Annotated in this window: 46 protein-coding genes and 3 pseudogenes (1 of these 49 running past the window's edge); 28 read left to right on the top strand and 21 right to left on the bottom strand. The window is 44.0% G+C overall.

Annotated features, from left to right (window positions below; all coding sequences use genetic code 11):
• Positions 1 to 1,422: the 3' end of a DUF4347 domain-containing protein gene (locus tag OSCI_RS22710; RefSeq protein WP_007357512.1), read on the top strand. The gene continues 3,480 nt to the left of window position 1, outside the view; only the last 1,422 of its 4,902 coding nucleotides appear in the window; its start codon lies beyond the left edge, outside the window; the stop codon is at positions 1,420 to 1,422.
• A gap of 72 nt (positions 1,423 to 1,494) precedes the next feature.
• On the opposite strand, the gene OSCI_RS31035 is transcribed toward OSCI_RS22710, so the two are convergent.
• Positions 1,495 to 2,670 carry an SPOR domain-containing protein gene (locus OSCI_RS31035; protein ID WP_007357511.1) on the bottom strand — a complete coding sequence of 392 codons (1,176 nt, stop codon included), beginning with the start codon at positions 2,668 to 2,670 and terminating at the stop codon, positions 1,495 to 1,497.
• A gap of 110 nt (positions 2,671 to 2,780) precedes the next feature.
• Positions 2,781 to 3,854: a Gfo/Idh/MocA family protein gene (locus OSCI_RS22700; protein WP_019487823.1), complete on the bottom strand. Its 1,074-nt coding sequence runs from the start codon at positions 3,852 to 3,854 to the stop codon at positions 2,781 to 2,783.
• Positions 3,855 to 4,277: 423 nt separating this feature from the next.
• Here OSCI_RS22700 and OSCI_RS22695 point away from each other — a divergent pair, with 423 nt between their 5' ends.
• The 7 genes from OSCI_RS22695 (at position 4,278) to OSCI_RS22665 (ending at position 16,634) form a co-directional block, all read left to right on the top strand.
• Positions 4,278 to 5,126, top strand: a complete 849-nt coding sequence (locus OSCI_RS22695; RefSeq protein ID WP_007357508.1) for an ABC transporter permease — start codon at positions 4,278 to 4,280, stop codon at positions 5,124 to 5,126.
• A gap of 33 nt (positions 5,127 to 5,159) precedes the next feature.
• The gene (locus OSCI_RS22690) at positions 5,160 to 6,566 is read left to right on the top strand and encodes an ABC transporter ATP-binding protein (RefSeq protein ID WP_007357507.1); all 1,407 of its coding nucleotides are present in this window, start codon (positions 5,160 to 5,162) and stop codon (positions 6,564 to 6,566) included.
• 25 nt (positions 6,567 to 6,591) lie between these two features.
• A complete protein-coding gene (locus tag OSCI_RS22685; RefSeq protein ID WP_234708808.1) occupies positions 6,592 to 8,088 on the top strand; it encodes a class I SAM-dependent methyltransferase in 1,497 nt (498 codons plus the stop codon).
• 39 nt (positions 8,089 to 8,127) lie between these two features.
• On the top strand, positions 8,128 to 13,416 hold the full coding sequence (locus OSCI_RS22680; protein ID WP_007357505.1) for a glycosyltransferase: 5,289 nt from the start codon (positions 8,128 to 8,130) through the stop codon (positions 13,414 to 13,416).
• Between the two features lie 46 nt (positions 13,417 to 13,462).
• Positions 13,463 to 14,452: a class I SAM-dependent methyltransferase gene (locus OSCI_RS22675; RefSeq protein WP_007357504.1), complete on the top strand. Its 990-nt coding sequence runs from the start codon at positions 13,463 to 13,465 to the stop codon at positions 14,450 to 14,452.
• Between the two features lie 148 nt (positions 14,453 to 14,600).
• Positions 14,601 to 15,296, top strand: coding sequence for a class I SAM-dependent methyltransferase (locus OSCI_RS22670; RefSeq protein ID WP_007357503.1), 696 nt, complete (start codon positions 14,601 to 14,603; stop codon positions 15,294 to 15,296).
• Between the two features lie 57 nt (positions 15,297 to 15,353).
• Positions 15,354 to 16,634, top strand: a complete 1,281-nt coding sequence (locus OSCI_RS22665) for a glycosyltransferase family 4 protein (RefSeq protein ID WP_007357502.1) — start codon at positions 15,354 to 15,356, stop codon at positions 16,632 to 16,634.
• Between the two features lie 25 nt (positions 16,635 to 16,659).
• On the opposite strand, the gene OSCI_RS22660 is transcribed toward OSCI_RS22665, so the two are convergent.
• Together OSCI_RS22660 and OSCI_RS22655 are read right to left on the bottom strand one after the other, a co-directional pair.
• Positions 16,660 to 17,955 (bottom strand): sensor histidine kinase, encoded by a 1,296-nt coding sequence (locus tag OSCI_RS22660; protein ID WP_007357501.1) that lies wholly within the window; start codon positions 17,953 to 17,955, stop codon positions 16,660 to 16,662.
• 126 nt (positions 17,956 to 18,081) lie between these two features.
• On the bottom strand, positions 18,082 to 19,590 hold the full coding sequence (locus OSCI_RS22655; protein WP_007357500.1) for a UbiD family decarboxylase: 1,509 nt from the start codon (positions 19,588 to 19,590) through the stop codon (positions 18,082 to 18,084).
• Between the two features lie 299 nt (positions 19,591 to 19,889).
• Between OSCI_RS22655 and pstA (OSCI_RS22650) the strand changes: the two genes are divergently transcribed.
• Positions 19,890 to 21,806 carry a phosphate ABC transporter permease PstA gene (pstA, locus tag OSCI_RS22650; RefSeq protein ID WP_007357498.1) on the top strand — a complete coding sequence of 639 codons (1,917 nt, stop codon included), beginning with the start codon at positions 19,890 to 19,892 and terminating at the stop codon, positions 21,804 to 21,806.
• A gap of 145 nt (positions 21,807 to 21,951) precedes the next feature.
• Positions 21,952 to 22,767, top strand: coding sequence for a phosphate ABC transporter ATP-binding protein PstB (pstB, locus tag OSCI_RS22645; protein ID WP_007357497.1), 816 nt, complete (start codon positions 21,952 to 21,954; stop codon positions 22,765 to 22,767).
• 70 nt (positions 22,768 to 22,837) lie between these two features.
• Here the strand turns inward: pstB (OSCI_RS22645) and pstB (OSCI_RS22640) are convergent, their stop codons facing one another.
• The 4 genes from pstB (OSCI_RS22640) to OSCI_RS22625 all read right to left on the bottom strand — a co-directional run bounded on the left by pstB (OSCI_RS22640) (position 22,838) and on the right by OSCI_RS22625 (position 26,809).
• Complete coding sequence (pstB, locus tag OSCI_RS22640; RefSeq protein ID WP_007357496.1) at positions 22,838 to 23,641, bottom strand: phosphate ABC transporter ATP-binding protein PstB; 804 nt, start codon at positions 23,639 to 23,641, stop codon at positions 22,838 to 22,840.
• Positions 23,635 to 24,558 (bottom strand): phosphate ABC transporter permease PstA, encoded by a 924-nt coding sequence (gene pstA, locus OSCI_RS22635; RefSeq protein WP_007357495.1) that lies wholly within the window; start codon positions 24,556 to 24,558, stop codon positions 23,635 to 23,637. Before pstA (OSCI_RS22635) ends, pstB (OSCI_RS22640) begins: the two co-directional genes overlap by 7 nt.
• Before the next feature lie 81 nt (positions 24,559 to 24,639).
• On the bottom strand, positions 24,640 to 25,569 hold the full coding sequence (gene pstC / locus OSCI_RS22630) for a phosphate ABC transporter permease subunit PstC (RefSeq protein ID WP_007357494.1): 930 nt from the start codon (positions 25,567 to 25,569) through the stop codon (positions 24,640 to 24,642).
• A gap of 214 nt (positions 25,570 to 25,783) precedes the next feature.
• The gene (locus tag OSCI_RS22625; RefSeq protein WP_007357493.1) at positions 25,784 to 26,809 is read right to left on the bottom strand and encodes a PstS family phosphate ABC transporter substrate-binding protein; all 1,026 of its coding nucleotides are present in this window, start codon (positions 26,807 to 26,809) and stop codon (positions 25,784 to 25,786) included.
• 228 nt (positions 26,810 to 27,037) lie between these two features.
• On the opposite strand from OSCI_RS22625, the gene OSCI_RS22620 reads away from it, so the two are divergent.
• The 3 genes from OSCI_RS22620 (at position 27,038) to OSCI_RS22610 (ending at position 30,632) form a co-directional block, all read left to right on the top strand.
• Positions 27,038 to 28,450, top strand: a complete 1,413-nt coding sequence (locus OSCI_RS22620; RefSeq protein WP_007357492.1) for an NYN domain-containing protein — start codon at positions 27,038 to 27,040, stop codon at positions 28,448 to 28,450.
• A 63-nt stretch (positions 28,451 to 28,513) separates the two neighbouring features.
• Positions 28,514 to 30,124 carry a transposase-like zinc-binding domain-containing protein gene (locus OSCI_RS22615; protein WP_007357491.1) on the top strand — a complete coding sequence of 537 codons (1,611 nt, stop codon included), beginning with the start codon at positions 28,514 to 28,516 and terminating at the stop codon, positions 30,122 to 30,124.
• 61 nt (positions 30,125 to 30,185) lie between these two features.
• A complete protein-coding gene (locus OSCI_RS22610) occupies positions 30,186 to 30,632 on the top strand; it encodes an SDR family oxidoreductase (protein WP_007357490.1) in 447 nt (148 codons plus the stop codon).
• A gap of 43 nt (positions 30,633 to 30,675) precedes the next feature.
• On the opposite strand, the gene OSCI_RS22605 is transcribed toward OSCI_RS22610, so the two are convergent.
• Entirely contained in the window at positions 30,676 to 30,903 is a 228-nt protein-coding gene (locus OSCI_RS22605) for a hypothetical protein (protein WP_007357489.1), read from the bottom strand.
• A 78-nt stretch (positions 30,904 to 30,981) separates the two neighbouring features.
• On the opposite strand from OSCI_RS22605, the pseudogene OSCI_RS32325 reads away from it, so the two are divergent.
• The 4 genes and pseudogenes from OSCI_RS32325 to OSCI_RS32315 all read left to right on the top strand — a co-directional run.
• Positions 30,982 to 31,341, top strand: a pseudogene (locus OSCI_RS32325) (VOC family protein); the annotation flags it as partial.
• Between the two features lie 73 nt (positions 31,342 to 31,414).
• Positions 31,415 to 31,510 (top strand): annotated as a pseudogene (locus OSCI_RS32505) (hypothetical protein); the annotation flags it as partial.
• A complete protein-coding gene (locus OSCI_RS32500) occupies positions 31,476 to 31,556 on the top strand; it encodes a hypothetical protein (protein ID WP_407635900.1) in 81 nt (26 codons plus the stop codon). The pseudogene OSCI_RS32505 and the gene OSCI_RS32500, both read left to right, overlap by 35 nt.
• A 31-nt stretch (positions 31,557 to 31,587) precedes the next feature.
• Positions 31,588 to 32,211, top strand: coding sequence for a VOC family protein (locus tag OSCI_RS32315; RefSeq protein ID WP_324603635.1), 624 nt, complete (start codon positions 31,588 to 31,590; stop codon positions 32,209 to 32,211).
• Here the strand turns inward: OSCI_RS32315 and OSCI_RS22595 are convergent.
• The gene (locus OSCI_RS22595; RefSeq protein ID WP_007357487.1) at positions 32,208 to 34,283 is read right to left on the bottom strand and encodes a diguanylate cyclase domain-containing protein; all 2,076 of its coding nucleotides are present in this window, start codon (positions 34,281 to 34,283) and stop codon (positions 32,208 to 32,210) included. The genes OSCI_RS32315 and OSCI_RS22595 overlap by 4 nt on opposite strands.
• A 357-nt stretch (positions 34,284 to 34,640) precedes the next feature.
• Here OSCI_RS22595 and OSCI_RS22590 point away from each other — a divergent pair, with 357 nt between their 5' ends.
• Positions 34,641 to 35,327: an HAD family hydrolase gene (locus OSCI_RS22590; RefSeq protein ID WP_007357486.1), complete on the top strand. Its 687-nt coding sequence runs from the start codon at positions 34,641 to 34,643 to the stop codon at positions 35,325 to 35,327.
• A gap of 135 nt (positions 35,328 to 35,462) precedes the next feature.
• Here OSCI_RS22590 and OSCI_RS22585 read toward each other — a convergent pair whose 3' ends face one another.
• The 6 genes from OSCI_RS22585 to cobS all read right to left on the bottom strand — a co-directional run bounded on the left by OSCI_RS22585 (position 35,463) and on the right by cobS (position 44,360).
• Positions 35,463 to 36,074 carry a CPP1-like family protein gene (locus tag OSCI_RS22585; RefSeq protein WP_007357485.1) on the bottom strand — a complete coding sequence of 204 codons (612 nt, stop codon included), beginning with the start codon at positions 36,072 to 36,074 and terminating at the stop codon, positions 35,463 to 35,465.
• Positions 36,075 to 36,192: 118 nt separating this feature from the next.
• A complete protein-coding gene (gene map / locus OSCI_RS22580; RefSeq protein WP_007357484.1) occupies positions 36,193 to 37,017 on the bottom strand; it encodes a type I methionyl aminopeptidase in 825 nt (274 codons plus the stop codon).
• A gap of 643 nt (positions 37,018 to 37,660) precedes the next feature.
• Positions 37,661 to 38,116, bottom strand: coding sequence for a plastocyanin/azurin family copper-binding protein (locus OSCI_RS22575; RefSeq protein WP_007357483.1), 456 nt, complete (start codon positions 38,114 to 38,116; stop codon positions 37,661 to 37,663).
• Positions 38,117 to 38,351: 235 nt separating this feature from the next.
• Positions 38,352 to 42,149, bottom strand: a complete 3,798-nt coding sequence (locus OSCI_RS22570) for a diguanylate cyclase (protein WP_007357482.1) — start codon at positions 42,147 to 42,149, stop codon at positions 38,352 to 38,354.
• 197 nt (positions 42,150 to 42,346) lie between these two features.
• A complete protein-coding gene (locus OSCI_RS22565) occupies positions 42,347 to 43,462 on the bottom strand; it encodes a tocopherol cyclase family protein (RefSeq protein ID WP_007357481.1) in 1,116 nt (371 codons plus the stop codon).
• Between the two features lie 100 nt (positions 43,463 to 43,562).
• Positions 43,563 to 44,360: an adenosylcobinamide-GDP ribazoletransferase gene (gene cobS, locus OSCI_RS22560; RefSeq protein ID WP_007357480.1), complete on the bottom strand. Its 798-nt coding sequence runs from the start codon at positions 44,358 to 44,360 to the stop codon at positions 43,563 to 43,565.
• 263 nt (positions 44,361 to 44,623) lie between these two features.
• Between cobS and OSCI_RS22555 the strand changes: the two are divergent.
• From OSCI_RS22555 to OSCI_RS22540, 4 genes and pseudogenes are all read left to right on the top strand, one after another.
• Positions 44,624 to 44,890: pseudogene (locus tag OSCI_RS22555) on the top strand (hypothetical protein); the annotation flags it as partial.
• A 492-nt stretch (positions 44,891 to 45,382) separates the two neighbouring features.
• The gene (locus OSCI_RS22550) at positions 45,383 to 46,081 is read left to right on the top strand and encodes a GIY-YIG nuclease family protein (protein ID WP_007357478.1); all 699 of its coding nucleotides are present in this window, start codon (positions 45,383 to 45,385) and stop codon (positions 46,079 to 46,081) included.
• On the top strand, positions 46,074 to 46,889 hold the full coding sequence (locus tag OSCI_RS31720) for a hypothetical protein (protein WP_007357477.1): 816 nt from the start codon (positions 46,074 to 46,076) through the stop codon (positions 46,887 to 46,889). The genes OSCI_RS22550 and OSCI_RS31720 overlap by 8 nt, the downstream gene beginning before the upstream one ends.
• A gap of 686 nt (positions 46,890 to 47,575) precedes the next feature.
• Positions 47,576 to 48,721: a hypothetical protein gene (locus OSCI_RS22540; RefSeq protein WP_007357474.1), complete on the top strand. Its 1,146-nt coding sequence runs from the start codon at positions 47,576 to 47,578 to the stop codon at positions 48,719 to 48,721.
• A gap of 39 nt (positions 48,722 to 48,760) precedes the next feature.
• On the opposite strand, the gene OSCI_RS30285 is transcribed toward OSCI_RS22540, so the two are convergent.
• Positions 48,761 to 48,991 carry a hypothetical protein gene (locus OSCI_RS30285; RefSeq protein WP_148288960.1) on the bottom strand — a complete coding sequence of 77 codons (231 nt, stop codon included), beginning with the start codon at positions 48,989 to 48,991 and terminating at the stop codon, positions 48,761 to 48,763.
• 159 nt (positions 48,992 to 49,150) lie between these two features.
• On the opposite strand from OSCI_RS30285, the gene OSCI_RS22535 reads away from it, so the two are divergent.
• Complete coding sequence (locus tag OSCI_RS22535) at positions 49,151 to 49,765, top strand: hypothetical protein (RefSeq protein ID WP_007357473.1); 615 nt, start codon at positions 49,151 to 49,153, stop codon at positions 49,763 to 49,765.
• Between the two features lie 104 nt (positions 49,766 to 49,869).
• Here OSCI_RS22535 and OSCI_RS22530 read toward each other — a convergent pair whose 3' ends face one another.
• The 4 genes from OSCI_RS22530 to OSCI_RS22520 all read right to left on the bottom strand — a co-directional run bounded on the left by OSCI_RS22530 (position 49,870) and on the right by OSCI_RS22520 (position 52,064).
• The gene (locus tag OSCI_RS22530) at positions 49,870 to 50,949 is read right to left on the bottom strand and encodes a hypothetical protein (RefSeq protein ID WP_007357472.1); all 1,080 of its coding nucleotides are present in this window, start codon (positions 50,947 to 50,949) and stop codon (positions 49,870 to 49,872) included.
• Between the two features lie 227 nt (positions 50,950 to 51,176).
• Positions 51,177 to 51,770, bottom strand: coding sequence for a hypothetical protein (locus OSCI_RS22525; protein WP_007357471.1), 594 nt, complete (start codon positions 51,768 to 51,770; stop codon positions 51,177 to 51,179).
• Positions 51,771 to 51,775: 5 nt separating this feature from the next.
• On the bottom strand, positions 51,776 to 51,901 hold the full coding sequence (locus OSCI_RS32115; protein ID WP_267879572.1) for a hypothetical protein: 126 nt from the start codon (positions 51,899 to 51,901) through the stop codon (positions 51,776 to 51,778).
• The gene (locus OSCI_RS22520; protein WP_234708809.1) at positions 51,882 to 52,064 is read right to left on the bottom strand and encodes a ribbon-helix-helix domain-containing protein; all 183 of its coding nucleotides are present in this window, start codon (positions 52,062 to 52,064) and stop codon (positions 51,882 to 51,884) included. Before OSCI_RS22520 ends, OSCI_RS32115 begins: the two co-directional genes overlap by 20 nt.
• A gap of 189 nt (positions 52,065 to 52,253) precedes the next feature.
• On the opposite strand from OSCI_RS22520, the gene OSCI_RS22515 reads away from it, so the two are divergent.
• The 5 genes from OSCI_RS22515 to OSCI_RS22495 all read left to right on the top strand — a co-directional run bounded on the left by OSCI_RS22515 (position 52,254) and on the right by OSCI_RS22495 (position 57,647).
• On the top strand, positions 52,254 to 52,595 hold the full coding sequence (locus OSCI_RS22515; RefSeq protein WP_007357469.1) for a hypothetical protein: 342 nt from the start codon (positions 52,254 to 52,256) through the stop codon (positions 52,593 to 52,595).
• Positions 52,592 to 53,029: a hypothetical protein gene (locus OSCI_RS22510; protein WP_007357467.1), complete on the top strand. Its 438-nt coding sequence runs from the start codon at positions 52,592 to 52,594 to the stop codon at positions 53,027 to 53,029. Before OSCI_RS22515 ends, OSCI_RS22510 begins: the two co-directional genes overlap by 4 nt.
• A complete protein-coding gene (locus OSCI_RS22505; protein ID WP_007357466.1) occupies positions 53,026 to 53,373 on the top strand; it encodes a hypothetical protein in 348 nt (115 codons plus the stop codon). Before OSCI_RS22510 ends, OSCI_RS22505 begins: the two co-directional genes overlap by 4 nt.
• Before the next feature lie 537 nt (positions 53,374 to 53,910).
• Positions 53,911 to 56,760 (top strand): plasmid replication protein, CyRepA1 family, encoded by a 2,850-nt coding sequence (locus OSCI_RS22500; RefSeq protein WP_234708807.1) that lies wholly within the window; start codon positions 53,911 to 53,913, stop codon positions 56,758 to 56,760.
• A gap of 65 nt (positions 56,761 to 56,825) precedes the next feature.
• Complete coding sequence (locus OSCI_RS22495; protein WP_007357464.1) at positions 56,826 to 57,647, top strand: tyrosine-type recombinase/integrase; 822 nt, start codon at positions 56,826 to 56,828, stop codon at positions 57,645 to 57,647.
• Positions 57,648 to 57,671: the final 24 nt, after the last annotated feature.

Below are 57,671 nucleotides of genomic sequence, written 5' to 3'. Positions count from 1 at the left end.
AGTGTAGATACTAATAGTAATGGTACGCCTCGGACAGCGACTTATTCATTTACTCCTCCAGGCGGAAGTTGGGATGATACTGATAATGGAACTTACACTGTTAAGTTGCAAGCAAGTCAGGTTAAAGATAGTCTAGGCAATCTTGCTGTTGCTGCTAGTTTAGGAACTTTTAACGTTAATGTTGCGGTGCCGGTTCCCACACCAACGCCAACACCAATTCCAACACCAACGCCAACACCAATTCCGACTGCAACGCCGACACCAATTCCAACACCAACGCCGACACCAATTCCAACACCAACGCCGACACCAATTCCAACACCAACGCCAACACCAACTCCAACACCAACGCCGACACCAATTCCGGCTGCAACTCCAACACCAATTCCGACTGCAACACCAACACCAACACCAATTCCGACTGCAACACCAACACCAACACCAATTCCAACTGCAACTCCAACACCAACACCAATTCCGACTGCAACTCCAACGCCAATAACTAATAACATCCCCAATGATGACTGCATCTGCGAAAAAATTGTCTATCCCAACTTAAACCAACCCAACGAAGTTGAAAACACTATCATCGGTATACCCGACGAAATTCAGATAGGTACTCCCAGCAATGACAAATTTCTCGGTAGTAACTCTGGCAATATATTCGATGCCAAATCTGGGGATGACAACCTATATGGTGGCGACAGCAAAGACATCTTTAACGGCAACCAAGGCAACGACTTTATCACCGGAGGTAACAGCGATGACATCCTCTATGGAGACGAAGACAACGATATTATACTGGGGGAATTGGGCAACGATTTAATCTTTGGAGGTAAAGGTTCAGACTCTCTCAATGGCCGCGAAGCTAATGACATAATTTTCGGAAATAAAGATGATGATTTCATTGATGGTGGCAAAGAAAATGACGTTTTATATGGAGGTCAAGGTAACGATACAATTCTGGGGAGTGAAGGGAATGATAACCTGTTTGGACAGCTAGATTCTGATACTATCTGTGGTGGTGTAGGTGATGACTTAATTAGTGGTAACGAACAAGACGATATTCTCGGAGGATGTGAAGGCAATGATACCATTTATGGAGGTGAAGATAACGATACTATCACTGGTGGTAAAGGTAACGATATCCTTCATGGAGACTTAGGAAATGATAGCTTGACTGGCGGTAGTGGTAACGATATCTTTGCCTTAAAAGCTGGTCATGGATTTGATACTATTAGTGATTTTACTGTGGGTCAAGACTCGATTGGATTAAGTGGAGTTTTGAGCTTTGGTCAGTTAGAAATGATTCAGAATACTCAGGGAACAATTGTTAAAAATCTGTTGACTGGGGAGCAGTTAGCTGTTATAATTGGGGTGAGTAAAGATGCGATAATATCTGCTAATTTTCTGCTGATTTAATTAGGTTACGTTTACGCGATCGCTTTCAGATAAAGAGAAAGCGATCGCGTTTTAGAAGCTGACAATTTGCTATTACTGTCCGAAATAAATTCGGGCAGTTTTAATACCTGAATCTCGCAGGTAGCTTTCCCAACGCTGTGCTATTTGCTGGTCAGTAAATGGCCCCACTTTGACGTGCGGCTCGCCTCCTATATCTGTAGCAACAACGATATCTCCTGACACTCCCAAGCGCAAAATTTCCTGTCTAATTTGCTGTAAATCTCCTCTATTTCCTGAGACTACGACGAAATAGGAATTAGCATTACTTTGGCCTAAGTTTTGAGCGGGTGGGATATAAGGTTGAGTCGGAAGAACATAAGGCTGAGTCGGAGGGAGATAAGGTTGATTTGGGGTAAAAAGTGGTTGATTGGGTATAGCATTACCAAATTCTTGACCGCTACGAACAATAGTAGCTGGAATCCCTCGCGATGCTAATGTTTCTACGCGACGTTCTGCATTAATTTGGTCGCCAAAACTTCCGGCTTGAATTACTTGGACTCCGCTATATTGTCGTACAAAAGCTGTTGATTCTACTCCCCGCACTTGGGATAAGCTTGCACTATTACTATCGACAACAACTTGATAGAGTCCAGTACCCGTTGTCAGGTTACTCTGTGGCAAAGAATTGGGTGGATTTGGGGGGATAAAATTAGGCTGTTGAGTTGGGGGAAAAGAAGGCGTAACTGGGTAATAACTTGGTTGTTGAAATGGTATTAACTCGCTAAATTCTTGACCGTCTTTAAAGTTAGTAATTTGGGCTTCAATGCCTACAGAGCGTAGTTGTAATACGCGCAGTTGAGCTGAGCTTTCATCAAAAAAGCTACCAGCTACAATTACTCGACGCTCTTTGTATAGTAATACTGTTGCTCCTGGCTCTACTTGCTGGACGAATTGTAGCAAGAGGGGGCTATCGCCGTTGACGTAAACTGCGTAGCGACCGGCTTGAATTGCGCTATCTGGGAAAGGTGGAGGATTATACTGTTGTAAAGGGGGATATGGTTGGTAGTTTTGAGCGAGTAATGGGTAATGGGTAGTTGATAATGGGTAGTTGGTAATTGGTAATTGGTAATGGGTAATGGGTAATTGGTAATTCTCCCCTGCTCCCCCGCTCCCACGCTCCCCTGCTCCTCTGCCTCCCCTAGCCCCTAGCAGTTGGTAATTAAAGCATTGTGCAATAACTATGTCGTCATTGCGAGCGAAGCGAAGCAATCTCAGGGCCTTGAGATTGCTTCGCTTCGCTCGCAATGACACCCAATATAAAAGTTTTTAATTGGGTACATACTGCCCTTAATTAGCCGTTAACAGTTAACTGTTAACTGTTAACCACTAACAATTTTAACCGCTGAAGAATTCAAATTGTATTCTGAATCTTCTTGCAACGACCAAGCTTGACCATCGAGAGCCATTTGCTCAATTAAACTCGCTAGGCGCAGAGCTTTAAGAGCCTGTTCTCCCCCGACAGAAGGCTGATTGCCACCACGCACGCAGTTGACAAAATGTTCCAATTCTGCATGAAGTGGTTCAATATTGCTGGTGTAAACCTTCTCAATTAACCCATCCTGACGGTAAAGTACCTGACCGTAATCAGTCACATAATTAGCCGTCGTTTGTCGGTGAATCAAGATTTCATTATTGAGAAAATCAGCCTCCGTCAGAGAATTTTTGCAGTGAGCTACAATCGAACGCAACTTGCGGTGCGTCACCTTGCTTGCAGTCAGGGTAGCCACAATCCCATTCGCAAAGTTCAAAGTAGCTGTTACGTAATCTAAATAGCCGGAGTCAGAAGCACGGCTACCGCTAGCAGTGAGATTAGCCACTGGTGCGGCCGCCAATTCCAGTAACAAGTCAATGTCATGGATCATTAAATCCAAAACCACCGATACATCGTTGGCCCGCTGAGAATACGGACTCATGCGATGAGCTTCTAAAGCCAGTAGCTCTTCAGTTTTCAGCACTTTGCCGAGTTCCTGAAAGGCTGGATTAAAGCGTTCGATGTGGCCAACCTGCAAAATACTGTGCGACTGTGCAGCAGCATTTACCAGAGATTCAGCCTCCGAGATACTCGCAGCTATCGGTTTTTCAATTAATACGTGAATTCCCGCTTGGAGACAAGTCATCCCCACAGCGTGGTGCAAGCGAGTAGGGACAGCGACGCAAACTGCATCTACGTGGTTTAGCAGATCCCGATAGTCCTCAAAAAAGCGAACTCGGTATTTGCTAGCTACATCTATCCCTCGCTCCACATTAATATCTGAAACACCCACGAGTTCGACATCTTTTAACAAGCTCAAAACTCGTGTGTGGTGTTGGCCCATATTGCCAACCCCAATTACCCCAATGCGAAGGGGTTCGGGTTGACCTCGCTGGGCAAAAACGTTGTATCCCACTGACATCCTATCTAGCACTCCTGGATTCTCCTCCACCACAGGAATCAAGCTGATTGGCATCCCTCAGCCACTCAAAGCCATCCAGATACTACCACAGTCACTCTATATGTGAAGAATTTCTAAGCTGAGTACCATTTCCAAATTGCGGACGGGTAATTTTACTTTCTCCCAATTTAAACGGAATTCTGCAATTTCCCCTATCTCTAGAGACAGACTTGAGTGGCCCAGAGGGAGAGAGGGATGTGGGGAAAGCAGACAAGAGCGAGAAATGGCGGAATTTCGGACTTTTTGAGATCAAAACTCAAAACTCCCCATCCCCCCTCCTTGCATAGTCGGTCAGGGTAGTATTATAGAAAGCTGGTATCAAGCAATCTAAGTTTGACTTGTGAGTGTAGGCTGTGGGTGAGGGTGAAAAAATTGCTGAAATCGATGAAAGGCTTTGTTCAAAAGGCCGGGAGAACTGGCATTAGGTTTCCCGGTTCCTCCCCGTTAGGAACAAAACTTAATTTGCTGCTGACTTTGGTGCGGCGAGATTTGGAGGCTCAATACAAAGGGTCGATTCTGGGTAACTTGTGGCCTCTGCTAAATCAGTTATCGCAACTGCTAATTTATACCTATGTTTTTTCAATTGTTCTGAAGGTGAAACTGAACCTGCAAGGATTCCCGGCTAATAGCAATATTACTTTCGGGGTTTGGCTGTTCGCAGGTTTGCTACCTTGGACTGCTTTCACCAGCGGTTTGACAAAAGCTGCTGTATCAGTGATGGGACAGCCTAATCTAGTGAAAAAAGTTGTGTTTCCCTTGGGATTATTGCCACTGGTGCCGATTTTGTCGGCGTTTATTGAGAGTTCTTTGGGTTTGATTGCGTTGATTACGATTGTAGCGGTGTCGTCTCAGAAGCTAGACGCGACTTTGTGGTTGCTGCCGCTGATTTGGCTACCGCAGTTGTTGCTGACGGCGGGTTTGGGGTATTTGGCTGCGGGATTAACGGTGTTTTTGCGCGATATTCCCCAGAGCTTAGGTGTTATCCTGAATCTTTGGTTCTATTTAACCCCTATTGTTTATCCTGCGACTGTGATTCCTGAACAGTGGCGAGTTTGGATATTGTGGCTAAATCCTTTGGCTGCGATCGCAGAAGTTTATCGCGATATCATACTTTTGGGTGAAGTGAAGCACTGGGCCGAGTGGGGAGGAGCCTCCGCAATCTCCCTAGCTGTATTTTACGGAGGCATTTTGGTGTATCGGCGATTGCGTCCTGCCTTTGCTGATGTATTGTAGGGGTGTTTTGAGTGAGTGAGTGTTGATCTCGGCATGACGGAAACTGTAATTTCACTAAAAAATGTGTCCAAATGTTTTAAGCGGTACAAACATCCAGTAGACCGCTTAAAAGAAATGATTTTTCCTGGGACGAAGCTAGCTGACGAATTTTGGGCCTTGCGAGACATTAATATCCAAATTCCCAAGGGGCAAACTTTAGGTATTGTTGGGCGTAATGGTTCTGGGAAAAGTACGCTGTTACAAATTATTGTCGGTACGCTCACGCCAACTACAGGGGAAGTAGAAGTCAAAGGCAGAATTTCAGCTTTATTAGAGTTGGGAAGTGGGTTTAATCCTGAATTTACTGGACGACAAAATGTATTTTTCAATGCTCAATTGCTAGGTTTTAATCAAAAAGAAACTGAAAATAAATTCGATCAAATAGCGGCTTTTGCTGATATCGGCGATTTTATCGATCAGCCAGTCAAAACTTACTCTAGTGGGATGTTTGTTAGGTTAGCTTTTGCTGTTGCCACTAGCGTAGATCCCGATATTCTCGTAGTTGATGAAGCTCTTTCTGTAGGTGATGAAGCCTTTCAGCGTAAATGTTTTGCTCGCCTCCAAATCATTCAAGAAAGAGGAGGTACTATTCTTTTTGTCTCTCATGCAGCTTCTTCTGTTACTCAACTTTGCAAGTCGGCAATTTTAATGGATCATGGGGAATTGCTACTGACTCATACTCCGAAGTTAGTAATTTCTAAATATCAGAAAATGATTTATGCAGAGCCAGACAAAGCTGAAGAATTGAAAGCTGAAATCCGGGAATTGAATAAATTAGTTAAGCAAGAAGCAGAAAATCATCATCACTCTAGTTTAGAGACAAAAAATGGAGAAATTAAGCAAGAGACAGTAACTCCCAGACCTATAGAATATTATGAATTTTACGATCCGGGAATGATCCCGGCTGAGACGGTAAGGTATCCCTCTCGTGGTGCAGAAATCATCAATCCTTGCATCACTACACTGAAGGGGAAAGTAATTAATCACTTGATTGGTCGTCAAGAGTATATTTATACTTACTCAGTGATTTTCTTTAAATCCACTTCCAAAGTCCGCTTTGGAATGTTGATTAAAACAATTAGCGGTTTTGAGTTGGCTGGTTCTTCCTTAAATGCTGCATCTCAATCAGTGCAATATGTTGAAGCAGGTACAACAGTTACAGTAAATTTTCGCTTTAAATGCTTGTTAAATCCAGGAGTTTACTTCCTCAATGCTGGCGTGGTAGGAATGGTAGATGACGATCTGACTTATCTAGATCGCTGTGTTGATGTTGCTATGTTTAGAGTGCAGCCTTGTGCAGAGTCTCAGAGTAATGGGATTGTTGACTTAGTAATCGAGCCGTGCTTAACTGTTGTGAATACTGATTTCATTAATCAAGAACAGGAAAGCGAGGTTGTTTAATAATAGTATGCAAGTTACTGTCAAAATGAATATACATTCGCCAGAAAGCTCCGCTGTCAAAGTATTTATTCAAAATCAAGCTAAGTTTCCCGAAGATTTCAAACCCAACATCTGCGAAGATGATGAAATGTATTTATATAGCCTGAGCAACTTAGATAACGACCGCGATCGGGCTGTTGTTCGTTACTATGCTATTGGTCGCCGGATTTTAGATTCAGTTAAACAAGTTGTTGAATGGCATTTCGATAAATTTGAGAATGTATCATCTTTCCTTGATTTTGCCTGCGGTTACGGTCGTTTTACTCGTTTTTTAATCCAAGAATTGCCCCCAAAACAGATTTGGGTTTCCGATATCTACGCCAATGCGGTTAAGTTCCAAAAAGAATATTTTGGTGTCAATGGTATTGTCTCAACTACAAATCCCGGAGATTATGCAGTTGAGCAGAAGTTTGATTGTATTTTGGCTTGTTCTTTCTTCAGTCATATGCCGGAAAAAACTTTTGTAAATTGGATGCAAAATTTATATGATTTACTATTACCTCAAGGTCTAATTATGTTCAGCGTACTGGACATGGAACTTTTACCTGCTCATGTGGAAGTACCAGATTCAGGAATTGTTTTTAGTCCCTTGAGTGAAAGTCGATCTTTAGATAAAGAAGAATATGGAACTACCTATGTAACTGAGGAATATATCACTAAAATTATCGATCGGGTTAGCGATGGCAAAGCAGTTGTTCATCGCATCCCAAAAGGAATTAGTAGATATCAAGACTTGTATTTAGTAAGTAATGAAAAAGTCAAAGATTTTTCAAGTTTGAACTTTAAACATCACCCGGAAGGTTATCTGGAAGTTGCATATAGAACTCGTAGTGGTACAATTAACCTAGAAGGTTGGGCCGCAGACTTTAATGATGAGGGTAGCATCGAAGAAGTACAAGTGCTTGTCAATGGTCAGCTTGTACAAAGATGCAGACCATTTGATGAACGGGAAGATGTGGCTGAATATTTTAAAACTCAGAGAGCATTGTCTTCAGGTTGGTCTTGTTATTTAGGTAAAGACAAGGTTTTACCGCAGGATATAGTGACGATCAAAGCCATCAATAATTGCGGTCTGGAATGGATAATAGAAAATTGTACTCTAGAATCGCTTCTGAAACTGAAGGAATCGGCAGCTAAGACTCTCTCGACTGAAGCTAAACTGGAACAAACTCAAAGTCAGCTATTATTTACCCAGAAAAAACTGGAGCAAACTGAAACTGAGCTATCTGCGGCGATGAGACAATTAGAGCAAACACAAGCTCAGCTATTGTCTACTCACAAAAAATTAGGGCAAACTGAAAATAAGCTAGCCTCAGTTGAGGTACAATTAGAGCAAACTCAGATTCAGCTAGCCTGTACTCAAGGAGAAAAAGAGCGATCGCAATCTAGAATTATGGCAATGGAGAGTAGTAAATTTTGGAAGTTGAGAGCGGAATGGTTTCGAGTTAAGCGGGCGATGGGGTTAGCTGGAGAAAATGAATGAGGAGGATAGCTTTAGGAATCCCTAAAGAGAATAGAATTTATGAATGTAACTGAGACTAAATCATCTGTTTTTATCATTGCCGGAATGCACCGCTCCGGTACATCTTTAACAGCTTCTCTCCTTCAGAAAGTAGGGGTAAATATTGGCGAAAACTTGGTGGGCCCTGCCTACGGTAATGTTAAGGGACATTTTGAAAATGTTGACTTTGTGGAGTTTCACAAGGCTGTTTTGTGCTCCCAAGGTATAGATGATTTGGGGTCTACCTTACAAACGGAGATTACAGTTACAGATGAATATGTAGAACAAGCTCAAAATATTATCCGCAAAAGTAAAGGCTATTCCCTCTGGGGATGGAAAGATCCCCGCACAACTCTTTTCTTGAATTTTTGGCTGAATTTACTGCCTGATGCCAATGTTATATTTGTTTATCGTTCTCCTTGGGAAGTTGTAGATTCTTTGTACCGCAGGGCCACGGATGATAGCTTGTTAAATAGCCCGGAAATTGCTGTTAAAATGTGGATTCACTATAACAGAAAAGTATTAGCATTTCATCAGCAATACCCGGAACGTTGCTTTTTAGCTCATGTTTATGCAATTGGCAATAAAGCTAATGATTTTGTAGAAACAATTAATAGCAAATTTCATGTTGATTTACCCGCACCGCCACCAGATAATTTTGAAAAATCTTTATTAGTAAATGAAATTTTACAAACTCATAGACCTAGTTTGATTAATAAATATTTTCCAGAGGCTTTAGAACTTTACAGTAAACTTGAGGAGAAAGCCTTAAATCTTGGTAGCGGAATAGCTGTAAGTGATGCTGAATTTATTAAGCAATCTTCCTCCCAGTCTTGGGTTTTTCAAGACTGGCTAGAAATTCGCCAACTCGAAAAACAAAAGAAAATTCTTAAATCTGAGCTTAAACAATGGCAAGAACAATTTAGTGAAGCTCAAGGAAAAGTCAGAGAATTAGAAAATGAATTAGGTTCGACTCAGGTAAAATTGGCAGGTACTGAGGCGCAATTTCAAGAAGCTTTGGCGAAGGTTTTGGGATTAGAAACTGAATTAGGTTCGACTCAGGTAAAACTGGCGGGTACTGAGGCGCAATTTCAAGAAGCTTTAGCCAAAGTTTTGGGATTAGAAAATGAATTAGGTGCGACTCAGGTAAAGCTAGCGGGTACGGAAGCGCAATTTCAAGAAGCTTTAGCCAAAGTTTTGGGATTAGAAACTGAATTAGGTTCGACTCAGGTAAAGCTAGCAGGTACGGAAGCGCAATTTCAAGAAGCTTTAGCAAAAGTTTTGAGATTAGAAACTGAATTAGGTTCGACTCAGGGAGTAGCTGAGGCAAAGGAAGCGCAATTACAAGAAATTGCCGCTCAATTTGCAGAACTAGAAACCGAACTAGGTTCTACTAAAGTAGAATTTAAAGAAATTATGGCGCAAATAGACCGTTCACGCTTAGAGGCTGAAGAATTTCGCGCCGAAATTGCCGCAATTAAGTCTTCTAAATTATGGAAAATCAGGGAAAAATGGTTCGACTTAAAGCGTCGCCTGCGGGACTTATCGCCTCGATTTTTCTTAACTCTAGATGCACCTGCTAGCTGGAATATTGACGGTGGCAACTTAGAAATTGCTGGCTGGTTATTCCATAATAGGATGAGCATTAAAGCAGTACGAGCTAGAATTGGAGAACAGAGTTTCGAGGGAGTTTATGGAATTGGCAGAGGCGATGTAGGTCAATCTTATCCCCATATTCCTAGTGCGGTAAAATCGGGTTTTAGGATTGAAGTTAAACCACTGGCAGGCAGGCAAACGCTACTATTAGAGGCGCAAGATAGCCCAGGAAAATGGCATTTAGTTACATCTTATTCTCTCTCAGTTTCTACAATTCAAGCAGCTTTTGATTCACCAGTAGAGCAGCAGCAACGCCAAGGACAAATTTTGTTTGCAGGTTGGTGTTGTCATCCAGAGCAAAAAATTACTAATTTGACTTTGTACTGTGGAGATATTGCTGTTGATTGTGCTTATGGTTTGCGAAGAAAAGATGTTAACGAGGCTTTTCCTGATTGGGTTGGCAGTTATGAAAGTGGGTTTGAGGCGTTAGTTAATCTACCGCCGGGAGAATGGCCAATTGCTCTACAAGCTCAGCTAGAAAATGGAGAAGTATTATCATTTCACTCGCCTAAAATATTGACTGTAGCGCGTTATAATGTCTGGCAGCGAGGGGCAGATAAATTACAGGAAGTCTCCCGATTTGCAGGGGCAATCAGCAAGCGAATGGGAGAGAGGAAACAGCGCCTGGGAAGAATTCTCCCTATGCCTTGGGAAATAGCAAAGGTGGCGCGTCAGGTAGTAACGATTTATCGACAACAAAAACAATTAAGTTCGTCAGGCGATTTACAATTGCCTGGTGGTTTTGTGGTACCGCAGCCAATAGATACTTATGATGCTTGGCTGGATGTAAATCAGTGGAACGAACGCGCTCGCGAATATCTGATCTCTCGTTTAGAATTGTGTCAGGAGAAACTACCAAAAATTTCTGTGGTGATGCCAGTTTATAATCCACCTATAGAATTTTTGGAGATGGCGATTACCAGCGTTACGAAACAAGTTTATCAGGATTGGGAACTCTGCATCGCTGATGATTGTAGCACAGATGCAACTGTTGCTGAAACATTAAAGAAATTGGCCCAAAAAGATAGCCGGATTCGCCTAGCTTTTCGTACTAAAAACGGTAATATTAGCGCCGCTACCAATAGCGCTGCCGAACTTGCTACAGGCGATTTTATCTTATTTCTTGATAACGATGACGAGCTTACTCCTGACGCATTAGGGGAAGTTGCTTTATATCTAGCAGCACATCCAGAAACAGATTTCCTCTACTCAGACGATGACAAAATCGACACTGAAGGTCATCGATTTTGCCCGCAATTCAAACCTGACTGGTCGCCGGAATTGCTACTTTCCTATATGTATCTCGGTCATTTGTGCGTCGTAAGAAGCCAAATCTTTGAGAAAATTGGCGGCTTGCGTCTGGGGTTTGAAGGGTCACAAGATTACGATTTTGCGTTGAGAGCTACAGAAGTTTCTCGTCAAGTTGGGCATCTACCCTTAGTATTATATCACTGGCGAACAGCGCCAGGTTCTACAGCAATATCAGGAGCCGCTAAACCGGCTAGTTTTGGTGCCGGTCAAAAAGCAATTCAAGAAGCTTTAGAACGGCGAAAAATTGCGGGTAGTGTATATCAACCAGACTGGGCAAGTAAAGAAAATTTGGGCATATTCTCCCAGCATTTTCCTGACAATGGGCCTGCTGTGACGATTATTATCCCTACGAAAAATCAGTTAATGTTGCTCAAAGGTTGTCTGGATTCTCTCAAAAAGACAACTTATCAAAATTATCAAGTAGTCGCGATCGATAATGAAAGCGACGATCCGAAGACGCTGGAATATTTAAATCAAATTCATCATCAAGTTTTGCGGATTAAAAATGAAGGCGGTAAATTTAGTTTTGCTGCTATTAATAACCGTGCTGTAGAAAAAGTTGAGAGCGAATATATCCTATTTTTGAATAACGATACTGAGGTAATTAATCCACGCTGGCTAAGTCAAATGGTGGGATATGCTCAGGTTTCTGGAGTGGGTGCAGTTGGTGCGAGACTCTTGTATCCTGATAGTAGGATTCAGCACGCTGGGATAATTCACGGATTGCATCATGGTTTGGCTGGTCATGCTTTTAAGTTAATGTCTAGCGACAATCGGGGTTATCTTTCCCTAGCAATGGTAACGCGAAATTACTCGGCCGTGACAGCAGCCTGTATGCTAACACCACGCAATTTGTTCTTAGAATTAGGTGGTTTTGATGAGCAAAACTTTGCCGTTGCTTACAACGATGTTGACTATGGATATCGTTTGTTAGAACAGGGTTATCGCTCAGTTTACTGTCCTGATGCTGAACTTCTGCACCGCGAAGGTACTTCTAGGGGTTTTAACGATAACCCGCAGGAAGTTGCAGCCTATCGACGCAAGTATGCGCGGAAAGTAGATGATTTTTATAGCCCTCATTTATCTTTAGATGATGAGTATTTTCGCATTCAACCCCGCCGATTCTTTTTGAAGGAAGAAGGAAGAAGGAAGAAGGAAGAAGGAAGAAATGCACTTACATTTCGACCAAAATTGTTGATGTGCAGCAATTCTTTAGATTTCACTGGTGCGCCGCTACATCAATATGAAATAGCTGTGGAATTGTTCTCTAAAGGAATAGTTGAACCTGTTATATTTTGCACTACAGATGGGCCCTTACGGGAGGTTTACGAACAGCAGGGTATGAAAGTAATTGTGCGCGATAACCCGCTGGAACATATCTATCAGCGCGATGCTTACGATCGCGCGATCCGAATATTTACAAAAGAGGTTGATAGCTACAATGTTGATGTCATTTATGTCAATACTTTAGAAAACTTTTTCATGGTAGATGTTGCCCGCGAACTAGGTATTTCTTCGGTGTGGAACGTCCATGAAAGCGACCCTTGGCAAACTTATTTTGACAGATTTGGGCCGGAAATCGCTGCTAGAGCACTTGAATGTTTTCGATTTCCTTATCAAGTAATTTTTGTGGCTGATGCGACGCGGGATAGATATTGGCAACTCAATAGCCACCACAATTTCCGAGTGATTCACAATGGGTTAGATTTGAGTAGGTTAGATCGGTCGGGAAATTCAGATTTAGCGAGGAAAAGTCTGGGTGTTGAACCAGGTGAGGTGATGATGTTGCTGTTGGGTACTGTGTGCGATCGCAAAGGTCAGCAAGACTTGGTGAAAGCGCTTTCATATTTACCTGAAAAATGGCATAATCGCATTAGATGTTTTATTGTCGGCAATCGCCCCAGTCTTTACAGCAATAAGTTAACTGGAATGGTCAGTGAATTGCCAGAAGAATTGCGACAACGGGTAAGTTTAGTCTCCGAAACTCCAGAGACAGCAAAGTATTATCAAGCAGCCGACATTTTTGTTTGCACATCTCGCGTAGAAAGTTTTCCCAGAGTGATTTTAGAAGCGATGGCTTACGATTTGCCGATCGTGACAACGCCAGTATTTGGGATCAGAGAACAAGTTAGACCTGGCATCAATGGTTTATTTTATACTCCCGATCGACCGGAAGAACTGGCTGCATCTCTGTTATCTTTGTTGGAAGATGAATCACTGCGGCATCGTCTTGCTGAGAATGCGAAATATGTTCTAGAATCATTGAATACTTTTGAGGAGATGACTCAAGATTATGGTCAGATTTTTTGTGAAGCCTACCTCAATCGCAAAAAATTTAACTGAGGAATTCAAACTACATTTAAACTAAATAAACACAGCTAAAAATTCTATGGTTAAGTCAATAAAACGGTTAATTAAAAAGATTCTCAAACGACTTTTATTGATACCAGACAAGAAAGATTTAACCATATTCGATTGGCTGCAAAAATATGGTTTATCTCAAGCGAGAAATTACTGGGAAACAACTCCTAGGGCTGGGGTGGCTAGCCAATGGGTATCGAATCCTATTATTGAAGAGTCTATTAACAAGCGGATGTCTGGGGGAGAGACGCAAAAATATTGGCTAGCTTGGTTAATTGAAGATTTTTTTGCCTGCCAAAAATTTGATAGATTATTATCAATTGGATGCGGTATTGGTAATCATGAGGTAATTATAGCTAAATTAGGTTTAGCTAAACATATTGATGCCTTCGACTTCTCGGATGCTTCTTTAGAAATTGCCAGAAAAAATGCAGATTTGGCAGGAGTTAGTATTAACTTTTATCAAGATGATTTCAATAATTTTCAGATCGCTGAAGACCTTAAATATGACGTTGTATTTTGTTCTGGTTCCCTGCATCATGTGAAAGAAATCGAACGATTTATGTCAATTGTTCATCAATCTTTAAAACCAGAGGGCTACTTAATTGTCAATGAATATGTAGGAGACTGCTATAATATCTACAGTCAGCATCAAGTAGATTTGATCAATCGGTTATATAATTGCTTTCCCGATGAACTTAAATCGGGCAAAATGGAAACATTTATTAACCCAACACTTAAGCAGGTATTTGAAGCCGATCCTTCTGAGGCAGTGCGCTCAAAACTGATACTTCCCCTACTTGCCGAATACTTTGAGATGGAAGTTTTTAACCCCCTTGGAGGAGCAATATTACACCCAATGTACCCGTTATTAGATCACAGTCAATTTTTACCGGGAGATGCAAAAGGGGAAGCAATTATTAGGCTACTTCTAGAATTTGAAAATATTTTAATGGAGTTACCGGGAGGACTACAAACTGATTTTTGTTTGAGCATTTTGCGCCCCAAAGATATATGATTAACATAATTAGCAATTAAGCAACATTTTTGTAACGCCGCCCTCTGGGCAGTATCCTAACCGCCCAGAGGGCGACGTTACATTAGAAAATACGGGAACTTATTACCAACTTAAACATCAACATCATTGACATCGGCAAGTTAAAAACATGAAAATTGATTATGAGGGAGCCTGGGACAGTTACGCCCAGCAATGGCAAAAAAATAACCCCGAATTGGGTCATATTGGGGATGAATGGATTGGCAAAGCAGCCGGGGCTGCGAATTCATTGGCAGAGTATGAAACGCTGATAGAAGAGCGATTTATTGCACCTTATATTAAAAAAGAGCATACAGTTTTAGAAATTGGGATCGGCGGTGGACGGACGGGGGCAATGTTGCTAAAATATTGCGATCGCGCGATCTGTGCCGATATTTCCAGTGAAATGTTACAAGCTGCGCGATCGCGCTTAGGTGACGAACGAGTAAGTTATGTTAAACTCGACGGTTTAACATTGGGAGGCATTAATCCTAACTCCGCAGATGTGTGCTTTTGCTACGATACAATGGTGCATATAGAACCGAGAGATATTTTTAACTACCTGACTCAGATTCCTAAAGTTTTGCGGGGAGATGCCCTCTGTGTATTTCACCACAGTAATATTTTCACTGAATTAGGCTGGGAAAAATTCTTGAGTGACTGGCCTCTAAACTTAATGGGGCACCGAGATGGAACTGCTTTCTCAATTATGACTGATACGATTATGGAAAAATTTCTCACACATTTGAACTACAAAATCCTTTTAAAAGATGCTTCCTCCGTCCCGCGAGATTGCGTCTGGGTTTGTCAAGCCCCAAGCTATTAATAACTCACTACAATTATCACCTTTCTACCCTTTTCCTTTTTCCTTCTTCCTTCAACAATGCGAGCATTATTTCTTCACCCCAACTTTCCCGCGCAATACCGCCACATCATCACCGCTTTAGGTGCCGATCCTAAAAATCAGATTGTTTTCGGAACTAAAAATGAACGTCAAGAATGGAATATTCCAGGCGTTCGTAAAGCAGTATTTACGCCTAGTCGCGAACCCCATCCCCAGACTCACCACTATGTCCGCCCTTTAGAAAGTGGGGTGATTTACGGGCAAGCTGTGTTTAGAATGGCGGAACAATTAAAGGCAGAAGGTTTTGTTCCTGATGTGATTTGCGGTCATTCTGGATGGGGGCCAACACTATTTGTTAAAGAAGCTTTTCCTAATACTCCGCTTTTGTGTTATTTTGAGTGGTTTTATCACTCTATAGGTTCCGACGCAGATTTCGATCCCGCTGAACCTTTAACAGTTGATGACATGGCCCGAATTAGGGTAAAAAATGCGCCAATTTTAATAGATTTATACTCCTGTGATTGGGGGCTATCCCCTACTTATTGGCAGCGATCGCAATTTCCTCCTGAATTTCAGCGCAAGCTTTCTGTACTCCATGATGGAGTGGATACTGAGTATTTTAAACCCAATCCTGGAGCCAAACTTGTTTTGCCGAATTTGGATTTATCGGGAGTGGATGAAATCGTCACTTATGTATCGCGAGGAATGGAACCTTATCGAGGTTTTCCCGAATTTATTGAATCCATTGCCTATTTACAAGAACGCCGTCCGAATTGCCATGTTGTAGTTGTCGCATCAGAAAGAGTTTGCTACGGCAAATCTTTACCTAATGGTGAGAATTACAAAGATTATATGCTCAATAAAGTGCCGCTGGATTTATCGCGAGTTCACTTTGTGGGTACTCTTCCTTATGGTTTATATTTGAGAGTAATTCAAGCCTCGGATGCTCACGTTTATTTAACTAGACCTTTTGTATTATCTTGGTCGATGATTGAGTCTATGTCAACGGGATGTTTAGTAATTGGTTCGGATACTTCACCTGTTAGAGAAGTTATCCGGGATGGGGAAAATGGTTTGTTAGTAGATTTCTTCTCACCTAAGCATATTGCGGATCGGATTAGTGAGGTTTTGGATCATCCTACTCGCATGGCTGAATTGCGAGTAAAAGCGCGTCAAACTGCTTTAGAAAAGTATAATTTGGCGAAGGTGTTGCCCCAACACTTGGAATTAATTAGTCAGGTGGCAAATCGTTATACGCCACCGACTATTGGGATGGAACCGGAGCGAGAATTGGCCGCAATGTCTACAATTAGGATGTAGGTTTATATTGAACATTACTAATTACTTAAAAAACCTTGATGGGAATTTCGATCGCAAACTCCGTTCCCTGTCCCGGTTCACTGTTGTAGGATATCTTACCACCATGCTTTTTAGTAATAATTTGATAACTGATTGAGAGTCCGAGTCCGCTGCCTTTGCCGATGGGTTTAGTAGTAAAAAATGGTTCAAAAAGTTTGGAACCTAAATTTTGGTCAATCCCTAAACCATTATCAATAATATAGATAGCAACTGCTCGATCAGATAATAGTTGAGTGCGAATTGTAATCCTACTGGGATTCGCATTTATTTCAGCAACACTAAGCTGTCGAGCGCGTTCTTCCAAAACATCAATGGCATTACTAAGAATGTTCATAAACACCTGATTTAACTCACTAGGATAGCATTCCACCACAGGTAACTCTCCGTATTCCTTAATTACCTGAATACTGGGACGATGGGAATGAGCTCTGAGGCGATGCTGTAGGAGCATCAGCGTATTATCAATACCATCTTGTATGTTAACAAACTTGAGTTCCGCTTCGTCGAGACGCGAGAAATTACGCAGCGACAGAATGATCTGGCGAATGCGTTCGCTTCCTTGCTTAAGAGAATTAATCAACTTGGGAAAATCCTCTTGCAAATAACTCATCTCTACCTTTTCTATCCATTCTTGGATTTTTGGGTGAGGCTGAGGATAGCATTCTTGATATAATTCGACAAAGTTTATTAGAGTCCTCATGTATTCTTCCGCAGGGATCAGATTAGCGTGAATAAAATTCACAGGATTATTAATTTCGTGCGCTATCCCCGCCACTAATTGACCAAGGGAAGACATCTTTTCATTCTGTACCATCTGTACCTGGGCTTTTTTCAGTTGCTCCAAAGCTTCAGAGAGTTCTAGGGTCTGTTTTTCGAGTTGCTTCTGGGAGTCACGCACCTGCAACTGTATCCGTATACGTACCAGTGTCTCTTCGTACTCTATGGGTTTGGTAATGTAATCTACCGCTCCCATACTGAGTCCTTTAACCTTGTTTACAGAGTCAGAAAGAGCTGTCATAAAAATGATAGGAATATCGCGGTTGGCGAGGTTTGATTTGATCTGTCGGCAAGTTTCAAAACCATCAATTTCCGGCATCATCACATCAAGCAGAATAATATCTGGCTGTAAGAATTCTAAGCATTCTAGTGCAGCTTTACCACTTTTTGCGATCGCCACCTGATAACCAACGCCACTCAGCAAATCAGCTAACAATTCAATATTTTCAGAGTTATCATCGACTACTAAAATGGTTTCATTCGGAAGTATACTTTTAGAATACACGACCAAGCTCCTGACATATATAGGACTTACGTATCACATATTCAATGATGAGTTTATCAAATTATCAAAAAAAAGGGAAGAAATTTTTATTCTTCCCTCTTCCTCGGCCCCTTTGCCTGTTCATTTTTACTTCATTTCATATCCAAACAAATTCGGATCGACTTCTCCCAAATTCAAATCAGCCAAACCATACTCAGCCCAGCGACGCTCAACCATAGCCGCCACATCAGCATCCGACTCCAGAGCTTCCCCCCATTCATGGTCAGTTTCTGGCGGCATCTTAGTAGTGGCATCAATCCCCATTCTTCCTCCTAAACCAATCTTTTCACTGGCAAAATCCAAAGTGTCAAAGGGCGTATTGGGTAGAATAAAAACATCGCGTGAAGGGTCAACTTTAGAACTAATTGCCCAGACTACTTGACGCGGATCGCGAATGTTGATACTTTTATCTACCACAATCACAAACTTAGTGTAAGTAAACTGCGGTAAAGCACTCCAAAAAGCCAAGGCTGCACGCCGCGCTTGACCTGGATAAGCTTTATCAATGGAAATAATCGCCGCTTTATAACTCAGCGCTTCCATTGGCAAGAAAAAGTCTACAATTTCTGACACTTGCTGCCGTAAAATTGGAGTATAAATCCGATTAAGCGCGATCGCCATCATCGCCTCTTCCTTCGGCGGCCGACCGCTAAAAGTAGTCAAATAAATAGGATCTTTCCTATGAGTCATGCAGTGGAACCGAATCAGTGGCGAATCCTCCACCCCGCCGTAATATCCCATGTGATCCCCAAAGGGGCCATCGGGTAAAACTTCCCCTGGTGTAATCGTTCCTTCTAACACAAATTCCGAGTCAGCAGGTACTTCTAAATCCAGCGTTTTACACTTTGCCAACTGCACCCCAGAACCACCATAAAGTCCGGCAAATAACCATTCCGATAAATCAACCGGGATCGGTGTAGCAGCGGCCATAATAATCAGGGGATCGACACCAAGCGCGATCGCAATTTCTAACTTTTTCCCAGCCTGCGCCGCCTTCCGCAAATGTCGCGCCCCACCGCGTACAGATAGCCAATGAACTGTCATCGTATTAGGCGACTGCAACTGCAACCGATACACCCCCACATTCGGCGTACCCGTCTCGCAATCCTTCGTAATTACTAAACCCAGGGTGATAATTTTCCCAGCATCGCCTGAATAAGGGCGAATCATCGGAATTTTATTCAAATCCAGCCCATTACCCTCAATTATAACCTGTTGACAAGCTGGGAAAAAATCGCGCCCCGGTTTAGCTTTGATCACGTCAAAAAGTATCTTCCCAAACTCTATTGCTTGGGAAATTTTCTTAGGGGGCTTAGGCTGTTGCAGCATCCCCAATTTTTTGCCCAATTCCTCCAATTCCGCAGGCTTTGACATATTCATTGCCCAGCAAACCCGTTCCTCTGTCCCCAACAGGTTAATCGCCACCGGAAAAGCCGATCCTTTGACATTCTCAAACAGCAACCCAGGGCCGCCCTGTTGCAGCATCCGGTTAGAAATCTCTGCGATCTCCAAATCGGGGTCAACCAAAGCCTGAATCCGCCGCAATTGCCCTCTTTCTTCCAAGATTTTTAGGAATCCCCGTAAGTCTCTTGCCATAATAGTTTAAGAAATGTAAAGTGCTTCTTACTATTATGGGAGTGGATGGGTATGAGTGGGAGTGCGATCGCGAAACGCCGCGCCGAAGGCATCGCGACTTTACCCGATCTCAAACCTGACCGCTAGCTAGCTAAATTTAACCATAAATTATCTATGTGCTTACCAATATTTAACCAAACTTAGCTTATTTTTATGATAAATTAGCAAAAATAAACCTGGTTTTAACAAAAATAAATTACCCATCAATCGTAAAATAATTAAGTATAGCCTTGACCCTACGGTACAAAGGCAAGGTTTAAATGAAAACCGCTAAATCGTCTCTTCAAAAACTTAAGCCTAGCCTTTGGCAACGAAATCTAACCTCAGTTACTTGGGGAGAGTATTTTTTACAAACAATTTTGGGAATACTTGCCTGCATTCCCTTCTTCATTACTACTGCTATTATTGCGATCTTAATTTATGAAACAGCAATTTTCTTTCATCAAGTACCCCTAACTAGATTCTTGACAGATACCGAGTGGACTCCTCTATTTCCTAACAAAACTTTCGGTATTATGGTACTTGCGAGTGGCACTCTTCTCACCACTGCGATCGCAATGACTTTTGCCATGCCCATAGGCTTACTAGCCGCCATTTACCTCAGTGAATATGCTCCCCAAACAGTCCGCTATATTCTCAAACCTAGTTTAGAAACTCTAGCAGGAATACCCACCGTAGTTTACGGCTATTTTGCTCTGCTATTTGTTACCCCTCTCCTGCAAAAAATCATTCCCAACCTCGCCGGCTTTAGTCCATTAAGCGCAGGTTTAGTCACAGGTGTGATGATTGTACCCATAATATCTTCTCTCAGTGAAGATGCAATTAATAGCGTACCAAACAAATTTCGCGAAGGAGCCTATGCTTTAGGTCTTACCAAACGAGAAGTAATCACAAAAATAGTTTTGCCAATAGCATTTCCCGGAATCATCGCCTCCTTTACCTTAGCAGCATCTCGCTCTTTAGGAGAAACTCTCATCGCCTCCATTGCAGCAGGACAAACCCCACAATTTACTCTCAATCCTTTAGAGCCAGTATCAACAATGACGGCATTTATTATCCAGCTTAGTTTGGGTGATGTACCTTTTAATTCCTTAGAATTTCATATCATTTTTACCGTAGGTATGGTAATATTTTTGCTAACTTTAACCCTCAACATTCTCAGTTATTGGCTAGTTCGCAACTACAGAAATCAACTCTCGGAAGTTGTAGTTCCCAGTGAAATAGCTGAAGTTCAGATCGTTATTAATAGTAGCTCAAACACAACTGGGTTTGATAGCCAAAAAAAATGTATTAAACCTGAAACTTTCCTCCCATATTTTTATCAGCGCAACTTATTAGACCAGATTTTCAAAACTATAACAATCGCAGCTACACTGGTCGGTATCCTCGTACTATTTTTATTATTTTTTGATATAGGTATAGATGGTTTTTTCCGCCTTGACTGGGAATTTATTACTACATTTTCCTCTAGAAAACCCGAAGATTCTGGTATTTATGCAGCGTTGATTGGAACCTTTTGGCTACTAGGATTAACCGCCATTTTTGCTACTCCAATTGGAGTAGGAGCAGCAATTTATTTAGAGGAATATATACCCGACAATATCTTTAGTCAATTTCTGGAAATTAACATTGCTAACTTAGCTGCAATGCCATCTATAATTTATGGCCTATTAGGTTTAGGAGTATTCGTTCATGCCTTGGGATTTTTCACAGGCGAGTCTAGCATATTGTCTGCTTCCCTAACTTTATCCGTGATTATTTTGCCTCTATTAATTATTGCCACTCGCTCAGCACTGCGTACAGTTCCTTACAGCTTGCGTGAGGCTGGCTACGCTACAGGAATGACGCGATGGCAAGTATTATTCTATATAGTTTTACCATCTTCCCTACCAGGTATTTTAACAGGAACCTTATTATCTCTTTCCGGTGCAATTGGCGAAACAGCACCGCTTCTTGCTATAGGAGCATCAGCTTTTATTACTTTTACTCCCCCTTTATCTTTAGAAGGGCTGCGAAGTCCTTTTACTTCACTTCCTGTTCAAATTTTCAACTGGGTTTCTCGGCCTCAAGCTGATTTTCAAGAAAATGCGGCAGCAGCAATTATTGTGCTAATAGGAATACTATTTTTAATGAATTTTGCTGCTATAATTTTACGTGAAAATAATCGCGAAAAATGAGGTAATTGGTAATTGGTAATAGCTAATAGCTAATGGCTAATGGCTAATGGCTAATAGCTAATTACCCATCTCCCCTGCTCCCCTGCTCCCCCTCTCTTCCTCTTTCCCTAGTCCCTAGTCCCTAGCCCCTAGTCCCTAACTATATATGCAACCAGATTTTGAATCGCCCACAACCCAGGAAGTTATTCTCCGAGCCGAAGCACTCTCCGTATCCTACAATGGATCGTTAGCTTTACAAGGGATAAACATTGACATTTATAAAAATCAAATTACTGGATTTATTGGGCCTTCTGGATGCGGAAAAAGCACATTGCTCCGGTGTTTTAATCGCATCAACGAGCTAGTGAAAGGCGCAAAAGTAACTGGAAAAATAAGCTTTTACGAACAAGATATAAAAGATTTCAATCCAGTTGAAATTCGCCGCCGCATCGGTATGGTCTTCCAAAAACCAAATCCTTTTCCCAAATCTATTTATGAAAATATTGCTTTGGGGCTTCGCATCAACGGTTATCAGGGAAATATTGATGAACTTGTAGAAAATTCTCTCCGCCAAGCAGCATTATGGGATGAAGTAAAAGATCGCCTGAATAAAAATGCTCTAACTTTATCAGGTGGCCAACAGCAGCGCCTCTGTATCGCGAGAGCATTAGCACTTCAACCAGAAGTTTTACTTATGGATGAACCATGTTCAGCTCTAGATCCCATTTCTACTTTGCGGATTGAAGATTTACTCCACAAACTGAAACAGCAATATACAATTGTCATCGTCACCCATAATTTACAGCAAGCATCTAGAGTCTCGGATTTAGTTGCTTTTTTTAACATCAAGATTCAAGAAACAAATCGAATTGGCGAACTTGTCGAGTATGCTTCAGCACCATCAATCTTTCTTAATCCCCAACATAAAACAACATTAGAATATGTTGGTACTTACAATCGGATTGATGGTTTGATGAATTGAATAAAATCAAAAATTGTTTGTAGCGCCGCCCTCTGGACGGTTGAATCACCGCCCAGAGGGGGGCGTTACCTTATCCAAATCTTCCCTCTACATATTCTTTTGTCTGTTTCTTGGAAGCACTATTAAAAATTGTCTTAGTGCGATCGAACTCGACGATTTCGCCCAAATACATGAAAGCTGTATAGTCAGAAATCCGTGCAGCTTGCTGCATATTGTGAGTCACAATCAGAATAGTTACTTTTTCCTTCAACTCGCTAATTAGCCCTTCAATACTAGCAGTAGCAATCGGGTCTAAGGCAGAAGTTGGCTCGTCAAATAAAATTATTTCAGGCTCCGTTGCCAAAGCGCGGGCAATACACAAACGCTGTTGTTGTCCCCCTGAAAGATTGAACGCTAAATCATTTAATCTGTCTTTGACTTCATCCCATAAAGCAGCTTCTCGTAGAGCTTTTTCCATCTTTTCATCCATTAAGCTACGCTGCGTTTGACCCCGCACCCGCAATCCATAAACTACATTTTCATAAATTGATTTAGGAAAAGGATTAGGCTTCTGAAATACCATACTTATCCGCATCCGTACTTCAATAGGATCTACCCGCAGACTAAGGATATTAATCTCATCTGAATCTAATAAAATTTCTCCTTCATAGCGATTCCCTGGGTAGAGGTCGTGCATCCGATTAAAACACCGCAAGAGGGTAGTTTTGCCGCAGCCTGATGGGCCAATTAACGCCGTTACCTGTCTGTCAGCAACTACTAGGTTGATGTTTTTAAGGGCCTGTAATGAACCGTAGTAAAAATTGAGGTTTCTTACTTCAGCTTTTGGCTGTATGCTGCTTGAGAAAGAGTGTACAGTTTCGATTTTTTCTACCATTTGATATTTTTACGGAAACGATAGCGTAGATAAATTGCTAAGGCATTCATAGCCAGTGTCATAGCCATTAAAACCAGCCCCGCCGCCGCAGCATTGATTTGAAATTCTGCTTGGGGGCGCGATACCCAATTAAACATCTGGATGGGCATGATTGTAAAGGGAGACATCAGCCATTTAAAGGAAAAGAAAGGAAACTCTGCTTGAAATGGAGAATCGGGTAAAAAGGCAATAAATGTCAAAGCCCCAATTGTAATTAAAGGTGCGGTTTCGCCAATTGCACGGGATAAACCCACAATTACTCCTGTCATAATACTACCAGCAGAATAGGGCAAAATATGATTCCAAATCATTTGCCACTTGCTAGCACCAACTGCATAGGCAGCTTCGCGGATACTGTTAGGAATTGCGCGGATAGCTTCGCGGGTGGTGACAATTACTACTGGCAAAATTAGCAGTGCTAAAGTCAATCCTGCGGTGAGAATACTCTGCCCCAAATTTAATTTGTAAACAAACAAACCTAGAGCTAAAAGTCCATAGACAATTGAGGGAACGCCAGCTAAGTTAGTAACATTAATTTCGATTAAATCAGCGATCCAATTTTTGCGAGCATATTCTTCTAGATAAATACCGGATGCTATACCCAAGGGAACTGCTGCTAAACCAGTTACGAACATTACTAGAGTCGATCCTACCCAAGCGGAAAGAATGCCAGCTTCCCCAGCGCGGCGGGAGGGAAATGATGTAAAGAATTGCCAGGAAAGACGCGGTACACCATCTATTGCTAAGTCAAGTGTCAAGGCTAATAGGGTAATGATTCCTACTAACATTGATAGTAAACCTACTATAGCAAATATGCTGTCCCATAGCTTAGCACGGCTAATAATTTGTCGAATTTCTTGTAGATTTTCTCTTGACATAAAAGGTCTGGCTAATGGCTAATGGCTGATGGCTAATGGCTAATGGCTAATGGCTAATGGCTGATTGCTGATTGTTAACAGTTAGTAAATTTCGCGGTAACGTTTGCTCAGGAAATGCCCGACTATATTAAATACTAAAGTCATCAACACTAGAGTTAGTCCTGCTACAAAAATGGTTTGATATTCAATGCTGGCGTGTGGCAAATCACCGAGACTTACTTGCACAATGTAAGCTGCTATTGTCGCTCCCGGTTCCATTGGATTCCAAGTGTAGTTCGGTTGCATACCAGCGGCGATGGCGGGTACCATTGTCAAGCCGATAGCACGAGAAATAGCTAAAATATAAGCAGATGAAATTCCAGAAAAGGCAGCCGGAAAAACTACCGAAGTTGCAGTATAAAACCGTGTTGCACCCATTGCATAAGCACCCTCTCTTAAATACAGGGGGACTGAACGCATTGCGTCTTCGCCGATGGAACTGATGAAGGGAATAATCATTACTCCTACCACCAATCCAGCGCTCAACATATTAAAACCAGGCAAGTCTGGCAGGACTTTCTGCAATAGCGGTGTGACGAATAAAAAAGCAAAGTATCCGTAAACTACTGTGGGAATTCCCGCCAATAATTCTAAGACTGGCTTAATAACTTCCCGCAAGCGATTTGATGCAAATTCACTCAGATAAATAGCGATAATTGTGCCTAATGGTATCGCTACAGCCATAGACACTCCTGTAATTACTAAAGTCCCTGAAACTAAGGGCAAAATCCCATAGTGAGGTTCAGAAAACAATGGTGTCCACTCTTTAGAAGTGAGAAATTCTATCAAGGAAACTTTTTGGAAAAAGCCTACAGACTCGGAAACTAAGATAATTAAAATAGCAACAGTGGTCGCTACCGAGGAGAATGCTGCTAGGAATAATAGAAAAGCGATCGCACCTTCTCGCACATCCCTAGTTGCTTTTAGGGACAGGGCGGTTTGTTTGGAAAATTTTAAGGATTTTTCAGTCATTGCAAATTAGTTATCTTTCAATTAGTAGTTGTTGGTTGTTAATTATTCTGGACTTACGCACCCAACCTCATAAACCGGGTTTTTTTACGAAAATACTTCGCCCGAACCCACAAATTTTATCAAAAACCCGGTTTCTGGGACGACCTCCGTAAGTCCTAATTATGGCAACTAACAACCAACCACTAACAACTAACCACTAACAATTAGCCATTTACTATCTTACTTCGCGCTTAAGTAGTTCTTCAATCGTCAAGCCGACAGCCTCTTCACCCCCAAAGATAGTGCCAACACGACGCTTGTTAAAATGACCCATAGCAGTTGTGTAAGCTACTGCTGGTAGGGCAACATACTTAACCTCGCGTGCCAGTTTTGCGCCATTTTTTAGGTAAAACTCGATAAATTGTTTGACTTCTGGTTTGTCTGCTGACTTAGCATTGACATAGATAAATAGAGGGCGCGAAAGCGGAGTATAAGTACCATTTTGTACTGCTTGATAAGAAGGCAAAACCGCCCCTTTGCCGCTGTTAATCGGCACTGCTTTTAGTTTGCCTTTGTTCTCTTCGTAATAAGCGAAACCGAAGTAGCCGATCGCGTTTTTGTCGCGAGTAACGCCCTGAACTAAAACATTATCATCTTCGCTGGCAGTATAATCGCCGCGACTAGACTTAGATTTGCCGACAATTGCTTCGGTAAAATAGTCGAAAGTTCCAGAAGCAGTACCAGGGCCAAAAAGTTTGAGAGGAGCATTAGGAAATCCTGAGCGTATTTGGCTCCAATTGTTGATTTTCCCCTGAGCTCCAGGTTCCCACATTTTCTTTAATTCGGCAACTGTCAGACTTTTTACCCAAGTGTTTTGGGGGTTGATAACTACCGTCAGAGCGTCGTAAGCAACTGGCAATTCCATGTACTTAATGCCTTTGCTAGCGCATTCCTGCATCTCTGCTTTTAAAATCGGCCGGGAGGCGTTGGAGATATCAGTTTCGCCGCGACAGAATTTTTTGAAGCCGCCGCCTGTACCTGAGACACCAACCGTTACCTGCACACCCCTGTTGGCTTTCTGGAATTCTTCGGCAACTGCTTCGGTAACAGGATAGACTGTACTGGAACCATCTATTTTAATTGTTCTTTGGCCTTGAGCTTGAATGGCCGGTACTGAGAACCCGACGGTTGCAGCTAACAATGCCAATGCACCCGCTACTGTCAAGCCTTTAAGCTGATTTTTTTTTGCGATCGCTGCCATGAGATGCGCTCCACAACCTTAAATTTGTTTACAACCGATCGAGTTAAAGAATACCTGTTGATAGTTAAAATCCGATAATATTAGATTATGAATAGGTTAAATTAATTTGATAGCTAGGGGAGGTAGGGTAGCTAAATCTTCCCCATCTTCCCCTACTCCCACTCCCAGTACCTAGTCCCTCCGTCAGTCTATGATGGATCGAAATACCATCCTTGCTTGTGGAGGGCCATGCAAGATAGCTCCAGCTTGCCAGTGACTCAAAAATCGGTCATTATCAGCGCCATCAGCCGCCATATCTGCGAAACTGTCGTTTCTATCCAGCAGCAGCATCCTGAATTGATAGCAGCAAAATACAGGAAAACTCTCTGGCATAGAGCCGAGAGTCAATCTACCTTGAAGGAAAAATTGACAGCAGGGTTCTCTCAGGCGGCTGACGCGCGATCGCTACTGGCGATCGCGAAAAAATACCTGCAAATTTTATTAGCACCGGAATTCGTTAATTCTCCTCAATTCAACCGATTATTTCTAGAAATTCACCAGCTTGTCTCTCCAACAACACAAGTTTTACCATCAAATAACTCAGCTTTTTTAAATCTGAATTCGTCAAATAATAACGGTTCCCAGCCTTCTCCAGGTATCGCCATCTTGCTATTAGATGCTGAAAACTTACAGATAGATATCGAAACCGAAAAATTATTAGAGGGAATTTGTATCTATCCTATCCAAATCAAAGTTGCCTTTGCTAATTGGCGCAGTATGGGTAAGAAAGATGCAGAATTTCACGAACGCGGCTATCAATTAATTCACGTTCCCCCAGGAAAAGATAGTGCTGACTTGAAAATGGCTACTGTAGGAGCTTCTATTTTCGTACACTATCCCACTGCTAAAGAAATTTTAGTCTGTTCCTCCGACCAGGCTCTAACACATCTCCGCAATACGCTGCAAGCTCACGGATTAACTGTTCATCAAGTCCGCAAGCAGGGAGACTACATCACAATTTTAAATAGCAAGACTGGAAAAACTCAGAAATATTCTCTGGTCAGTTCCCCGGAAATTCCACCTCTAGAAGAATTTATCTCTCAGTTAAAAGAGTTAATTAAAGCTGAACAAGAACGCACAGAAAATCAATGGGTTAAGCTTTCTCGCATCTCCGCTTTGTATCAAGAAAATTATAATTTAGCACTCAGTCAAGTCGCAGCAACTCATCTGCCAGGAACTAAGGTTAGGGATATTTTTCTAGATTATCCGACCGAGTTTGCTATTCACAAAACCTCAGATAGTTCTCAAACTTATCTAACTTTATTCGATGTCAATGAGATCGCTCAACCATTATCTATTAACAGTTCGCCAGTTAAGAAAGATATTGTTATTCCTCAGAGTTTAAATGAGATTAATTCTATTGAAGAGCTGGAGATAGCGATTGTCAATATAGTTGAAACTTTAACAGCGACATCAACTATTAATTATGTCTTTGTTTCCAATGTCGGCAGTGAGTTTCACCGAAAATATGCTAAACCTATTACTCAAATGATTAAAGAATTTAATCTGGGCAACAAGTTTCCTAAATTTTTGCAGTCCTGTTCTTCTCTGAAGCTAAAAAAGACAGCCAAAGGTTGGCAAGTTGGACTGGTTAAATCCTAATTTTTTGCCCCAAACAGTCAAGATAGGTATATACTTTATTTACATGACTGCGCGATCGCTCCCATGAAATGCCCCAAGTGTGATTCTACTTCATACCGCAAAAATGGTCGTCATAACGGTAGGCAGCGTTATCTGTGCAAAAGCTGCGGGAAGCAATTTCTAGAACCCGCTAGCGCTGCAAGCGGTGCAGTAGTAGAGGGAAGTGCGATGTCTGCGGCCCGCTTGGCCTACGCATCTACTTCTGACTTGGAATCATCTGCGATCGCGACCTTTGAAAAAACCCCAGAAAATGGTCAATTTTCCCCTAGCAACCAGATTCAGCTTGGTACTAGCATTTCCCCAGAATTACCACAGATATTGTCTGTAAAACAACCAATCGCCTCAACGCCTTCAATTGCTGAGCATCCCGGTTTAGCTATTTTGCTACTTGATGCCGAAAACCTAAAATTAGATGGGAAAGCGGAACAATTTTTAGGACGTTTATGCAGCTATCCACTACGAATAAAAATTGCTTTTGCTAACTGGAGAAATTCTGCTATTGGGAGTCAGGATAATGAACTACATAAACGTGGATATCAACTGGTTCATGTTCCTAGTGGTGCCAGTAATGCTGACGGCAAAATGATCTCTGTTGGCGCTTCTATTTTTCTACGTTATCCGACAGCTAAAGAGATATTTGTCTGTTCTGGTGATAGTTTGCTACTGCACTTGTGCAATGAGTTACAAAGCCAAGGACTGACACTTTATCGAGTCCTGCGAAAAGATGAAAATCTGGTTGTCGAAAACTACGCTACAGGTGAAAGTAAACACTATTCCCCAATTATTGGTGCAGAAATTCCCGATTTTGAAGGGTTAATGAGTCAATTACAAGAGTGGATCGATGGAGAACAATATTCTCTGAGTAAGCGCTTGACTGATTTAGATACGATTTCTAGTTTAGTTCAATCTCGTTGTCAGATTATTTTAAACGATCGGGGTGATAGTATTAAAAATAATAATGGTGGCAGCGCGAAGATTGAAGCTGTTATTCCTCAGATAGTGCCGATGCAGACTGCGGTTGTAAATAAGGCAAAACCGCCACAGAGTGAAAAGAAAAATGCAAAGGATCGCGATTTAAAAGCTGGTATTAATTCACCAGCAGAATTAGAGAAAATTTTGCTCGAACTGCTTAAGTTAATCGAAAGCAAAGCTAACGGACAAAAAATATTAGTTGCTACGCTTGGTGGATCTTTTTCCCAAGTTTACGGCAAGTCTGTTACTTCTCAGCTAAAAGAATTGGGTCTCAGCACCAAATTAACGACTTTTTTAAAGTCTTGCAGTGCTTTTAATGTGACTGATTCAGGTACGAAGAGTTTGGTGGCGATCGCGGAATCTTCGCAGACTAAACAGCAAAACGTAAACGATACAAATCTCAACGGAAATATTACTTCCAAAGCAGAATTAGAGAAAATTCTGCTCGAACTGCTTAAGTTAATGGAAAGTAAAGCTAACGGACAAAAAATATTAGTTGGGGAACTAGGTGGAGCTTTTTATCAAGCTTATGGCAAGTCTGTTACTTCTCTGGTAAAAGAATTGGGTTTCAGCAGCAAATTAACAACTTTTTTAAAGTCTTGTGCTGCTTTCAAGGTGACAGAATCAGGCGCGAAGAGTCTGGTAGCGATCGCCAAACCTTAAACTTTCACTTCGCCTACATTAGGTATACGATCGAAAAAGACGTAAAGAAATGTAAAGCGATATGCAGGAAAAAGTTGTGGTTGTGGTGGGTGCGACTGGTGGTATCGGTTCAGCAGTAGCGCACAAGCTGGCAAAATCTGGCGCTAGTTTAGCGATCGCCGCCAGAGACACCAGTAGGTTAGACGCGCTAGCTAACGAATTACCGACAGAGGTTTTATCTGTGCCTTGTGACATCACCGATCCGCAACAAGTCGAGGTATTAATGCAGAAAACACTTAGTCGCTTCGGTCAAATTGATGCCTTAGTCAATGTCGCAGGTGCAGGTATTCTCAAACAATGGAACAAGTTAGAACCCGCTGATTTAGATGCAATGCTTGACTTGAATTTAAAAGGTAGTTTCTATACTTCTCAAGCCGCTGCTAATGCAATTATATTTGCTCTTTCCGCTGACCCGCAAGCAGTGCCGATGGAGATTAATATTCAGCCGGAAAGTCACTTATTTTTCTAACCGCAGTGCCAGCAGAGTCGATCTTGTTGCTAGATCCGATAATTTAGCGATCGCGGCTCGTCGTCACAGCAGCAACAATCAAGAAAGCTACCCCCAAACCAATCGCTATCTCGTCACTCCAAGGCAAAAAAGACCACTTAACCCAGCGGGAAAAACTTTCAGCAATTCTGGCAAAAGCATATAAAGCTCTAGCTAGTAACTGAAAAATGCCGTAAGCTATAGCTGCAACCCCTGCTGCCCGGAGGAACGGGTTGTTAAATAAATTGCCCATGATGGTAATTTTCCAAAATCACTCTTTAGATAGTTGCACAAATTCACCCAATTAGTCAAGTAAATTTAACTTAACTTCATGGAGTTCGATCGCATTCACTTTTACGTTAAAGATGCACCCACCTTGCGCGATTTGTTTGTTAGCCAGCTAGGTTTTCAAGCAATAGCAAGTGCTGCTAATAACAACACTTCTACCGAAGTTGTCAGCAACGGTAGTATCTGTTTTATCTTATCTTCGCCTCTGACAGCAGCTAGCCCTGTCGCTACTTGGCTGAAACTGCATCCTCCCGGCGTTGTAGATATCGCTTTTCGAGTTGGTAATCTTGAATCTGTCATGGCACAAGCTACTACTCATGGCGCTAAAGTTTTGCAACCAATCCAGCAAAAACAAGACTATTTAAAGTTTGCTAAAATTACTGGTTGGGGAGATTTAACCCATACTTTAATAGAGCAAAAAACACCTTTAACAGTCGGTCAGCTTTTCACTATCTTAGAGCAATCTGAGTCTGCAAATGACCAGGCGCTCCCTTTCACAACTTTGGTTAATTACCGATCGCCAATTACCGATCGCCAATTACCAATTACCAATTACCAATTACCAATTACCGATCGCCAATTACCAATTACCAATTACCAATCACCAATTACCAATAGTAAAGCACTGTTTACCAGCATAGATCATGCAGTGCTGAACGTTGAAACTGGAGATTTAGAACTAGCAGTAAAGTGGTATCAAAATACTTTAGGTTTTCAGCCACAGCAAAACTTTGAAATTCAAACTAAAAAGTCAGCTTTACGCAGCAGAGTCATGATTCATTCTAGTGGTAGCGTGCAATTACCAATTAATGAACCAGCATCAGCTAATTCCCAAATTCAAGAATTTTTGGATGCCAATCGGGGGGCTGGAATTCAGCACATAGCTTTGCAAACTAATAATATTTTACAGGTGGTTACTGAATTGCGATCGCGTGGCTTACCTTTTTTACCAGTTCCATCAACCTATTACAGCGAATTGCGGCGGCAGTCGGAAAACTATCTTTCTAGTGCTGAATGGGAGGCAATAGAAGTGTGTCAAGTTTTAGTAGATTGGCAGAAAAACATTTCAGAAGCGATGTTACTGCAAATTTTTACTCAGCCAATATTTGAGCAACCGACTTTATTTTTTGAGTTAATTGAACGCCGAAAAGCGTGGGTTAAGGGTCAACAAATCCAGGCTCAAGGTTTTGGAGAAGGGAATTTTCAAGCTTTATTTGAAGCAATCGAACGAGAGCAAATTAAACGAGGAAGTCTGAGGAAAGAAGACATTTAAAAGCTAGTCGCAACGCGATCGCGCCCACCTGCTTTAGCACGGTACAGAGCTCTATCTGCCGCAGTAATTAATGCCTCAAAAGATGATTCATGGGTAGGTACAACAGTAGCTATTCCCATACTGAGAGTGACATATTTACTGACGTTAGATGCAGCGTGGGGAATTGCTCTAGCTTGCAAATCGCTCCGAATTATCTCTGCTACTTTCAACGCTCCTTTAGCATCAGTAAGTGGCAAAATCAAAGCTAATTCTTCTCCTCCGTAGCGAGCGGCTAAATCCCCACCACGCCGTGCATTTTGATAAAAGATTTTAGCCACTTCTTTTAAACATTCATCTCCGCCTTGGTGGCCGTAGCTATCGTTATAAAGCTTGAAAAAATCTATATCGCACAAAATCAAAGACAACGGCGATCTTTCTCTCGCCATCCGCCTCCATTCCCGCTCTAATGTTTCGTCAAAACAGCGGCGGTTTGCTAGTTGAGTTAGGCCGTCTATAGAGGCAATACGCTGCAATTCTCGGTTAGCAGCTTCTAACTCTTGCTTTGTTTTTTCTAGGGCGAAATTTTTAAGATTTAGCTCTTCGCTTTGCTGTTTCTCCTGTTCGTATAAAATGCGAATAGAAGCTTCCGCCGCGCGCAGTTCTTCTTCCGCTTGCTTGCGCTTAAAAAACTGCCCTAACTGGCAACCAGTAGCAGTCATCATTTCCAGCAATTCTCGATCCGGCGGTTGTTCTTCTACAGTAAAGAAAGTCATTACTGCCAGCACTTCGCCGTTAGTATGAATTGGGAAAGCAAACGCTGAGCGTAATCCCACTTGAGCGGCGAATTCTGAGCGCAGGAAGTTAGGATCTTTAACAACATCAGTAATCCATTGGGTGCAACCGCTTACCCAAACTATTCCTGGCAAACCCTTACCTGGATCTAAGGTAATTGCCTCGGAATTTTCCATGAAATTAGAAACCGGAAGCGATCGCTGCCACCAAACTCCTACCCTTTGCAAACACGGAGTCGCATCCAGAGGAGAATGTGGACGGAGACAGGAAAATATGAGTTCGTGACCCACTTGAGCGCGATCGCTCACTTGACTGCTGATTTTGCCATCTGCTGGAGTCCAGAGCTCGCCGATATCCCATCCTAAGTTTTCACAGATAGCTTGTAAAATTTTGGGAGTTGCGTCATCTAAAGAAGTAGATTCTGATAAAATCTGAGTGACAGCATAATGTGCTGCTTGCCGCTTTTTTATGCGTTCGCGATCGGTGATATCCCGACCGATATAGACAAAATATTGGGTGAAGTCAGCACTTCCTCTTTGACCTTTTATATCTGTCTGACTTATAGAGCAGGAAAAAGCCACTGAGAGCTTTAAATTCGTTTTAGTTTTGCAAACTACTGTTACTTGATTTGCCGCATTGTTGTCAACTGAAGACAGAACTTGGCTGGCTTGGTGCAACAATTTCTCCTCAGCAGTAATCAGCGTAATATGCTGTCCGATTAATTCGACTTCGCTATATCCAAATAATAGTTGAGCAGCTTGATTAACTATTTTAATTTTTCCTGTTGCTGTTGTTACTAACAACACATCTGCTATGGAGTTAAATATTTTATTTATATAATCGTGGGCAGTAGCCAAAGCGCTCAGTAAAAGACTTGTTTCGTGGGCAACCTGAACTAATGCTTGCTTTGCTGTCATGTTGTCCGTGACATCTTCATAAAAGATAATTAATTTTTCATCCTTGTCTTTTTCTTGATATCCAAAAATATATAAATCTAGATATAAATAAGAACTGTTTTTAAAATTTCTTGCAATTCCTTGGATCTCGAAATGTTTCTGCGGTTGCTTAATAATCTCTATAAGGATTTCTTCCAATCCTATTAGTTCTAAAAAGCCAGCACGCACATCATTTCCCGGTACTACCTCACCGGGAAAATCTGCAAATTGTTGTACTTTTAATGATGTTTCTCTAATCTTCAGTTCCCGATCTAGGGTCAAATACTCAATCCGGCGCAAGGATAAGAGTTTGTCGAGGAGAAATTCCAGGCTATTTTTATTATTTAAAGTCAGTTTTTGAAGCATCTCTTTTTTTAGAGCATTTCTTTGAAAGTATAGCTAGGGGCTAGGGGCTAGGGAATAAGGGAATAAGAGAATAAGTAAATATTGACTATTGCTAAAGTTATGATAAGGGGTGTCACCCCCTCTAGACTTTACTCCGCTAGCTTGGTCATGTCAATTATAACTAGGGGCTACGATGCTCCGATGCTGAGGGCTAGGGAATATAGGGAATAAGGAAATAAGGGAATATAAGAGAAGAGCATCAGCGGGTTTTAGCAATGAGTGAGTTCCCTAACTGTCAAGAAGGTTGCTATAGAAGGATTCCAGAATAATGATATAATAACTAACAATTTGTATTAAAACTTAACGTAACTACACCAGATGCTAAGACTTATTACTGACTTCGATGGGCCGATTATGGATGTTTCGGAACGCTACTATCGAGTTTATCAGCTCTGTCTGGCACAGGTTCAGCGTCCAGACCAAGAAATCCGCGAGCTCACGAAACAGGAGTTTTGGCAAATGAAGCGATCGCGCACTCCCGAAACCCAAATCGGTATCATCTCAGGATTAGACGCAGATCAAGCGGCAGAATTTGCCCAGAATCGACGCAAAACAGTCCACACGCTCCCTTATTTAGTTTACGACCAACCCGTTCCGGGCGCTTTGGAAACCTTGGAAAGAGTGCAACAGGCAGGAATTGATTTAGTGGTAATGACAATGCGGCGCGATCGCGAACTCGACGAAGCCTTTAGCCGCTGTGACATAGGGCGATTTTTCCCCCTAGATCGGCGTTATTGTCTCCCCAACGATTATCTTAAAACTGGCGATACCAAAGACAAACCTCTGCTAATGGCGAAAGCCATAGCGGAACTTCCCCCTGCATCTGATGTGTGGATGGTAGGAGATACGGAAGCGGATATTATAGCAGCACAAACGCACGGTGTTAAGGTTATGGGAGCGCTTTGCGGGATTCGCGATCGCACCCAATTAGAAATGTACAAACCCGATTTAATTGTCAGCAATCTAGCCGAAGCCGTCGATATTCTGTTAACTGTTAACTGTTAACTGTTAACTGGTAATTGGTAATTGGTAATTGGTAATTGGGATTGATAGTTATTAGTTGGCTTAATTTTCTAACTAACAACCAACAACCAACAACTAACAACTAACAACCAACAACTAACAACTAACAACTAACAACTAACGGAGAAAACTGCTAACTAGCCACAAGATTACAAACGTAAACAAAGCAATAAATTTCTCTGGGGCGATCAAAGTCCCAGTCACAAAAGAGCCAAGAATACCCCCCAATACCAACCCAAAAATTAAGCCAGCCACAGTTAGCAGCACAGCTCGACCAAACTTTTGTTCCTTGCGATTGAGAAAGTAAAGGCAAGAACCCACACCCACAGCCAAAGTTAGCTGTAGCACAGAGTCACTCCCGCCAGGGTAAATACTCAGACCGCTCAGCCCCGCATATACGCCACCCGGCCATAAAATATCAGGTAGACTTGGAGAATCGAGCAGTCGTTGCAGCCAAGCCGGGCCTCCCTTAGCTGGAGCCGGAGCAAAGCTGGGAGATGATGGGACTGCACGCTCTGGAAAGCGGATGCGTTCGGGAACCTTAATTTTCCCTTCTTGGCGCTGTCGCAAACGATCCATCAGGATCGCATCGTAAGCCGCCTCTATTATTTCCATACGCTTTTTATCGCCGCCGTACTGATCGGCCATACGTCCCCGCGCATCTTGCACTTCATCAAATGAAGCATCTTCAGGGACTCCAAGCAATTCATAGGGAGTTTGCTCGCTCATAATAATTCTTAAACCTCTCCTCCAAAGTTAAGCTTAACCCGATCTTTGTGCTGTGAAGGAAGAAGCAAGAAGGAAATCTCCGCTCCCTCGCCCCAAATCTTATATGCTTCCTGCTCCTCTAAACCTTAGAGCGGTCAGTTAAGATTTCGTAGCCATCATCCGTCACTAGCACCGTATGCTCAAACTGAGCAGAAAGAGAGTTGTCAACGGTGACAGCCGTCCACTTATCTGCCAGTGTCCGGGTATATTTAGAACCCGCATTCAGAATCGGCTCGATCGCCAAGGTCATCCCTGTTCTTAGTTTAACATTTGGCATCTCGCGGGTGCGGAAGTTGAAAACAGAAGGTTCTTCGTGCAAATTTCGCCCCACGCCGTGACCTGTAAATTCCTCGACTACAGTAAAACCATGAGCTTGGACGCAATCTTGAATCGCTCCAGCAATGTCAAGCAGGTAGGCTCCCGCTTTCACTTGTTCAATGCCTTTGTAGAGCGCTGCTTCTGCCGCACGGATTAACTTGGCGGCTTCGGGAGTGACTTCAACAACGGGAATGGTGATGCAAGAATCCCCGTGAAAGCCTTGATAGTAAGCTCCGGTATCCACTTTCAAAACATCACCCGCTCGAATCACTTTTTTCGCACTGGGTATACCGTGTACGACTTCGTTATTAATGCTCGAACAAATCGAGCCAGGGAAACCGTGATAGCCTTTAAAGCTTGGCGTTGCCCCCATTTCGCGGATGCGTTTCTCAGCGTAGGCATCTAAATCGGCAGTCGTCATCCCCGGCTTTACGAGTTGCGAAATTTCTTTGAGTACAGTTGCCACAATCAAAGCTGCCTGCCGCATAATTTCAATTTCGCGCGGAGATTTAATCTCAATACCTCGGCGTTTTTTGGCTTGGGGGGGTTGAGCCGGTTGAGAAAGCAGACTACCAAAAATGTTCATAAAAAAGCTCGGTAAGTGGGAAAATCAGAGTCTTTAGACCTTATAGAGAGACGATACGGGTGGTTTTAACCACCGTGAATCTTTTTTGTCCATTACCGCCTTGGGATTGTTTAGCTTGGTGTACTTTTGTAATGTACTTTCGATGGGACAATTACCATCTCAAACCTCGCAATCCTGTACGCATAATGGTTGCCTTTGTTGGGCCTCCCTTACGGGGTAATGTTAGCTTCGCCAATGTTATAAGGGCTTGTTAGGCTTGCAACACTGTTCCAGTGACTTTAGAACTGTTTAATTGCAAACGACAGAGCAGGGAACTAGCTTCGCATTCCGAGGTGTCGTAACCCAAATAACGTAGTCGTTAAGACTTAGGCTGGTCAGAATAGCCTGCTTCGAGATTTGCTCTTACAAGCTCAGTGGCTTTAACCCTGAGTTACTGACGTAATTGACAATTCGCTAAGTGTGTGATAAGGAGTTTAGGGAAATAAGGAAAAATATCGGACTCAATTGGTACGGGTGTCGGGCCGAGAGCTATTGATAAATTTTCCTAAATCTAAGGTAGCTTAATTTTTTCCTTAGAAACAGCAAGGGAGCGATCGCACTTGCTACTGATTGGCTTATGCGATCGCCACCCTAGAATTTAATATTATGCCGCCTGTGGAGCGGAAATAGTAATTTTCCCAGTCATTCCTGCTTCCGCGTGTCCCGGAACCGTACACCGAAGATTATAGCTTCCCGACTTCATCGGTACAAATACCCATTCTGCCTCCGCTCCCGGTTTAAGTTCTAATTCGCGAATTGCTCCTTTGATTTCTACATTACCCGCTTCGACTTTTTGAGTCCAACTCGCATCGGCAAAGTCTTTGGAAGTAAAATAATGTTTCTCAGGACTAGGATTCTTCAGCACTAATTTATAGCGCTTTCCTGACTGAAATTCTAGGAGATTTGGAAAAAACTTAAGTTCGTCACTTGTACTGCCCAAACTGATAGGAATTTCGGTTGCGGGTTGGCGCAATAAATCACCAACTGGACTAGAGTTATCGGCAGCAAATGCTAGAGGAACCGTAGAGACAGCGAACCAAAGCACTAAGCTCAATATCATCTTTAGGCTTTGTTTTACCCAGGGATGGAAAAACAATTTGCGGGCTAGGAAAGTAAAGGAGTGGAACATAGCTGTCAGGATAAGTGAATGTTTTACTTATTAAGTATTGATCTTATATGGCCTCTTTTGCAAGTGAGGTACGCCTTAGCAATTAACAATTAGCAATTAGCAATTACCAATTAGCCATTAGCCATTAGCCATTAGCCATTAGCAATTAGCAATTCCCAATAAAAGTTTATTTCTTGGCAACAATAACTTTGTTTCTTCCCGATCCCTTTGCTTGATACAAAGCAGCATCGGCTGCTATAATCACAGCATTACCTGTGGTTCCTCGATCGGGAAAGCAGGCTACTCCACATGAAGCCGTTAACCCTTCAAGTCTTTTTCCATTGTAATTGAGTTTGAGTTGAGCGATCGCTTCGCGCAGTTCTTCAGCTTTTATATAAGTATCTTCCAGAGAGGATTCAGGCAAAATCACGGTCATTTCTTCGCCACCATAGCGACAAGCAACATCTGAAACTCGAATCATTTTTTTTAAGAGATAGCCAATTTCTTGCAGCACAAAATCTCCAGCTTCATGCCCCAAGGTATCGTTGAATTGCTTGAAATTGTCGATATCGAGCATAATAATGCCGATAGAATAATGATTGCGCTGCGCTCGATCAATTTCTTTCGTCAGAAATTCTTCAAGATAGCGGCGATTAAACAAACCAGTCAGCGGATCGCGGATACTTTGATTTTGCAAAGTTTCTCGCAGGGTGAGGTTAGCGATCGCCATTCCCACTTGTTCCGCCACAGTACGAGCTAATCGTTGTTTAGATTCCGAGATCGTATGGGGTGCTGTTGTACACAAATATAGCAAACCTAGCGTTTCCCCTTGAGCAATCATGGGGATGCACAGAGATTCGGCGGGAGGATCTTTATGGTTAATGTGGTTGCAGATTAGTTCGTGGCGATCGCTACCCATCCAATGCACTCGTCCGCGCCTGAGCGCCCAACAATCTTTGGGATGGAATATAGTTTCTGAATACAGCGGATTTCCCCACGATGTCACTATTTCCAAGCGATTGCGCGAGTTGGCAGTGATGAAAATACCGCCCGAACATTCAGGGAACAGCGATTGCACTAAGGTTGCGATCGTGGCAGAAGCTTCCTTAATTGTTAAACAGGCTTGTAAAAAGTCACTAATTTCACTGAGAAGAACCATCTCACTATTTCGTTGATTCAGTTCCCCAACTCGCTCTTCTAGCTGCCTGTTAGCCTCTTGCAGAGCCTGTTCTGAGCGTTTGATATTTGTGACATTTCGGAACGTGACAACAAAGCCATCGCCAAGTTTGACGGCAATATTTTGGAACCAAGAATTTAACCCATCCCGATCGTAGCAAAACTCACGATCCATCATCGTGCCTGTTTCAACTACCTGGATGTATCGCTCGAATAGTCCTTCCTCCAGGTTTCCCGGCATTTCTTCTAGTAAGTATTTCCCAATTAAGTCTTCAGGCTTGCGATTAATCATTTCGCAAGCAGCAGGATTTGCCAACAGCCATTCAAAGTCTTGGATCTCACCCGCTTTATTTCTCACGGATCGAAACGCCATAATTCCGTCCAAAGAGCTATTTAAAACACTGGCTAACTGCATTTTCGATGTTTCCATCGCTTCCTGAATTTTCACCATTTTGGTAACATCAGAATGTGCGCCAATCATGCGAACTACGCGCTCGTTTTCATCTTTAACATGGATTGCCTGAGAAAGAATATAAACAGTAGAACCATCTTTGTGATAGAACCTTTGAGTCATTAAAAACTGATCGACTTTTCCAGTATTGTAGTCTTCAATTAACTGAAGAGTGAGGGGGTAATCTTCATCAAAAATTAGAGCTTTCCATGTTTCAGGTGAGTTAGGTAGCTCGCTATCATCATAGCCCAGCATCTCTTTCCAGCGCGGTGAATAATACATTTCACCAGTTACTAAATCCCAATCCCAAAAGCCATCATGGGAAGCACGAAGAGCTAATTCAAATTGTTCTTTGGCTTCGAGTAAATCAATTTCTGCCTGCTTGCGATCCAAGACAGCGCCTAAATGGGCAGCAAATTGATTAGTAAATACTAATTCCGAATCTTTCCATAGGCGCGGGGTGCTATGGTTATAGGCTCCTAGCAGTCCCCAGAGTTTGTCTCCGATAAAGATGGGTATAACCAGAAAAGCTCGAATGCAATAATGTTCGAGAACTTCGATATGGCAGGGAGAAAGTCCAGCGTTGTAGATATCACTTACATTAGAAATTTCATGGTTTTTGTAGCGACCGCCTTGAGTTTCCTGTAAATAGCTATCATTCCAGACCGTTCTGGTTGCTAGTACGATCTGCGTCCATGCGGGACTGACGGATTCAAGATTTCTGATAAATCCCCCACCCCAGTCAGCATCGAAGCAGTAAATAGCAACCCGATCTATGTTTAATAACTGCCGTACTTCCTGGGTTGCTGTACGACAAATCGTTTCTACATCCAATGCTTTTTGCAGTTTGGAAAGGATGCCTGCCCCTGCTCGCTGTTGATTGGCGATCGCATTTGAATGTTGTAACTCTGCTGTTCGTACTTGTACCTGTAACTCCAGATTGGCATTTAGGGTTTGTAGCTGTCCGTAGAGCCTGTAATGTTTCACGGCGCTAGAAAAAAGTTCGGACAAGGCTTGAGCCAGTCGAATGTCGGCCTCTGTCCAAGACTGTGCTTGTTCTTTCTTAATTTGCCGCCATGCTGCAAAGGATTGGCGCGGTGACAGTTGGCGGGTATCGGGATCGTGTTCGCCCGCCCAGACTATTTCGCGATCGCTATCTTCTCGAAAAATAGTCAAACAGCCCACTACTTCTTGCCCAAAGTAAAGCGGTACGATCAGCACCCCCCGAATTTGGGTGTTTTGAAAGGCGGGAACCAGGGTACGAAATAGGGGTTCCCGATAGATGTCGGCAATTGGCCAGATATTTGAGTTGGTATTTGATTCCCAGGGAACGGCTGACAAGGCATACATCGCTCGCATCCATTCCACTGACCAAGGCTTGATGCCTGAACTAGATTTGCTATCGCCGGCGTGCACTTTGGCGGTGAGGAATTTCTGCCAGAGCAAATTCTCCTCAATGTATCGATTGTGTATGCGATCGATTTGTTCTGGTTGGGTACCACAGACGTACAACTCAATGCTTTGCTGGGTTTCGTTTGTGGGTAAATATAGTCGGCCTCCCGATCCGCGAAACAAAGCAACTGTTTCCTCCAGCGCCGCTTGTAGTTTAACTGGTGGCAGGGTGTAGAGCACTGCTGTAACGCGGTTGATATTAGCTTCTTGTTTGGCTTGTTCCCGGACTTGTTCTAATAAAATTGATTGCGCGATCGCCACTGATACTTGATCTACAACTGACTGAATAAACCTTAATTCCTCTTCAGTCACAGTTCGCGGTTCTGAATGGTGCGATACCAGCAATCCCCAGAGATGCTGATTAGATTGTAGAGACGGTAGTTCCGACTCACTCCTGCTTGCCGTTTCGATGACAATTGGTACTACCACAGAAGATTTTACCCCCATCGCTATTAGATACTCCAGGTGGCAGGGGTCAATCGGACGATAGCGAATATCTTGCGTTTCTAAAGGTTCTCCAGTTTCTACTGAGTCCAAGGCACTAATACCAATTTGATGGGTGCTTAGATCGATAATTGTGCGCTGGCGGGCTCGCAAGAATAATTCTCTAGCATAAGTAGGAATATCATCGGCAGGAAAATTTAAACCGTATAGGGAGGGTAGGCGATCTTCATAAATCGACTCTGCGATTACCAGTCCGTGACCTTCAGGCTGAAACTGATAAATTTTGATGCGATCTGTTCCCAAAAATGAACGCACTTCTGCAACTGTCGCTGACAGAATTTCCCCTAGTTCTAAGGATTGACGAATGCGGTTAGCGATCCGATTTAGCAACACTGGCTGTGTGAGACTTGATGATTGGTCGTCAAAGCTTGCTGTTGAATCTGCTTTGCTCTTTGGTCTCATTGGCTTCCTTAGACATTAAGCAATCATATAAATATGATATCGCTTTTGTGTTCTAGATCGCTTAATGTGTTAATTCTTTATAAAATTGCTAACTACTTATAATTAAAATCATACAGGAGCCTCAAAAACTATAACTAATAAAAATAGCTGATAAATTAAACTCTAAAGTTGTTAATTAAATATCCAGAGTTTCCGATTCAACAATTAAAATGTCCATTAATTGCTAATCCCTCGCTTTGCGATCGCCAAGCTTCATCCCAAGGCCCGCCGCCGGTTTCTAAACCGCAAAGATTACTCTGAGCCTCTAAAATAATTTTAGAATTACCTTTGCCTTGCAATGCTCGAAGTTGTAAGCTGAGTTTTCCCTGCATTGTATCGCGGCAACAGAATACTAAACCTTTTTCTGTCGGTGCTCGCAACAGTGTTCCCGGCAGTTCAGTAGTGCCAATCAACTCAACTTCAAACTGACTATTTTTAGCGTTAACCTGCCACCTTCCCCAAGGGTCAATATCCCATTTTACCTCAGAATTCCAAGGTACAAACTCATAGAATTTCCCTCTGTAATGGATGCCAATCATCGCTACAGATTCCATCCACCACAACACACCTCGCCTGCCACCGCCAGCAGTTAAAGCTAAGTCAGATTCGCCGTCAAAACAATTACAATTAAGCCAAAACCACTTTTTAGGAAAAGCACCACCCCAATTTTTTTCGCCGTAGGCTGGTGCATCTGTAAATTCATAGCGATCGCCATCCCATTCAATCCAGCCACTCGCTAAACCATGAGCCATTAAAATCTGCCATCCTGGTTCAAAAATCGGTAGACTAGATAGTAAACCCGCAGTTGACTGCTGCGCTTCCCCGGAGTTTCCCCAACCGTAAACGGGTTTAATTTCATATTGCCAGTAGCAGGTGCGATCGCTCCCCGGATCGTGCAAATATCCCTGATGCCAGGTAGCAGTTGCTTGATAGCCTTCTTGGATATGGGAGTCAAACACCTGCGGCTCTAAATATTTAGGTTGAATCTGTAAATCTGTCTTACCCCAATGGCCTAAACCTAAAGCATTCCGCCATCCCCAAAATGTGTTTACATTTGGGAAAGTACGGCATAAATAGCCATCATCCGGGCCGAGAATTTGCGCTGCCCCGCCGCTTTCAGGTTGATTGCCTGCGGGATCTTCAATAGAATACATAAAAGCAAAAGTTTGCCTTTTTTGTGGTAAAGTTACTCGGTAATACCAACCTTCAAAAAAGCGGCGAACGCTACCATCCCAGTGATAGCCACTATGAGGGGTTTGTAGATTTTCTGTCATTCCAAATTACCATGTAGGATAATATTTGCAAGTTTAGAGCCGAAAACTTTGCCGAGGATTTTGCAAGTGGGCTACAAAGCAACAGCTTAAATTTTGATTTTTAATTTTGTAAAGCGGCTAAAAGGCATAATAATAATGCCTCTGTCCACTCAACAACAGCACCGTAAGTATCCCCGGTATGACCTCCTAAACGGCGATTAAACCAGGCTCCTGTGAGAATAGCGATCGCCGCTCCCCCCAAAGCCATTCCTGTTGCCAAAAGCCAGCGATCGCGGTCTAAAATAATTTGTAAACTGCTCAGGCATAACAATAAAAATAGTCCGGGTAAAAAATGCAGAGGCGAGTAAAAAGTATCTTTATGAAAAGCTCCTTTGCCAGTAGCCTTCAGATAAGGATAACGCGCGATCGCCACTAATTGCCCCCATCTACCCCAACCAGCCACCGCCATCAAAGCCAACCAGCGATCGCCATTTAACTCGCTCAGGGCCGCAGTTTTCAACAACACGATCGCGATCGCAGCCATCGCCCCAAAAGCTCCCGTCGCACTATCAGCCATCACCTCCAGCCGCCGCTGGGGATCGCCAACAGCCAACCCATCAGCCGTATCCATCGCTCCATCTAAGTGTAAACCGCCCGTTACCGTAATTCCACTGAGAACCACCAAAGCCGAGCGCGTAAGTACAGGCATCCCCAAAAACTGCAACCCAGCATCGACTAGACCCAATATACCGCCTATCATCAAGCCGATTGGAGGAGCCAAACGCGCAATACCACGAAATTCCAAAGTCCAAGAGATGGGTACAGGCAAACAAGTGTAGAAGGCAATAGCAGCAGCAAAAGCTGTTCCCTGCGTCCTGAAATACTTACTTAGATAGCGAACCCAATTATTATCTACCATAGGATATAAATTTTCAGTATTTTAAGGGAGTTGTGAATCCACTAGGGTATGCCAGAATTGGATCGGTAACACCCCTTCAGGTCTTAGGTAGGGTAGCGCTCCTGCTCAATCCATTTCCCAAGAAACTGGTAGGGGCAGCGAACCCGAAAATCTCGATCTGAGTGGCGGCTAATCTCAATTTATCCCCTTCTTCCTCCCCAGAATGCTAGCGGGTTCCTTAATTTCCGCAACGCGAACACAACTACACCAGAGGCTTTAGTTCCATGAGTCACAATCAATTTAATAACAGGGTGGCTGCTCCTTGTATCGTGGATACGGGGATTGTTGTCAACAAGCGGGATCTACAACGCTTGCTAGTCGATTTGGGCCGCGTCCGCTACATCCACATTCAGGATGGTATAATTTGCAGCGAAGGAGAAGGATACGTGCTGGAGGTCTTTGCCGATCCCACTCGTTCCACTCTGATTGCTAACCACGCGCTCTATTTGAATGTTTATCCGTTTTCTGACGCACAGCTAGAACTCTCTACCCTGCCGTCGCTTAGGGACAAAGAGGATGTGAAAGAGCCGGGTTATTGCGAACACCCCCCTGCTAGTTGGGAATAGAAGCACGAAAATTGCCTAGCGGGTTGTGTCGCCAACCAGGGTTCTGAGGCGATAGTTGGGGATATCACATGACACAAGTGATTAAAATTGAGGGGCGAGAGTAGCCTGTGTTAGAGTAAAGGCAGGGAGTCACATGACACAAGTGATTTAGCTTAATAGACTAGAATATCTGACCGCCGCCCGAAATTGTACAAAAACGTCCCCCGGTCAATCGCAACTTTCCAGCCAGACCGCTCAACCATTTTCCCCAATTTCGGAAAAACAGGAGATGCCATGCGAGGAATCGTCTAACCCCAGCTCGCCGAATCACTTGTCACGGGGAACTCCTTAATAAAGACACGATCCGTGTGTCAAGTGGTTGACAGCACATATATTTAGTTTTAAGATAAATGAATCACTTGTCACAAGGCAATAAGCATGATTAGTCTTGAAACCATCTTAAGGCATTTACCAAAACTGGGAGTTTGGGAAGTGTCGGAAGGTCTTGAATTGTGGAAGCAAAAACTCCCAGTTGAGAAGGGGATTTACTTTATCTTGTTTTCAGACAAGATTCTCTATATTGGTTCTTCTCGAAATCTTCGTACAAGAGTTTACGAGTCATTGAGGGGAGTAGAGCGAAAGCTTTTAGAGTATTGTGCAAAAGAGCTAGGTGCTGCTAAAGGACTAGAAAAAGCTGTCAGACGTTTAACAGAGGGTTTTGAGGTGGCCTGGTTGCCCCTCCCTGTCTGCCATAAGGATTTACTCGATAACGAGTTGATGCTAATTGTGAAATTTTGCCCTCCATTTAATAAAGTGGGGAACTCTGCCGAAATTGAAGCCAAGGAAGCCTGGATGCGGCAACTCTACTTTGAGATATTGGAGCTCGACCTGCTCAATCCAACGAAAGATGCTGTAGAGCAGGCTGTCAGAACAGCAGTAAACAAAGGATTGCTAGAGCCTGGATGTCTGGTGACAAAACGCCTGGAGGTTTTAAAGGAACTAACCTCTTTTTCTGAAAAAGTGCTTTGGAGTTTCAGCGAAGTCTGGCATATCAAATATCTCGATCTTCAAAGGAACCCACACCGCGATCCACTTTACGTAGTTGTTGAGCGCGAAAAAAGGGGGCTTTATGCCTAACCCAAATGGAACAGCGGAAAACTTGACAAAATTTCAGCCACAGTGGAGGCAGGGCAAGACACAAACCATTCGAGTGCCGATCGCTCTAGTAGACCAGGTGCTTGCCCTCGCCCGAAAGCTAGACGGCGGTGAATCGCTTGACACAAGTGAAAAGACTACAGAGCTTTATGAGCGAGTGGGTAAATTAACTCGACAATGCGAACAGTTACAGGCAGAATGCGCTAAAGCTGTCGCATCACTTGACACAGCAGAAGACACGATAGCAGACTTAAAGAATGAGGTCGCGAACCTTAAGAGCGTGCAAGCGACTTTTTCACATGACACAAGTGAAATAGATACCATAAAGGCATCGCAACTTTCCAACCAGGCCGCGCCGCAAGATTCCGAAATTTTGGAATTGCCAGACGCGGCAACCCTACTCAATCAGCTCAAGAGCAGGCGTAAGAAATCAAAAACCGATTTGCAAGATGTGGAGGCAATTTTAGAGCTGTTGCCAGAGATGCCAGCACAACAGTCACAAACTCAAGCTCAGCTACCCGACCTGTACGCGGCGAGGGACAAGCTTTTTGAGATGCCATCCTTGGGCGGCTGGAAACTTGAGAAGGGAGAGAAGCGCACACGGTTCTGGGCTTTTGCCGAGGCTCTGATCGAAGAGGTTTCAAAGCTCAACCCAGACTACAGCATCATCCAGCGGTTGCAGTCTGACCTTAAACAGGAGCGAGAATACTCACAGGGGATAGCACACGGGATGAGTGAAGAGTTCCGTAAAAGGGTGCAACTTGAGAAAAAAGTGGGACTCAGAAGGTAAGCGACTGACAAAAATACAGCGATCGGGAACGCGGCCCCGATCGCCAATTCACATAGGTATTGTGTTTATTCTACACTATGCCCGTTGAATTGCGATCGACATTCAATCTTGCTTTTCACACTACGCCAACGGGATTCGACCGGAAAGTGATTCCGTACAGAATCGTTTTTCGCTGCAACTGGCAATGGCGGCCTTGTCGCACTTGGTGAATTCACCACCCCAGCTCACAGGATCGCCCGATAAGAATTCTAACCATTCACACTATCACATCACCCCATTAGATAGAAGCTTCAGAGCGGGGGCAATTGCAGATTTAATATTTGGTGTGATGGTGTGAATAGTATAGTGCAAATTGATAGCAACGTAGGAATTGATTGAGTACAAAATCACTACCACGTTATCGCTATTCTTCAAAGTAAGAACAAAAGTTTTAGCAAACCAGGAACCAAGAGTTTATTGGTTGTGGGTATCGGGAATAACTATATGTGTGCTGAAAACACCAAAATACAGGCGATTTGACACTCGACTCGACACTCGACTCAGACACCTGACAATAAAATAATTGTGGTAAATTTGACTAATCTGGTAGCAAAATTAGGGCAATTGATTGGGAGTAAAAACAAATGAGCCAAGCCTCATGTATTTTAAAGATGGTGTAAAGTATTCAAAGAAATAGAGGACAAAATATGCCAAACATCATAGAGGGAGTTCAAAAGGGATTGCGTCGAATAGGAGATGCGGCAAAAAATGCCCGCGTCGATTATGACATTAATCCTTTCAATGATTCAAAAGTTGGAATATCTGTTCGCAGTGGCAGACACCAACTAAATATAGGGATAGGGGTAGATGCTGAGCAGGGGGCAGGCGAAGCAGACAAACTAGGAGAGATAGGCATTAATGCAAATGTCTCAAGAGACGGCGTTGGATCAGTAGGTATTGGAGTCGGCATTGGGGGCAAAAGCGGATTACTCCCCGACCCCGAATTAACAATAAAGAATGCACAAGAAAGAACGTTGATAACCTCTAGCCTAGAATCCCTGGTAATCGAATCGGCGCGGTCACTCTGGGAGGGCGGCGTTGCGGCAGTAAAATCCGACTTAGAGGCAATTAGACTAAGAAAAATATTAGCTGAGATGGAGGCGAAATCCAGACAAAGACCTCAGAACAACCAAAGGACTCCGCAGAATATTAGCCAACAAAGACCTCAGAACAAGCCAAGCAGTCCGCAGAACATTAGCCAACAAAGACCTCAGAACAAGCCAAGCAGTCCGCAGTTACCAAGTGCTCAGGGGAGAACAATACCGCAATTCGGAACCCCACAGCAAACAGCAGCGCCAACAGGCCGAATACCTTCAGAATCAAAGCCCAGGAGAGAAGCAACGCAACAGCCATTCACTATTCCCACAGATATCCCAAAAACGAATACACGACTACCTAAAAAACCGCAGATAGGTAGTAGTGGAGCACAACCAAATACTCGACCTGGGAGCAATGGCGGTACACAACCAAATACTCAACCAAACAACCGAAGACTGAATGGGAAAGCAACGATAGTTCGGCCCGAAGATTTAGAAGATATCAGCGTCAATAATCCCAACAATAAGCCCAGGATTAACCAGCCAACAGAAGGGCTCAAACCTCTAACGGCATATCGAATGTTAACCCCACGCGAAAAACAGTTATTTGATTGTATTCAAAATGGCGGCGGGGATGCCTGCAATAAAAAGTATGGGGAAAGTCCACAGGCAAATGCTTCTGGTAACAGTGGTGGCAACAGCAATGAAATATCGCTCAACTTTGGCGATCCCTATATTGGGCTAGGTGAATTTTGAGCTTACTGGATAGGTGCGCTGTATCTTAGATATTCTCAATCAGGTACGAGCGGCCCTCCCCAGATAACTTTGGTATCGCTTCCCAGCCAAAGCGGGTACAAATTTAGTAGCTGAGTAGCCCGTCTCCAGATACCTTTGGAACAGGGCAAAATTAAGCCTCTGACGTGGATATTGGATGTGGATACTGATGTTTGCCCCGGTGAGTCCACTATTACCCTTCACCACCCGAACGCACGCCACACCACAAACCACCACTCCACAACTCTTCACCAGTGGAGCTTCCTCTATCCCCAAAAACTATGATTTTCTCTATCTTCTCCGTTGGTGGAGAGGCTGCTCTGAGGTTTTTGCTCTGGACTGCAACCTAAGCCTACCCATACCCAATTTCTTGCAGCGCTAAGATGGGTTACAGAGATTATAGGTAACTTTATGGGTAAGTTGGCGATCGCAAAAAACGGTAAGGTTGAGCTGCCTTCTGGGGAAACATTGAAGGTAGGGTCTAGGCAATGGTTTGAGTGGTTAGAAGCCTTAGATACTAAGTCTTTCAGGGTTAGCAGCAACGACGGGAACGGCTACACTTGCCGCAAGGAAAGGGCTAAGGGCTACTGGTATGGCTATCGGAAAGTGGAGGGAAAATTACGCAAGCGTTACATGGGAAAATCAACGGATCTGACTAGGGCGCAGCTCAATAAAATCAAGGAATTGCTGAGAGTACCGACTTCGCCTAAGTTACCCAAGGGCGTGAGCGAGCAGCCGTTAGACCTAAATCAAGAGCTAGGGAGCCAATGGGGTAACTTGCAGGCTGAGAATCTGAGCCTAGAGAGCAAACCTCTTGAGCTAGTGAATCAAAAGCTCAACTGTGAGAAATGGGGCGATATGGTTTTTGAGATAGTTTGCTATGTCCAGATGCTAAACGATAAGCTTTCAACTGAAGATTTTCCACATACAGGCCTGTTTCTGGCTAAAGCTAGGGGGGTGCTTGCTGAGATTGACACTCAAGCGGCCCTTGAGTCTGGGTTGAGACACCCCAAAAGAAGGTTTTGAGCTCCCCGAAAATTCGGGGCGAGTTCCCTCGCTTTCTTATTGAAAGAAGACGAGCAACTTTTACAGGAAAAACAAGGGGTTGCGGAACTTGAAAAAGATGAGCTTCACTTCAATAATTTTTCTCTGCGGTTGTGGGAAAGTTGATCGAAGACTCGCTGGTGTACAGCTCGGTCTATCCACATCTGATAGGTTTCTGTGTGGATCTTGAGGCTATGTCCCATTTGCTTAGCGGCCAAGCTAACGTCTAGCCCAAACTCAACGGCACGACCGGCCCAAGCGTGCCGCAGGTCGTAGGCGTGAAATGGGATCTGGCTGCGGTGAAAAAAATGCCCAACTCTCGCGCCATAAGCCGAATGTTCTTGGCCGGGGGCGCAATCTGGCAGATGGATTTTATCAAGCTCCCAAAGGTTAGCCCATTCTGGCCAGAGGGGCCAGACGAAACGGGAACCGCTTTTTCCCCTCAAGACTGTGGCGATGGGGAAGTCTTCAAAGTCAAGGAAAAATGCTTCGTGGGGGCGCAGACCGTAGGCGGCGATTACGCCGTAGATCCATCGCCAGCCGGGATGTTCTATTTTTGAGAACTTGAGGATGGTGGCCTCATTGGGGATGTCACGCGGATTAACTTTCTTAGCAGAGTAGGAGCCGATTATTGGGGCGGTGTCAATGGTGGTGTCCGCAAATGAGGCCAGTTGTTGATAAGCCAGACAATAGCGGCGGCGTGTCCGGGTGTTGGGCTTGGTTTGTGAAATAGTTTTGTTCAGTAGATCGGTGGTGAGGATGGCATCTGGAGGCAAGCGCTTGAATGGTTGCTCGTAGTCGGTTTTCCAGCTAACGGGCTTGACTGGGTTATTTTGCGATCGCCAAAGGGTAAATTTCTCGATCCACTCGCGAACAGTTCCCCTTTGGGGTGCGACAGCAGGCAAGTAGGGTTCCCAAGAGAACTGTTTGCAATCGAGCAGCGCCCCCACTTTTCGAGCTTCTTTCTCAGCTAGGGCAAGCCCTGCGGGGTTTTTGTGGTAGCCAAGTGAGATTCGCTGTTGATGGGGGAAGGGCTTGGTAGATCCGGGCTTTGGGGGGAGGGTAGCGCGGAGTCGAAGGCGGCTCCCGGAAGCTTCGACGGCTACGCCCACGCAGGCGGCTTTGAGCCTTTGGTTTAGTTGATCGAGCTTGTCCTCTGGTGTCATAGAATTTTCCCTGATTTCCTTGGGGCTTTGTACAAGCAAGTTCGCACAGGTTCAATACAAGTCAAATACAAGTCAAATACAAGTTCGATACAAGTCAAATACAAGTTCGATACAAGTCAAATACAAGTTCGATGCAAGTCAAATACAAGTTCGATGCAAGTCAAATACAAGTTCGATGCAAGTCAACTGTGGCCGTTGCTTTGGTTGCGCTACTGTTCTCAAAACAACTAACCCGGCTCATCACTAACCCTCGGAATCCCCCAGGGGTCGATACCGTTTTCCCTGAGCAACCGCTCGTAGTAATCGCGCTCCGATCGAATTTCGTCTTCGGCAGCGTAAGCGTTGCCTAAGATTTCAAGGTCGCGCTGGAGTTGTTGAACGCGCTGACTGAGCAGTTCGTTACGCTCTTCTTCGGTGCGGGTAATGCCAAAAGCGCTATCAAAGCGGCGTTCTAGGGTTTCGGTCATCAGTCCCATACAAAGGGCTAAGGCGATTTTGTTCCCCCGGTGAGCTTGCCATTGCCAGTAAGCGCTGGCAATTTCTAGCGGTACGGACAGGAACCGACTTTGCCCCCTGCTACCAGTCTCAGATGCGATTTCGATTTCTTCGCGCTCAAAAATCGTACCCGTATAACCTTCTCCCAGTAAGCTTTTTAGGGCGTTTGAGCGCAAAAAATCGGACACATTACGTCGAGACAATCCCACTGCTTCAGCCACTTGTGTTTGGCTCATCCGATAGCTGCCGTCAGGCAACTGAAACCCATCGACGGTTAGGGAGCCTATTTGCACTGTGGCTCGGACGGCTCTAACTGATTCGCTCACATTTTTCACTCCTGAATAAAAATGCGATCGCCTTCCAGCACAAAGTAAATGGCTGCACAGGAGGGCAAAGCAGAGCGGCTGGCGAGAGGGAGCGATGGAAGAGTTAGAGGGTTATTTACTGATGGGTTCACCTTTAATCCTCCCTGCTTCCTCTGCTCTTTGCAATCCCTCCTCAACCAAAATTAGCGCCATTTGCGATACAGACCTTCGCTCTAAGGATGCCAACTGCTCAAGTTTTGTCTTTAGTTCAGGTGGAGGATAAAACGCCACTCTGGGTGATTTCGCAGGACTCATGGACGCTGCACAGTTTACAACCATGCCATTTTACCTCTCGTTAGATTTCTTTAGATAAATCTAGCACACTTTGACCTACTTCGTGCTACCATAGCTGAAAAGCAAAAACGCCTAACCCCCGGCGCTGATAACACCAGGGGCTAGACTTCTCACTCGCTGGACTTTCCCCAGCAAAGGAGCAAACTCATTATGACCAAAACTGGCTACGGCCGGCGCATTGATTCTCTTAGGGAGCAAGCAGCGCGGCTGGGCATCTCAAAAGACGAGGCCCGCAAGCAGGGCAACCTGTCAAAAGTTGTGACTTGGGAAAGAGCGATCGCTCACGCCCTCAAAACAGCCCCAATGCAACTGGCAAGATTGCCACAATCCCCGACGCGGCTGTTGAACCCGCCGAAGATTATCTGTCCCACCTGCTTAGGGCGCGAGCCGCTGTGCGATCGCTGTGGCGGCAAAGGCAAAATTTTCAATCTTGTCCGGTTTCGCTTGCGGTACTTTGGCACATCCCGACTCCCAGAGGGGGTGCTGCCATGAATAGGCGCAACTTCTTTACTGCTCTGACCTTAGCTCCTTTGGCAGGTCTAGAGCTTGCACCCAAGGCGGCTGCCTCAATCAACTGCGACGGAGAGATCGGGCTCACCTTGGCTCCATCAACGGGTCTAAAACTTGCACCCTCACCCATTCGGGAAGCTCCATCACCTAAATTCTGGTTTGGAGATCGCGTATCTTATCTCTGGCCTGACGAGCAGGACAGCAGCATACAGCAATCCGAAGATGGTGAGGTTGTAGGCGTATGCTGGCATCCCTTAGATAAGCAATGGCAGTACAGCGTCATCTGGCTGAGTTCTAGTCTTTACACCAAAGACTTTTACCCTTATTTTGATAACCGACCTGTGCTAGAAGACGAGCTGGCGAGACTTTACTCAGAAGGCGAGTTGGCGAGACTTCACTCGGAGGTAAAAGCATGAGCTATCAAGTAATCACCGAATTAACTTGGGGGCAGCAGCCCAGGGGTGTCAACACTAAGCCCTGGTCTGAGAATGAAGAGCTCTACTCAGCAGGCTCTCTGATTATCGAGGTCGTTGATACGCTCTGCCACGCAGAAATCAACGAAGCTTATCTAGAGTCTTTGCCAGCAGTGTTTGAGCGCCTTGAGCAATCAAATTGCAACCCAGTGTTAATCGCTCAGGCCAGTATGCTGCTAGACGAGTGGCTTCTGCGGGGGCGGCCGAGTTGGGGGGGTTTGATTGAGCGCTTGAATGAAGCCATGAAACATCTCCGCTCGCTGGCTGAAACCAAGCCCAAGTCCTAAACCGGATACCTATCGTTTTCTCCTTTAATAACGACGACACCTTTTTAAAGGAGAAAACGATACCCCGAAAGGCTTTCAGCGAATAAGTCAGCCCGTGAACCCAGAATTATTCAGGACGGGCAGAGACTATACCCAGATTTGTTACAAAATATAAATCAAATGGGCTACCGAAACATGATTACACTTTTCAACAATGACTAAAACTCTCTTGTAGACTTGATTATGAGGTTTTTAAAAATGCAAAATGTATAGACAACCGGAGTACAAATAATCGATATCTTCCTTAAAAGTTATATTCAAGATTATTTTCAAGATTGGTTAGACTCTGGCGTTGACCCTGAAATCATTAACCTCAACGTAGAGGCGATCGCCGGTGCAGACTTATTTCGCCACCTTTGGCCCGACGCAAAGTACATCAATAGAGGCATCCTCAACGCCAAGTACAAACGTTGTTGGGATGAGTGCGTAGGTTTTGACGGCTCCTCATTGACAGAAGCCTGGAAATGCGGTGCCCGTATCAAGATTTTAAAAGGCCCGTTGCTTAAGCCTGACCATAAAGGCAAAGTCAATAAATACCGCAACTCCGAAGGCCGCAAAGCTCCGATCACTTTCCTCAAAGTATCGCTTCACTTCTGGGGGAAAGTGTTGGCACGATGGCAAGGTGTCCCCTTGTCAGAAAACACAGCAGTGCAAGAGGGTGAAGCTAAATTCTTTTGGCCCTGGGTACAAGAAAGTCGTGCCGATGTAGTCCTAGCTGAGGGAGAGAAAAAAGCAGGGTGTCTGCTAACTCTTGGTCACGCGGCGATCGCTCTCCCTGGTATCTCAATGGGATGGAGAGTTACAGAGAAAGACGCACTAGGCAGAGCGATCGCACGGGAATTGCACCCCGACTTGTTGCCCTTCGATGACGGGCGCTCCATTACGATCGCTTTTGACTACCGCCCCGGTGACTGGTTCGAGTCTCCTGAATTTAAAAACGCGGCCATCCTTGCCAGACTCTTTAAAAAGTCCACAGTCAAGATTGCCAGACTACCGGGCCCGCAGAAGGGCATTGATGATTTTGCAGTTGCCGGGGGAGATGTCGATCGCGTCCTGGCTCTTGCCGAAACTGTCCAGCAATTGCAGGATGAGCGCCTGTGGCGTTCTTATAGGGGCTTCTCCCCCGACAAAGTGGTAAACCAGCGTTACCTCGACATAGAAGCGCCTGAAGAGGGCAAAATCACAGCGATTAAATCAGGACTTGGCACGGGCAAAACTCAATACTTAGCGGACAAGGTTAGACCGCAGGCTGGCAAACAGATTAACATCGGCTACCGGAACAGCCTACTGCTACAGATGGCTCAAAAACTCGATAGCTATCATCTAGACGCTCACGGCGGCTACCAGATGATGAATGACCCTGAAGCCAGACTTAGCCTCTGTTGGGATTCACTACTGAAAGTTTTGGGCATTACCCTTGAAGATGCAACCTTGATTCTTGATGAAGCCTCAAGCAGTATCAAACACTTACTCACTAGCAGCACTTGTCGGGATATTCGGCTTTCTCTTCTGGATTATCTCAAAGCGATCGCCCCTAGCGTAAATCGGGTGATAGCCCTTGACGGCAACCTTTCGGACTCTGTGACTGACTTTCTGGCTGAAGTCTTCAAAATGCCAGTGGTGAAAATTGAAAATCAATTTAAGGGCGATACACCGCCTGTCACTTTCCTTGAGCTTCCCAATGGTAGACAACGCCTAGTCAAAGCTGAGTTTGAATGGTTAGCTTACCAAATTCTTAATTCACCATGCCCCGCAGTTGCGACAGACTCGCTCAGGGATGCTGAAGCTCTAGCCAAACGACTTAAAGATGAAGGGCGCAAGGGCATTTTACTCACCAGCAAAACCGCTGTAGAGGAATGGGCTAAAGAGTTTCTGGCTAACCCTGATGAATATATCAGACGGCACAAGCCAGAGTTTTTTATCTACACCCCCACCGCAGAAAGCGGCCTCGATATCAGCATCAAGGATTATTTCTCAGACTGTTTCTGCTGGTTTGGTGGAGTCATTGGTGTTGATGAGTGTTTCCAGATGTCACGCCGGGTAAGGCATCCTGAGCGGCTAATCATCTGTTGCCCTCAACGCAAAATTAAACCGAAGTCTGACGGTGACTTTCCAAGCAAGCTCATAGAATTTATCGCCGAGCAAGCCACCGCTGAAGCTGGATTGCTTAGCCCAGAAAGTCAGATAGAGGCGATCGCCTCTCAAATCAATTCGTCTGAGACGAAAGCTTGGGCAAGAATCAAAGCTAAGGACAATGTGGAAAGTCGCAACCTTCAACGCTTTTTGTTTAAACGCTATGTGGAGGCAGGTTTCTCAGTCCAGCGTGTAGCCCTTGAGGGACTTAAGTATGTTGATGAGTATCACCAGGCAAAAGTTTTCTGCAAGGAAACTGAGGCGAAAGAGATTTTCAATGCTGAGGACATTACCCTAGCTGAAGCCCTTGAGATTGAGCGCAACTTCAATGCTCGTTGGCCAGACCGCTGCAAAGCACTCAAAGCAAAACTCAAGGCACGGCTACCAGGCATTGAGGATACTGAGCTTTGGACTTGGGGATTTATTTATCGCGTCCGCTTCACAGACCGGGACTTACTTAATCAGCTTGAGGCTGACTGGCTTTTTAAAAACACAGAGGATGCAGAGTACCTGCAACGGCAAAAGTGGAAGCGCGAGTTTAAAACTTTCCTCCCAGACCTGAGCACTCGTTGGCTAAAGCTTAAGGTGCTCTCCCGGTTGGGCATCGACAAATTTCTAGCCCCTGGTGTTGCCTGGAGGAATGACTCGCCAGAAGTTGAGGAGCTGGTCAGGCAGTGCCGCAAAAAATCAGTGGCGGCCTTGTTGGGGCATCCTGGCAAGCTTTCACCCATTCAGTACCTCAACCGGCTACTAAAAATTATTGGTGCTCAGCTAATTGGTACTCAAGTCCGCGACGGCGGCGATCGTTTCTGGGAGTATCGCTATCAAGTCGGGCCTGAGTTTAAAAAGTCCAGCCGCCCCGAAAACTGGGATGACCTTTACCCGCTAGTCTGCCAAAAAATGACTGAAAAAGTTCAGGGGCTCAAAATGTCTGAATCCCTTACCGTGATTGATTCAGAGGTTGTCACAGCTCCCCCCTTGAATATACAAAATACAGCCGAAGCTGTGACAGAAAGCTCAGCTAATCCCACAGAAAAAGTCTGGGGTGTGGCCCGCGAACTAGCGGACGTGGCGGCGCGGGTAGCTGAGGGAGCGATCGAAGTAGCTACAAACTGCTTGAGGCAAGTGATTGAGAGCTTCGGAATCGACGAAGTGTTTGCCGCGCTTGATGGCTTGCCAGAGCATCAGCGGTTAGCGGTTGAAGGTCTAGGTTAGAGGGCCCTGACCCACCTTCCCAGAAAGCCCCAATAGTGGCCCAATTACCGTGAGGAGTTGAGAGCATGACTTTGAAGATTGACAGGCACGGTCAAGCCTCGGTGTTGACCCCAGGTGAAATTGAGTTGCTATTTAACGATGGGTTCCTAACCGATCGCGATCGCACCTTATTCGGCGTGTGTCTATTTTCAGCTTGCCGCATTGCCGAAGCCTGTTCGCTGCTGACCAGGGATGTCTACGCCCCCAATAGCCGGGTTAGACCTGAGCTAATCATCCGCAAAGCCAACACCAAAGGCAAACTCGGAACCCGCACCATCCCCGTCATCGAAGACCTGCGATCGCTCCTGGGAGCTTGGCAACCACACGCCGGGGTAACTTATTTATTCCCAGGCCGCCATAGAGCGCATCACTGGCGACACCTGCACCCAGAAGCCGCCAGCCGCATCTTGAGGGAAGCCACCGAACGGGTAGGCATGGAAGGATTTAGTACCCACAGCTTCCGCCGCACTGCCTTAACCCAAATGAGCAACGCTGGCATCCCCTTGCGAGTAATTCAAAAACTCAGCGGCCATCGTTCGCTTGCCGTCCTGCAAGAATATCTAGAAGTTTCAGACTCCCAAGTTCGGGGTGCAGCGTCCGCGCTTTCGGCTCTGGGATACGTCAGAAAATATAGTTTTGATTACCTAGAACTGAAACAGTCGCCGGAAGAGGGGTCTTATTTCGACTTGATGCAAGATGGCCGCCAGTTGCGGCTGATTCCCCTATCAAATCCTCTCCAAGAGCAAGTTACGCGGAACTTAAACGCGGCTGCTTTGGATGCAGTGGTGGATCAAGTGCTCTCAGCTAACTGGGATGTCCAACTCGATGACGATGACTGCCCATTTTAATTTTACTGGCAGCGTTTGGAAGTA

Origin of the sequence: Kamptonema sp. PCC 6506 (assembly GCF_000180455.1) — a bacterium.
In the GTDB taxonomy this organism is placed as follows: domain Bacteria; phylum Cyanobacteriota; class Cyanobacteriia; order Cyanobacteriales; family Microcoleaceae; genus Kamptonema; species Kamptonema formosum.
This window is presented reverse-complemented; position numbering and strand designations above follow the sequence as displayed.

Bases quoted from the DNA above. Each gene is read 5' to 3' on its own strand.
- OSCI_RS22700 (WP_019487823.1), bottom strand. From the start codon at position 3,854: ATGTCAGTGGGATACAACGTTTTTGCCCAGCGAGGTCAACCCGAACCC.
- OSCI_RS22695 (WP_007357508.1), top strand. From the start codon at position 4,278: ATGAAAGGCTTTGTTCAAAAGGCCGGGAGAACTGGCATTAGGTTTCCC.
- OSCI_RS22690 (WP_007357507.1), top strand. From the start codon at position 5,160: ATGACGGAAACTGTAATTTCACTAAAAAATGTGTCCAAATGTTTTAAG.
- OSCI_RS22685 (WP_234708808.1), top strand. From the start codon at position 6,592: ATGAATATACATTCGCCAGAAAGCTCCGCTGTCAAAGTATTTATTCAA.
- OSCI_RS22680 (WP_007357505.1), top strand. From the start codon at position 8,128: ATGAATGTAACTGAGACTAAATCATCTGTTTTTATCATTGCCGGAATG.
- OSCI_RS22675 (WP_007357504.1), top strand. From the start codon at position 13,463: ATGGTTAAGTCAATAAAACGGTTAATTAAAAAGATTCTCAAACGACTT.
- OSCI_RS22670 (WP_007357503.1), top strand. From the start codon at position 14,601: ATGAAAATTGATTATGAGGGAGCCTGGGACAGTTACGCCCAGCAATGG.
- OSCI_RS22665 (WP_007357502.1), top strand. From the start codon at position 15,354: ATGCGAGCATTATTTCTTCACCCCAACTTTCCCGCGCAATACCGCCAC.
- OSCI_RS22655 (WP_007357500.1), bottom strand. From the start codon at position 19,590: ATGGCAAGAGACTTACGGGGATTCCTAAAAATCTTGGAAGAAAGAGGG.
- pstA (WP_007357498.1), top strand. From the start codon at position 19,890: ATGAAAACCGCTAAATCGTCTCTTCAAAAACTTAAGCCTAGCCTTTGG.
- pstB (WP_007357497.1), top strand. From the start codon at position 21,952: ATGCAACCAGATTTTGAATCGCCCACAACCCAGGAAGTTATTCTCCGA.
- pstB (WP_007357496.1), bottom strand. From the start codon at position 23,641: ATGGTAGAAAAAATCGAAACTGTACACTCTTTCTCAAGCAGCATACAG.
- pstA (WP_007357495.1), bottom strand. From the start codon at position 24,558: ATGTCAAGAGAAAATCTACAAGAAATTCGACAAATTATTAGCCGTGCT.
- pstC (WP_007357494.1), bottom strand. From the start codon at position 25,569: ATGACTGAAAAATCCTTAAAATTTTCCAAACAAACCGCCCTGTCCCTA.
- OSCI_RS22625 (WP_007357493.1), bottom strand. From the start codon at position 26,809: ATGGCAGCGATCGCAAAAAAAAATCAGCTTAAAGGCTTGACAGTAGCG.
- OSCI_RS22620 (WP_007357492.1), top strand. From the start codon at position 27,038: ATGCAAGATAGCTCCAGCTTGCCAGTGACTCAAAAATCGGTCATTATC.
- OSCI_RS22615 (WP_007357491.1), top strand. From the start codon at position 28,514: ATGAAATGCCCCAAGTGTGATTCTACTTCATACCGCAAAAATGGTCGT.
- OSCI_RS22610 (WP_007357490.1), top strand. From the start codon at position 30,186: ATGCAGGAAAAAGTTGTGGTTGTGGTGGGTGCGACTGGTGGTATCGGT.
- OSCI_RS22605 (WP_007357489.1), bottom strand. From the start codon at position 30,903: ATGGGCAATTTATTTAACAACCCGTTCCTCCGGGCAGCAGGGGTTGCA.
- OSCI_RS22595 (WP_007357487.1), bottom strand. From the start codon at position 34,283: ATGCTTCAAAAACTGACTTTAAATAATAAAAATAGCCTGGAATTTCTC.
- OSCI_RS22590 (WP_007357486.1), top strand. From the start codon at position 34,641: ATGCTAAGACTTATTACTGACTTCGATGGGCCGATTATGGATGTTTCG.
- OSCI_RS22585 (WP_007357485.1), bottom strand. From the start codon at position 36,074: ATGAGCGAGCAAACTCCCTATGAATTGCTTGGAGTCCCTGAAGATGCT.
- map (WP_007357484.1), bottom strand. From the start codon at position 37,017: ATGAACATTTTTGGTAGTCTGCTTTCTCAACCGGCTCAACCCCCCCAA.
- OSCI_RS22575 (WP_007357483.1), bottom strand. From the start codon at position 38,116: ATGATATTGAGCTTAGTGCTTTGGTTCGCTGTCTCTACGGTTCCTCTA.
- OSCI_RS22570 (WP_007357482.1), bottom strand. From the start codon at position 42,149: ATGAGACCAAAGAGCAAAGCAGATTCAACAGCAAGCTTTGACGACCAA.
- OSCI_RS22565 (WP_007357481.1), bottom strand. From the start codon at position 43,462: ATGACAGAAAATCTACAAACCCCTCATAGTGGCTATCACTGGGATGGT.
- cobS (WP_007357480.1), bottom strand. From the start codon at position 44,360: ATGGTAGATAATAATTGGGTTCGCTATCTAAGTAAGTATTTCAGGACG.
- OSCI_RS22550 (WP_007357478.1), top strand. From the start codon at position 45,383: ATGATTAGTCTTGAAACCATCTTAAGGCATTTACCAAAACTGGGAGTT.
- OSCI_RS31720 (WP_007357477.1), top strand. From the start codon at position 46,074: ATGCCTAACCCAAATGGAACAGCGGAAAACTTGACAAAATTTCAGCCA.
- OSCI_RS22540 (WP_007357474.1), top strand. From the start codon at position 47,576: ATGCCAAACATCATAGAGGGAGTTCAAAAGGGATTGCGTCGAATAGGA.
- OSCI_RS22535 (WP_007357473.1), top strand. From the start codon at position 49,151: ATGGGTAAGTTGGCGATCGCAAAAAACGGTAAGGTTGAGCTGCCTTCT.
- OSCI_RS22530 (WP_007357472.1), bottom strand. From the start codon at position 50,949: ATGACACCAGAGGACAAGCTCGATCAACTAAACCAAAGGCTCAAAGCC.
- OSCI_RS22520 (WP_234708809.1), bottom strand. From the start codon at position 52,064: ATGAGTCCTGCGAAATCACCCAGAGTGGCGTTTTATCCTCCACCTGAA.
- OSCI_RS22515 (WP_007357469.1), top strand. From the start codon at position 52,254: ATGACCAAAACTGGCTACGGCCGGCGCATTGATTCTCTTAGGGAGCAA.
- OSCI_RS22510 (WP_007357467.1), top strand. From the start codon at position 52,592: ATGAATAGGCGCAACTTCTTTACTGCTCTGACCTTAGCTCCTTTGGCA.
- OSCI_RS22505 (WP_007357466.1), top strand. From the start codon at position 53,026: ATGAGCTATCAAGTAATCACCGAATTAACTTGGGGGCAGCAGCCCAGG.
- OSCI_RS22495 (WP_007357464.1), top strand. From the start codon at position 56,826: ATGACTTTGAAGATTGACAGGCACGGTCAAGCCTCGGTGTTGACCCCA.